Below are 57,671 nucleotides of genomic sequence, written 5' to 3' on the forward strand. Positions count from 1 at the left end.
GGCAAGCCAGGCTCCTACGCCCTCCGGGCAGAAGCGGGTTGTGGCGGAGTCAGGGCTTTGCGGACAGAAGCGGGTTGTGGCGGAGTCAGGGCTTTTCGCATGGAAGCGGAGTGCGGCGGATTCATGGCTTTGCGGGCAGGGGCATCGTTGTGCCGCTGCCCGAGGCACAATGACTTGCTTCAACTGATTGCAGCGTGCCCGGGGACTTCTCGTGTAACCGCCTGCCTATCCTCACGCAAAATCATGTCCGCGGCCTTTTCACCAATCATGATGCACGGGGCATTGGTGTTGCCGCTGATCAAGGTTGGCATGATCGAGGCATCGACCACGCGCAGACCCTGGATGCCATGCACCCTGAGGTCAGGCCCGACCACGCTCATGGCATCGACTCCCATCTTGCACGTCCCCACTGGGTGAAACACCGTGGCGGCATATTCGCGCACGTAGGTCATCAGTTGCTCGTCGGTCTGCACCTCGGCGCCGGGAAGCATTTCCTTGCCGCGAATGCCGTCGAATGGCTGGTCGGCAAGAATCCTGCGCGCCAGTTTCAAGCCTTCCACCAGCACCTTGGCGTCTTGTGGGTCGGAGAGGAAATTGAAGTCGATGACCGGTTTGCCGTCGTGAGCCAGGCGGATCTCACCAATGCTTTTGGGTCGCAGCACGCAGGTGTGCACTGCATAGCCGTGACCCCATTCGAACAGGCGCCCGCGATGGCTGCGATAACCCGGCACGAAGTGAAACTGCACGTCGGGCAGGGCGTCTGCCAGGGGGGTACGCGCAAAGCCACCTGCCTCGACATAGTTGGTGGTCAGCCAGCCCTTTTTGCCGAACAGGTAGCGCAATGGCGAGAGCACGATGCTGGACAACGATCCCAGCGAAAAACCAAGGGTCAGGGGGCTTTTCGAGCGAATGGTGATCAGCCCGTCGAGGTGGTCCTGCAGATTCTTGCCGACGCCCGGCAGGTTGTGTTCGACCTGGATGCCCGCGTGTTTGAGTTCCTGCTCAGGGCCGATACCCGACGCCAATAGCAGGCTCGGACTGCCCAGCGAGCCCGCCGACAGAATCACCTCGCGCTGCGCATTCAAGGCCATCGTTTGGCCGTCCGCCACCACCCTGACGCCCTTGGCCACCCGTTGCTCCAGGATCAGTGACTGCACCTGGCAATCGGTGATCACGGTGAGGTTGGGGCGATCCAGTACAGGGGCGACGAAGGCTCGATAACTCGACAGCCGCCTGGCGTCCTTCTGCGTCAGGTTGTAGATGCCGCAGCCTTCGAGGCGCTCGCCGTTGAAGTCGTCGTTGGTGCGGATGCCGACGCGCTCAGCCGCTTTGACGAACAACTTCGAAACCGGGTTGGGATCGCGCGCCGCTTCGACGTTCAGCTCACCGTTTGTGCCGTGCAGACGCCGGTCCTGGCCGAGCCGGTTGTTCTCCGACTTCTTGAAGTACGGCAGCACGCTGTTCCAGTCCCAGCCGGGGCATCCGGCCTGCGCCCAGCGGTCGTAATCGCTGGCGTGGCCGCGAATGTAGATCATGCTGTTCATCGAACTGGAGCCGCCCAGCGCCTTGCCGCGCGGGGTGTGCAGCGAGCGGCCGTTGAGGTTGTGCTGCGGCGCGGAGAAAAAATTCCAGCTGTATTTCTTGCTTTTGTACAGGGTGATGGTCCCGGCGGGCGTCTGGATGCGCAGGCTCTTGTCGTGGCTGCCGGCCTCGATCAGGCAGACGCGGACGGCAGGATCGGCGCTCAGACGATTGGCCAGCACGCAACCCGATGAGCCTGCGCCGACGATGATGTAATCGTAATCGGTGTTCATGCGTTTCTCCCCAGCGCACCCAGCGGCTGTTTGTAGCCGCGAATGCGATTGCGGCGACGGCTGGCCAGGTAATAGACCGGCGAGATCACCACCAGCCCGACGATCCACGATACGTCCGCGCCGCCCATGGCCTTGGCAATGACGCCGGTGTAGAGCTCGGTGGCCATGAACGGGATCTGTACCAGAATGCCCAGCAGGTAGCAGCCCACCGCCGTCCAGTTGAAGGTGCCGTAGATCCCGCCATCGCGACGGAAGAACGAGGCCACGTCGTAGCTGCCGTGGGCGACCAGGTAATAGTCCACCAGGTTGATCGCGGTCCAGGGCACCAGCACGTACAACAGCAGCAGGATGAAGTTGGTGTAATTGGCCATGAAGTCATCTTGCCCCAGCAACGCCAGGGCCAGGGAAATCGAGAACAGCACCAACGCGGTGATCGCGCGGGAGAGGGCGCCCGCCGACCATTTCGGCACCAGCGTCTGGCCGACCGTGATCGCCGAGAGGGTGCCGCAGTACAGGTTCATCGCGTTGGTGGCGGCGATGCCGATCGAGAACACCGCGACCACCAGCGTGGCGATGCTGCCGGTCATTTCGATCAACCCGGCGATGATGTCGCCCTCGACACTCAGGCCGACTACCGCGCCCAGTGCCATCGGCAGGATCGACCCCAGGCAGCAACCCCAGTAGCTGGACCAGAAGGCCGCCTTGCCGCCCGTGTCCGCCGGCATGTAGCGCGAGTAATCGGAGACATAAGGGGCGTACGCCAATTGCCACAGCGCTGCGATCGACAGCGTGCCGAGAAAGCCTGCCAGGTTGGTTTCGTTGCGCTGCAGGAAGTCCGCGGGCAAGCCATGCACGGCGATGATCCAGATGAAGCACAGCAGCAGAATCGCGCCGGACAGGTACGACATCACGCGGGTGTAGGCGTGGATCAGGCGATAGCCGAATACCGTTGCCACCACGCTGATCAGGCCCACCAGCACGATCCCCTGATTGGTGCTGAACAGCGGATATCGGCTGTGCAGCGACTGCCCGCCGAGCACCAGGTTGGAGGCGAAGAAGCCCAGGTACATGATCACCACCAGCGCGACCACCAGCAGTGAACCGTAGGAGCCGAACTGGCCACGGGTCTGGACCATCTGCGGCACACCCAGTTGCGGACCCTGCGCCGAATGCAGGGCCATGAAGATCCCGCCGATCAGGTTGCCGAGAATCAATGCAGTCATCGCCGCCATGAACGGCAGCTTGAACACGGTCACCGCCAAGGCGCCGGTAACCACGGTCAGCAACATGATGTTGGAGCCGAACCAGATGGTAAAAAGATCGCGCGCGCGGCCATGGCGCTGGTCGAGGGCGATCGGCTGGATGGTGCTCAGCTCAAGGGTTGCCGCTCGGGAGTCATTGTTATTCATGGTGGGTCACTCACGTAGCGCCCCGGCAAGAATACCGAGGCATGAATTTCTTACGATGCGTCGCGATCGCCTGTGGCTGCCTGACCGTGCGTGTTCCGTTTGCTGGCGGTGGCGTTTTCAAGAGCGCCACCGTCGGCAATCCGGGCCGCTACGATTTGGTGTTTCCAGGTGAACGGTTCACAGGCACGCTCAAGTTCTGTGCCAACGTCTTAGCGCAACTGGAACCAGGTCGTTTTCAGCTGGGTGTATTTGTCGAAGGAATGCAGCGACAGATCGCGACCGAACCCGGACTGCTTGCCACCGCCGAACGGCACGCAGACATCCAGCGCATCCACCGTATTGACCGACACGGTTCCCGCGTTCAGGCGACTGGCCACGCGATGGGCGCGGTTGAGGTCATCGCTCCACACCGAGGCAGCCAGCCCATAGATATGATCGTTGGCCATCTGCACTGCCTGATCCTCGTCGTCGAACGGGGTGATTGCCAGCACCGGGCCGAACACTTCCTCGCGGGATAAGCGCATGTCCGGCGTGACCTGGGTGAACAGGGTCGGCTGGATGAAGTTATCCGAGCCATTGATCACCCGCCGCTCGCCGCCTGCCACCAATCGCGCGCCGCTGCGGCTGGCGTCTGCGATGTGATCCATGACCCGCGCTGCTTGGTTTGCATCGACGATGGCGCCCATTTTGCTGGCCGGGTTCAGCGGGTCGCCAGGCTGCCACTCCCGGGTTTTTTCGATCAGCCGCTCGACGAATTCGTCGTGGATCGAGCGTTGCACCAGCAGCCGTGAGTTGGCCGAGCACACTTCGCCCTGGTTGAAGAAAATCCCGAACGCGGCTTTCTCTGCCGCCAGGTCCAGATCCTGGCAGTCGGCAAACACCAGGTTCGGGCTTTTACCACCGCATTCCAGCCACACCTGCTTGAGGTTCGACTGCGCCGCGTAGTGCATGAAAAACTTGCCCACCTGAGTCGAACCGGTGAACGCCAGCGCATCGACATCCGGGTGCAGTCCCAGCGCCCGGCCGGCGTGCTCGCCCAGCCCCGTGACCACGTTGAACACGCCCTCCGGCACGCCTGCTTCCAGCGCCAGTTCGGCCAGGCGCAGTGCCGAGAACGGCGATTGCTCAGCGGGTTTGAGAATCACGCTGTTGCCCGCCGCGAGGGCAGGGGCGAGTTTCCAGGCGGCCATGTCCAGCGGGAAGTTCCACGGCACCACCGCAGCGATCACCCCCAGTGGCACCCGGGTGATCGTCGCCAGCGCACCGGGGCCGGTAGGCGCGACCTGATCGTACAGTTTGTCGAGGCTTTCGGCGTACCAGGCGAACACCTGAGCGGCACCCGGCACATCAATGCTGTAGGCGTCCATTACCGGTTTGCCCATGCTCAGGGAGTCGAGCAGGGCCAGTTCTTCGCGGTGGGCCAGGAGCAATGCCGACAGACGCAGCAGAACCGCTTTGCGCTCACGCGGCTGCATGCGTGCCCAGGGGCCAGTGGCAAAGCTTTTGCGAGCAGCGCGCACGGCAACTTCGACATCAGCGTCCGAGCAGGCGGCTACATTGGCCAGCAAAGCGTTGGTGGCCGGGTTGATCACCGCGAAGGTCTCACCGCTTTGCGCCCGGTGGGGGTTACCCGCAATCAAGGCGGTGTCGATCAAGCGTTGCTTTTCGGCCAGACGTTGCCAGCTATTCAGATCCGTCACTGCACACTCCTTCGGTGGCCTCTGTGGGCCATGTTCACGATCGATGGTGCCGATAGTGGGGGATGCGCCGAGGGCAGGAAATTATTAAAAATGTGGTTGCTACCGATAAAAAACCTCGCCTGGACTGCACCTTTATGGTGCTCATGTGCACCGCTTTGAGCTCAGTTTTTTTAGCTTCAGTGAGGAGGTATTTGCTTGTTTCGCCATGCCTGTGAACACCGCAGAATGGCGCACAAGGCCCCGAGTAACGGTTCATCCCTTTCGAGGTAGCAATGGCAGCCTACAACCTGCGACAACTGAAGTATTTCGTTACCACGGTAGAGTGCGGCAGCGTGGCTGAGGCGTCGCGCAAGCTGTATATCGCCCAGCCGTCGGTCTCCACCGCCATCAAGCATCTGGAAGAAAGCTTCGCCGTGCAGCTGTTCATCCGCCACCATGCCCAAGGCGTCTCACTGACCCCAAGCGGCGCACGCTTCTACCGCAAGGCTCAGGAACTGCTGCGCGTGGCCCATGAATTCGAGCAGAACGCACTGGCTGACAACGATGTGGTGGCCGGGCAGATTGACATCGGCTGCTTCGAGACTGTCGCGCCGCTGTATCTACCCCGTCTGATCGCAGGCTTTCGCGATCGATGGCCAGGGGTGGAAATCCGTATTCGAGACGGCGAGCAACAGGAGCTGGTGCAGGCCCTGACGTCGGGCAGCATTGACCTGGCGATTCTGTATGAGCATGACCTGGACAGCACCATCGACACGGCGCCGTTGATGGCGCCGCAACAGCCCTATGCGTTGTTGCCGGAGGGCCACCGCTTTGCCAATCAGGCCAGGGTCTCGCTTAACGACCTGGTACTCGAACCCATGGTGCTGCTGGACGTGCAGCCCAGCCGCACCTACTTCGTCAGCATCTTCGAAGAGCGCGGGCTGACCCCGCATATCCAGTTCAGCTCGCCGTCGATCGAGATGGTCCGCGGCATGGTGGGGCGTGGTTTCGGTTTCTCGATTCTGGTGACCCGGCCCAAATCCGAATACACCTACGACGGGCAGAAAGTGGTCTGCGTGCCGCTGGCCGAGCAGGTCACCGGCTCCGGTCTGTCTGCGGCATGGCTGCGCCGTTCGCAACTGACCAAGCCTGCGCAGTTATTCGTCGATCATTGTCGGGAAGAGCTGGCGCCCAAACAGGCTGTTTGATGGCGCCTGAGACACTGGCCCGTAGCCGTCCGGGCCGGGCATCACGGCACGCGGCGGATGATCGTCCCAGTGCGCTGCTCGGTCGCGCCGCGCCGAACGCTTTGTGTCCGCCCGCGCTGACGCCGAACGTGAGGAACGATCAGGCAGCCCGGGTGTGGTTTCTGCCCGGACGCCCAGGGGCTGTGCCCGCCATCAACCGCAACGGCTCAGCGCAGGGTGTCTGTGATCCGCCGCAGCATTGCATCACAGGCATCCAGTTGCTCGACGCTGACGAACTCATCCGGCTTGTGCCCTTGATCCATGCTGCCGGGGCCGCAGACTACGGTGGGAATGCCGATCGCATCGAACAACCCGCCCTCGGTCCCGAATGCCACGGTGGTGAACTCTTGCGAGCCGCAAAACTGCGCGATCAGTTGCGCCGCCTGGCTCTTGACATCGGTGGCCAGGCCCGGGTAGGCCGACAGCTCGGAGAAGCGAATGTCGCTGCCCGCATCGACCGCCTGCATGCGCGGCAACACCTGTTCCCTGGCGTACTGCTGCAATTGCCGGGCAACGTCGAGCGGGTCATGGGCGGGTAGCGCGCGCACTTCAAAATCGAACCGACAGTCGGCAGGGACGATATTCAACGCCTTGCCACCGTTGATCACGCCGGTCTGCACCGTGGTGAACGGCGGGTCGAAGCGCCCGTCCAGCAGGTGGGGGGCACGCAGGGTCGAACCGATGCGTCCCAGTTCGCCGATCAACTCGGCCGCATACTCGATGGCGTTTACGCCCAGCGGCGCATAGGCCGAATGGCAGGCTGCACCCTGTACGTTACAGCGCATCGCCAGTTTGCCCTTGTGCCCGAGCACCGGCTTGAGTTCGGTGGGTTCGCCGATGATGCACAGCAGCGGCTTGATCGGCCTGCGCCCAAGTTCGGCCAGCAGCGAGCGCACGCCCAGACAGCCGACCTCTTCGTCATAGGAAAGCGCGATGTGCACCGGCATGCGCAACGGCGCTGCCAGCAGTTCGGGCACGGCTGCCAGCACGCAAGCGATATAGCCTTTCATGTCCGCGGTGCCGCGGCCGAACAGCTTGCCGTCCTGTTCGCTGAGCTCGAACGGCGGCACGGTCCACGGCTGGCCGTCTACCGGGACCACATCGGTGTGGCCGGACAGTACGATACCCGCAACATCCACCGGGCCAATGGTGGCGAACAGATTGGCCTTGCTGCGTTGCTCGTTGTAGATCAGCTCGCACGGCACGTCCCACTGGGCCAGATAGTCCCGGACGAACTCGATCAGTTGCAGATTCGATTCACGGCTGGTGGTGTCGAACCGCACCAGCGCGGCCAACAAGTCCCGACTGCTGCTCATGCATTCAACCTCACGTCAGTGCTCGGTGTGCTATTCATTACCGGGCACACCATAGCTGGGAGCCTTGGTCGGGTCGAGGGCGCGGGTGATGTAGTCCTGCATCTGCGGGCGATAATCGGCCCACAGCCGCGCCAGTTGGCCGATGGGGTCCTGGTCAGCCCAATCCACGCGCAGGTCGACGATCGGCCAGGTCAGCTCGCCCACCACCACCAGCGCCGCCGAGTGCACGGGACCGGCCTCGCCACCGGCTACCACCGCTGCTTGCATGGCTGCAATCAACCGGTCCGCCAGTTGCCCGCCGCTGGTTTCGAAAGTCTTCACCAGCGTCTCGATCACGACGCGATCGGCCAGCATATTGCCGGCACCGACGCATTGCTCGCCCGCCAGTGCATTGTGTGTGCCCAGGGTTTCGCTGCCGCTGAAATGCGCGGTCTGACCCAGATGATCAATGGCGGTCAGTTGGCGAAACTGGCTGTAGCCGTTGCTGGTTAGTGCCTTGTCCAGCGCCTGGGCCGGCGACAGGCCGTGTTCCATCTGCTCGAGCACCTGGGGGCCGAGGGCGGGAAGGGTGATGTTTTGGGTGGCGACCGCGCCCACGCCCGGACGCAGCCAAGGGCAGCGCGCGCCGACGGCAATGCTCGATGAGCTGATGGCGATGCCCAGTTGTCCTGTTTCGGCGCAACGGCCGACGATTGAAAACGTCATGTGTGGTTGTCCTGTTTCGTCCTGACCCGCCATCCGCCGCCCGGGCCGCAGAAGGGACGCAGCCGGGAGAGGATGGGACATGAGTGCATTCTGTAGACGCGCTGCAGTTGGCGAAAGGAGGTTTTTTGTGGAGCCTGATTACGGAAAAACTTCTCAAAGGCGCATGTGTTCATAGGCGCCCGTACTCTCGCGCCGTGCGATCCACTGCGATGCGAGTCTTGTCGACCAGTTCGTCCAGTTCGGCGCGCGTGGCGATCAACGCCGGAGCCATGATCATCCGGCCCAGCGTCGAGCGGAAAATGACGCCTTCCTCGAAACCGATGGTGCGGCAACGCCAGGCGATGTCGTTCTCATTGGCAAAGCGTCTGCGCGTGGCCTTGTCCTCGGCGAACTGCAACGCGCCCACCATGCCCACGCCTTGAATCTCACCCACCAGGGGGTGATTGCCGAACACCTGTTGCAGGCAGTTCTGCAGATACGGCCCGGTATCGGTTTTCACCTGCGCAACCACCCCTTCGTCGCGCAAGGCCTTGAGGTTGGCGATAGCGACGGCGGCGGCCACCGGGTGCCCGGAGTAGGTCAGGCCGTGGGCGAACACGCCGCCTTTCTCCACCAGCGCTTCAGCCATACGCCGCGAGAGGACCAGCCCGCCCATGGGGATATAGCCGGACGTCAGGCCCTTGGCGATGGACAGGGTGTCTGGCTCGAAGCCGAACGTTTGATGAGCGAACCACTCGCCAGTGCGACCAAAGCCCCCGATCACCTCGTCGGCGCACAGCAGCACGTCGTATTTGCGGCAGATGCGCTGGATTTCCGGCCAGTAGGTCTGCGGGGCAATGATCATCCCGCCTGCGCCCTGGAAGGGTTCGGCGACGAACGCTGCGACCTTGTCGGCACCCAGTTCCAGAATCTTGTCTTCCAGTTGGCGGGCGGCTCGCAAACCGAAGTCTTCAGGGCTCAGATCACCTTCGTGAGCGAACCAGTAAGGCTCGTCGATGTGCGCGACGTCGGGAATCGTGCCACCCATTTCGTGCATGAACTTCATCCCGCCCAATGCCGTGGCGGCCAGGGTCGAGCCGTGATAACCGTTCCAGCGACCGATCATCACTTTTTTGTCGGGCTTGCCCATCACTTGCCAGAACCTGCGCACGGTGCGAATCAGCACTTCGTTGGCCTCGGACCCCGAGTTGGTGTAGATCGCATGGCTGTAGTGGGCCGGCAGCAGGCTGAATAGCAGTTCGGACAGTTCGATCACGGCCGGGTGGGTGGTGTGAAAGAACATGTTGTAGTAGGGCAGTTGCTCCAGTTGCGCGCTGGCGGCGGCGGCCAGATCCTTGCGCCCGTAACCCAGGTTGGTGCACCACAGACCCGACATGCCGTCCAGATAGCGCTTGCCTTCGTTGTCCCACAGCGCCAGGCGTTCACCCCTGACCATCACCCGCGGACCTTCCTCATTCAGCGCCTTTTGATCGACGAACGCGTGGATGTGGTGCGCGGCATCGGACGCCTGATAGTCACGGGTTCTGCGGTTTGAATGGAGTTCGAGGGACATTGTGCTTCTCCAGAGTGTCGGCGTCCGAGGCTGTTGCGCCGTAATTATGGCAGCCTGCGAGGGTTTGCCAGGGCTTCGGGTTGGCACAATTCTTGGCAGATAAAAATATTTTTGTAAATAAAATATTTGTCGATATAAAGCCTTTTCCGTAACCTGCGCACCATCGAAAACCCATACCAAGGGCCATATGACAGGGCTTAGAGAGCGGCAGAAAGAGCAGCGTCGCCAGGACATCGCCGACGCCGCGTTGACCTTGTTCAAGACCCATGGCTTCGGCGCTACCACCCTTGAGCAGATTGCCCAGGAGGCAGGCGTCTCGGCGCCGACCGTGGTCAATTATTTTGGAGGCAAGCAGCAAATCCTCCTGGCATTGCTTAAGGCACCGGACGAGCAGGCTATGCGCGAGGCGAGGGCGAATCTGGATGAAAATTCAGACCCGCTCGACGCCCTCTGTGAACTTGAAGGCCTGATGACCCGCTACCAGTTGCGCGCGATGCCCGCTTCGCTGTGGCGTGAGTTGGCGCCTTTTTTATTTACCGGTGGACTGTCCCAGGCATTCGAGCCGTGGAACACCGCCGTGGTGGAAGAGGCCAAAGCGCTGTTGGTGCATTTTCAAGCGTTGGGTAAGGTTCGCGCGTCAGTGGACATCGACGTGGCCGCCACGCTGTTCAATCAATACGCCAACCTGGCGTTCATACGCCTGGCAACCGAAGCGGTGCCGGATCGGGAGGCCCATGCGGCGCACATGCGCAGTGTGTTGGGCTTGCTGTGCCGCGGAATGCTGAGCGAATAGGCGCGTGCCGCGCTGTTGAGTGATCATCGAAAGGGACACCCTGTCATGAGTCTGCAAGTCTTCGCCATCATCATGCTCGGTGCGGTGCTGCATGCTTCCTGGAACGCCGTGGTCAAGGGCGGTGGGGACAAGCTGCTGACTACGTGCATGATCACTGCCGTAGCGGCAGCCATTTCCCTGGTGTTCATTCCTTTCCTTCAGATCCCTGCCAGGGAAAGCTGGCCATTCATTGGCGTCTCCGTGCTGTTGCAGGTGCTGTATTTCGTGCTTGTGGCGACCACCTATCGAGTCGCTGACATGAGTCAGACCTATCCGCTGATGCGTGGTATGGCGCCGTTACTGGTTGCGACAGTGAGCCTGCTGCTGTTCCCGGAAACCCTGTCGGCGTTCGCCTGGACCGGCATTGCCATCATTTGCCTGGGCATCCTGTGCATGGCGGGCAGGCCGCCGCCGGGGCAGAGAAAGGGCGTGGTGCTGGCGCTGATCAACGCTTGTGTGATTGCCGGTTACACCTTGATCGATGGGCTGGGTGTGCGTCGTTCCGGGGCCCCTGTGGCCTATACCCTGTGGATATTTCTACTGACCGGCATCCCGCTTGCGGCCTGGGCCTTGGCCAACCATCGCGCGGCGTTTTGCACCTATGTCGGGCGTCACTGGCGGGAGGGCATCGTGGGTGGTGTTGGCACGGCGGCATCCTACGGCCTGGCGCTGTGGGCCATGACCCAAGCGCCGGTCGCCGTGGTCTCCGCGCTGAGGGAAACGTCGATCCTGTTCGGTGTGGCGATCTCGGCCCTGGTGCTCAAGGAGCATCTGCCGCGAATTCGCATCGTCGCGGCGTGCGTCATCGCCTTGGGCGCGATGGTGTTGCGCCTGGGATGAGGCGGTCGATGCGCGCCGCGTAACAGAGGCGCCGCGCCACTGCGGTCTAGCCGTGATCTGCGGGCCAGCGCATCCAACCCCCTAACATTTTCCTGCTCTGCGACGACAAAAATCATAATTTCGCTATCCCCTGATCCTGCACAGAATGCGTCCACACCCGCCTTCGTGAAGGACACAGGTATGACAGCTGCAAACGTAGAAATCGACACGCTCGTGGTCGGCGCAGGCCAGGCTGGCGTGGCCATGAGCGAACACTTGAGCAAACTTGGAATTGCGCATCTGGTCCTTGAGCGCAGCCGGATTGCCGAGGCGTGGCGCAGCGGGCGCTGGGATTCGCTGGTCGCCAACGGCCCGGCCTGGCACGATCGTTTTCCGGGGCTTGAGTTTGACGATCTAAGTCCCGACGGTTTCGCCCCGAAAGAGCGGGTCGCCGATTATTTCGAGGCCTATGCACGCAAGTTCAATGCGCCTGTTCGTACGGGCGTCGAAGTGCGCAAGGTCGAGCGCTATGCCGGACGGCCAGGTTTCAGGGTCGAAACGTCCGAAGGCGTGATTCACGCCCATCGTGTGGTGGTCGCAACAGGGCCGTTCCAGCGCCCGGTGATCCCGGCGATCGCGCCGAGCGATGAACGCCTGACGCAGATCCATTCGGCGCAATACCGCAACCCGCAGCAGCTTCCCGCAGGGGCAGTGCTGGTGGTCGGTGCCGGGTCTTCCGGGACGCAAATCGCCGATGAACTTCAGCGCGCCGGGCGTCAAGTCTACCTTTCCGTCGGCCAGCATGATCGTCCGCCGCGCAGCTATCGCAATCGCGATTTCTGCTGGTGGCTGGGGGTGTTGGGCGAGTGGGACCAGGCGGCGATGAAGCCGGGTCGCGAGCACGTGACGATTGCTGTCAGCGGTGCCCACGGCGGGCGTACCGTGGATTTTCGCGAGTTGGCCCAGCGCGGCCTTAAACTGGTCGGCGTAACCCGCTCGTTCGCCAGCGGCGTGGCGAGCTTTCAACAGGACCTGGCCGAGAACCTGGCCCGTGGCGATGACAACTACCTGGCCGTGCTCGACGCTGCCGACGCCTACATCGAGCGCAATGGCCTCGATCTGCCGCTCGAGCCGCAAGCGCGCCGGGTGTATCCCGATCCCGACTGTGTGAGCGATCCCATTCTTGAGTTGAATCTGGCCGAGGCCGGCATCACCACGATCGTCTGGGCCACCGGTTTTGCCACCGACTACAGCTGGATGAAGGTCGATGCCTTCGACGCCAACGGCAAGCCCCGGCACCAACGCGGGGTATCGACGGAGTCGGGAATCTACTTCCTCGGCCTGCCCTGGCAGTCACGCCGCGGATCGTCGTTTATCTGGGGTGTCTGGCACGATGCCAAATACGTGGCCGACCATATAGCGATCCAGCGCACTTACCATGCGTACCGCGATCCCTCGCAGCGTCAGGCGGAGTTGCCGGTATCAACGGCTGCATCGACGCTGCACGCCCCTGTCATTGCCTGAACCCTTTTCCTCGCGCCGCTGCTCGCTGGCGCGATCCTGTCTGTGTTTTCAAGGAGCCCCCATGGCGCAGCCGACCCATACTCGCATTCGTATGTTCAACACCAAGCAAACCTACCCGAATCAGTCGCTGGACAACGATTTGTGCCAGGCCGTTCGCGCAGGCAATACCGTTTACGTTCGAGGCCAGATTGGCACCGACTTCGACGGCAACCTGGTCGGCCTGGGCGACCCGCGGGCCCAGGCCGAACAGGCGATGAAAAACGTTAAGCAACTGCTGGAGGAGGCAGGTTCGGACCTGTCGCACATCGTCAAGACCACCACTTACATCATCGATCCGCGTTATCGCGAACCGGTGTACCAGGAGGTTGGCAAATGGCTTAAAGGCGTATTCCCGATCTCCACCGGGCTGGTGATCTCGGGCCTGGGGCAGCCGCAGTGGTTGATGGAAATCGACGTGATAGCCGTGGTGCCGGATGATTGGCTGCCAACGAAGGTCGCTTGATTCAGGCATCGTCTGATTTTCCCCTGCCTTTGATTCTGATCGGGCGGCGGCCGCAGCCAGCCTATCCAAGATGCGCCATGGGCCGGGTCATGCCGACGCGGCCGTGGCCATGAAACGAAGGGCCTCGCCAGCAATAGTTCTTTACGGAGGAATGTAGGACTTTTCCCCATTCCCCATTCCCCATTCGCTATTCCACAGTCCGGGTGACGGGTGGATTTGCCCCGATGCTGGAGCCGCGAGGGCTGCGCCTGTTAAGATTCGCCGCTTGTTCGACCTACCCGGAATTTTCCATGACCACCGTTCGCACCCGCATCGCGCCATCTCCTACCGGCGACCCTCACGTCGGCACGGCTTACATCGCACTGTTCAACTACTGCTTTGCCAAGCAGCATGGCGGCGAATTCATCCTGCGCATCGAAGACACCGATCAGTTGCGCTCGACCCGCGAGTCCGAACAACAGATCTTCGATGCACTGCGCTGGCTCGGCATCGAGTGGAGCGAAGGGCCGGATGTCGGTGGCCCGCATGGCCCGTATCGGCAAAGCGAGCGCGGCGACATCTATAAGAAGTACACCCAGCAACTGGTCGATGCCGGACATGCCTTCCCGTGTTTTTGCACTGCCGAGGAACTGGATCAGATGCGTGCCGAGCAAATGGCCCGCGGCGAAACCCCACGTTACGACGGTCGCGCGTTGCTGCTTTCCAAGGAGGACGTCGAACGCCGCCTGGCTGCGGGCGAGCCTCACGTAATCCGCATGAAGGTACCGAGCGAAGGCGTCTGCGTGGTGCCGGACATCCTGCGTGGCGAAGTCGAAATCCCGTGGGACCGCATGGACATGCAGGTGCTGATGAAGACCGACGGCCTGCCGACTTACTTTCTGGCCAACGTCGTCGACGATCATCTGATGGGTATCACCCATGTGCTGCGCGGCGAAGAATGGCTGCCGTCGGCCCCAAAGCTGATCCTGCTCTACGAATACTTCGGCTGGGAAAAGCCGGCTCTGTGCTACATGCCGCTGCTGCGTAACCCTGACAAGAGCAAGCTGTCCAAACGCAAGAACCCGACCTCGGTGACGTTCTACGAGCGCATGGGGTTCATGCCCGAAGCGATGCTCAACTACCTGGGTCGCATGGGCTGGTCAATGCCCGACGAACGCGAGAAGTTCTCGCTGCAGGAAATGGTCGACCATTTCGACCTCAATCGCGTCTCGCTGGGCGGTCCGATTTTCGACATCGAAAAACTGTCCTGGCTCAACGGCCAGTGGCTGCGTGAGCTGCCAGTCGAAGAATTCGCCGCGCGTGTGCAGAAGTGGGCGTTGAACGCCGATTACATGATGAAGATCGCACCTCACGTTCAAGGCCGCGTCGAAACCTTCAGCCAGGTCGCACCGCTGGGCGGTTTCTTCTTTGCCGGTGGCGTGAATCCGGACGTAAAACTGTTCGAGCACAAAAAGCTCTCGCCGGAGCAGGTCCGTCAGGTCATGCAGTTGATCCTCTGGAAGCTGGAATCCCTGCGTCAGTGGGAAAAGGACACCATCACCGGCTGCATCCAGGCGGTGGTCGAGCATCTGCAACTCAAGCTGCGCGACGCCATGCCGTTGATGTTCGCCGCCATTACCGGCCAAGCCAATTCGGTCTCCGTGACCGACGCCATGGAGATCCTTGGCCCTGATCTGACCCGTTATCGTCTGCGCCAGGCGTTGGATCTGCTGGGCGGTGTATCTAAGAAAGAAAACAAAGAGTGGGAAAAGCTGCTCGGTGCCATCGGCTGAGCGACGGCCGGTCGTGGTGCGTCCACCCGATAAGTCGTGCGACGACCGGCGAACTTGCTGCTTTCCCGGGTGAACAGCCGGGGAGGGTGGTAAGTGATTGTTATCCCGGAAAATTCTTTTGATATATGTTCAAAAAAAGTTTGACAGCTATCTGGGTCGCACTTAATATGCGCCCCGTCCACACGGCAACACAGAAGCGCGGCGGCAACGCAGCGGTGATGTGACAGTGTTATGTGGGGCTATAGCTCAGCTGGGAGAGCGCCTGCATGGCATGCAGGAGGTCAGCGGTTCGATCCCGCTTAGCTCCACCAATTTAGAAGCTTCAAGGTTGATGTTTTTGCCTTGAAGCTTGTACCGGTAAATCGGAACCAGCACCGATCAGGTACGCAAGGGTTACGTCCCCTTCGTCTAGTGGCCTAGGACACCGCCCTTTCACGGCGGTAACAGGGGTTCGAGTCCCCTAGGGGACGCCAGCTTCACCGAGGGATACCGCAAGGTTGATCTCCGCCGCGAGGCGATAAATCTGGGGCTATAGCTCAGCTGGGAGAGCGCCTGCATGGCATGCAGGAGGTCAGCGGTTCGATCCCGCTTAGCTCCACCAAATTTGCCAGAATGCGTCGAGTAGCCAGTGACGGATTCGATTGAAGGTTTTGCGTCCCCTTCGTCTAGTGGCCTAGGACACCGCCCTTTCACGGCGGTAACAGGGGTTCGAGTCCCCTAGGGGACGCCACGATTTCTCGCTCTGCGAGACCAAGGGTCATTCGATTATTGAATGGCCCTTTTGTTTTTTTTGGGTTTTGTTTTCGCCCATCACCTGCCCGCGCCATTCGGCGCGCGATCTGCTCGACATTCCAATCAGGTATTCAGGTCAGCCCGAACCATTGCGCCATGCTTTTGGTTAAACTGCCCGGCGAATGCATTCATCAGGGCAGGAACGAGGATGGTCTGGGATCTGGCAACGCCGTTCGTCATCGACCTGCGGGTTGGCGAGGATGACATCGATGGCTTGGGACACGCCAACAATGCCGTTTATGTGAGCTGGCTGGAGCGCTGTGCATGGCGTCATTCGCAAGCCCTGGGGCTGGACCTGACCGAGTACCGACGCCTGGACCGGGCGATGGCGGTGGTTCGGCACGAAATCGATTACCTGGCCAGCGCTTATGAGGATGACGAGCTGCAATTGGCGACCTGGATCGTCGATTGGGATCAGCGTCTGAAAATGACTCGGCGTTTTCAGCTCAAGCGCCCCGGCGACGGCATGACCCTGCTGCGGGCACAAACCACGTTCGTCTGCATCGAACTGTCGAGCGGTAAGCCCAAACGCATGCCCAATGCGTTCATCGAAGGTTACGGGCCTGCATTGCGAATGGCCGTTTCCTGACGCGTCCGTTTCCAATCCGCGCGCCGCTGCGTAAACTGCCGGACTTTTTTCGAGTGTGATCCATGCAAATTGCTCTGGCGCCGATGGAAGGCCTGGTCGACGACATACTGCGCGATGTGCTGACCCAGGTTGGCGGTATCGACTGGTGCGTGACCGAATTCATCCGGGTGACCGAGCGTCTGTTGCCCGAGCACTATTTCCACAAATTCGCTTCTGAACTGCTCAGCGGCGCGAAGACCCGCGCGGGCGTGCCATTGCGCGTGCAGTTATTGGGTTCGGACCCGGTGTGTCTGGCAGAAAACGCCGCGTTTGCCGCCGAGTTAGGGGCACCGGTGATCGATTTGAACTTCGGTTGTCCGGCCAAGACCGTGAACAAGTCCCGGGGTGGGGCGGTGCTACTCAAGGAGCCGGAATTGCTGCATTCGATCCTCAGCCACGTGCGGCGTGCCGTGCCTGCGCATATTCCGGTCACCGCCAAGATGCGCCTGGGGTACGACAGTACCGAGCCTGCCCTGGATTGCGCGCGGGCGCTGGAAGCGGGCGGTGCCGAGCACATCGTGGTTCACGCACGGACCAAAGTGGACGGTTACAAACCGCCTGCGCACTGGGAATGGATTGGCAGGATTCAGGACGTGGTGAAGATTCCGATCATTGCCAATGGCGAGATCTGGACGGTGGACGACTGGCGCCGTTGCCGGGAAATCTGCGGCGCGCGGGACATCATGATTGGTCGCGGCCTGGTGGCGCGCCCGGACCTGGGCAGGCAGATAGCGGCGGCTGAGGCAGGGCGGGAGGTCGTTGAGATGAGCTGGCTGGAGCTGCAGCCGCTGCTGCGGCACTTCTGGCTGCAAGCGCTGGAGAAAATGACGCGCGTACAGGCGCCAGGCAGGCTCAAGCAGTGGGTCGTGCTGCTGACCAAGAGCTATCCCGAAGCCACCGTGCTGTTCGATTCGTTGCGTCGCGAGACCGATTGCGCACGGATCAGCCAGATGCTCGGTGTCAGCCGGTCGGAAGCAGCCTGAGAAAAAATTTGCATAGCGGCTCTTGAAACAGAAGTGACTGTCCCTATTTTGGCATTACGCGATGCCGAAGTCGGGTCGCGGCGACAAACACTTGCTGATTTATCAGGAGATTCACATGACTACTGCATTTTCTTTGGCTCCGTTGTTCCGTTCTTCCGTAGGCTTCGACCGCTTCAACGATCTGTTTGAATCGGCGGCCCGTAACGAGTCGGCCAGCAGCTACCCTCCCTACAACGTCGAGAAACACGCAGATGACCAATACCGCATCGTCATCGCGGCTGCGGGTTTCCAGGAAGAAGACCTGGAGTTGCAGGTCGAGAAGGGTGTGTTGACCGTCACCGGCAGCAAGCGTGAAAACACCGCTGAAGGCGTGACCTTCCTGCATCAAGGCATTGCCCAGCGTGCGTTCAAGCTGTCGTTCCGCCTGGCCGATCACATCGAGGTGCAAAACGCTGCGTTGGCCAACGGCCTGTTGAACATCGATCTGCTGCGTCTGGTGCCGGAAGAGGCCAAGCCAAAGCGTATCCAGATCAACGGGCAGAAAACCCTTGCACACTGATCTGTAGGTACTGACGAGAGGCGCCCCTTGCGGGCGCCTTTTTTGTGCGCGCCGGTTACGCCTCGGAGCCCGCTAACAGTCCGTGTAGTGCCGCTAGCGCTGCAGCCGCCCGCGCAGCAGGGCTTCAAAGCGTTCCAACGGCAGCGGTTCACTGAACAGAAACCCCTGATAAAAGTGGCAATCGAGCTGCGCCAGAAAGTCGAGTTGCTCCTGTGTTTCAACGCCCTCGGCAATGATCGCCAGGTTCAGGCTCGCCGCCATGGCGATGATGGCGCGCACGATTTCCGCGTCGTTGGGGTCGCTGGTGGCATCGCGAATGAAGGATTGATCAATTTTTAGCGCATCCACCGGCAGGCGTTTGAGGTAGGTCAGCGACGAATAGCCGGTGCCGAAATCATCCATCGCAAAACTGATGCCCAGTTGCTTGAGTTCAAGCATCTTGGCGATGGTGTCTTCCAGGTTTTGAATGACGATGCCCTCGGTGATCTCCAGTTTGAGCATGCGATGGGGCATTGCGCAGGTCAGCAGGCAATGCTCGACCCGCTGGACGAAATCGCCCTGGCGGAACTGCCGCGGGCTGATGTTCACACACAGGCTGAAATCTTCGCCATCGATCAGCCCCCCACGCAGCAGCCTGCCGCCGGTTATGCAGGCTTGCTCGAGGATCCAGTTACCCACCTCCAGGATCATCCCGCTTTCTTCCATGACCTGAATAAACTGCTGGGGCGGCAGATTGCCCAGTGTCGGGTGTTGCCAGCGCAGCAGGGCTTCGGCGCCGATGATGCGGTTGCCACGGGTGTCGACCTGGGGCTGATAACTAAGGCTGAATTCGCCGCGGGTCAGGGCCTGGCGCAGGTCGTTTTCCAGTCGTAAGCGGTCGCTGGCGGCCTTCTGCATGGTGCTGTGAAACATTTGCGTCGCGTTGCGACCTGAATCCTTTGCCCGATACAGCGCAATGTCGGCGCGTTTGAGCAAGTCAGCGGGTGTCGAGCCGTGGTCGGGTATCAGCGCCACACCGATGCTGGGAGTCACCTGCAGCCGTTGCCCGTCGAGAAACATCGGCTCGGCCAGCAACTCGCGCAGGGTATCTGCCTGAGTGCGCACCTGCTTGATGACGTCGTCCTGAGTGCCTTCCAGTCCGCTGATCAGCACCACGAATTCGTCCCCGCCCAAGCGCGCCACGGTGTCTTCGAGGCGCACGCTGGCCTCCAGCCGTGCGGTAATGATTTTCAGCACGCTGTCGCCGACCGGATGACCGAGCGAATCGTTGATGTGCTTGAAGTGGTCAAGGTCCAGGAACAACAACGCGCCGCGCAAGTGATGGCGCTTGAGCAGAGAGATCTGCTGGTTGAGGCGATCCATCAGCAGCGCGCGATTGGGCAGGTTGGTCAGCGAGTCGTGATAGGCCAGGTGCTGGATCTGCGCCTGGGCGCTCTTGAGCAGGCCAATATCCCGCGCCGTGATCAGCAAACACTGAGTATCGTCGAGCACCAGCGGATCAATCGACACGTCCACGGTAATGATCTCGCCGTCCTTGTTGCGTCCCAGCACCTCGCGGTTACGCACGTTGCCGTGCTCCTCCACATCGTGGATCAGGCGAACGCGTTGGCTGATGTCAACCATGATGGCGAATTCGAACACCGTGTGCCCCAACACTTCGCTGGCGCTATAGCCGCTCAGGCGAGAGAACCCGTCGTTGACCTCCAGATACCGTCCTGTGGTCTTTTCAGTAATGATGATGGCGTCAGGGCTTGAGTGAAACGCTTTGGCGAATTTCTCTTCACTGGCCTTAAGGGCCCGTTCGGCGCGTTTGTGTTCGGTATTGTCGATAAACGTACTGAGCAGATAACGGCCGTCGCTGAGCTCGATCATTTGCGTATAGAGCGTGCCCTCGCGTCTGCGTCCTTCACGCGTCTGCCATTGGCTCTCGAGGCTGGCGGGTTCGAGCGCGGCGAACGTTCTGTCCAGCGCCATCTGCCGATGTCGAGGGTTGGCCCACAGCCCGATGTCCAGCGTGGTACGGCCCACGCACTCGCCCATCGACCAGCCGAACATGCGCTCGAAATGCCGATTGACGTTGCAGATCAGCCCATCTTCGAAGCGCGTCAGCAGCACCACGCTGGGGCTGAGGTTGAACAGGATGGCAAAGTGTTTCTCCGACTCCTTCACCGTCAAGGCCAGGGCGGTCGTTTGAAGCGCTACGCTGTCAGCGAATGTGGACATTTGATCACAAGCCTTGGGGACGGAAGCCGGTATGACGATCGGAGGGCATCATCACTCAGGCGCCATCTGCCTGCGCATCCAGCAGCGCCATGAAGGCCTTTGCGGCGTTCGACAGTGTGCGCTCGGTGTGGACAATGTAGCCTAGCTGGCGCCGTAGCTGTATGCCTGGTAGCGCGATAGGCCTGACCTGCTCATCGAGCATGGTCCGGGGCAGCACGCTCCAGGCCAACCCGATGGACACCATCATCTTGATCGTCTCCATATAATTGGTGCTCATGGCAATGTTCGGCTTCAGCCCCTGGGCTTCGCACAGGCCGCTGACGATGTGGTGAGTGAAGGTATTGCCGCCGGGAAACACCGCCGGATATTCCGCGACGTCGGCCAGGCTGACATTTGGCGTGTTCGCCAGCGGGTGTTCCGGGGCCGCGACGAAATCCAGCGGGTCGTCCCAGACCGCTACGGCCTGGACCAGCGAGTGTGGCTGAGGCGCGAGCGTGATGACCGCCAACTCGGCGCGTCCATGGAGAATTTCTTCGTATGCCACTTCCGAATCGAGAAATTCGATGTCCAGTGCGACGTCGGGGTAGGTGCGGGTGAATGTCCTTAACAGCGACGGCAGGCGATGCAAGCCAATGTGATGGCTGGTCGCAAGGCTCAGCCGGCCGCTGACTTCCCCGGTCAGATTGGTCAGCGCCCGACGCGTATCGTCCAGCACGTTGAGGATCTGGTAGGCGCGGGGCAACAGGGCGCGCCCGGCCTCGGTGAGGCTGACCTCGCGACCCAGGCGATCGAACAGGCGTACATTGAGCTGCTGCTCCAGACCCGCGATGCGTTTGCTGACGGCAGGCTGGGTAAGGTGCAGATGTTCGCCTGCGGCTGAAAAGCTGCCGGTCTCGGCAATGGCTATGAAGGCATTGAGGTTCGCCAGGTCCATCTCGAATTCCTGTTGGTTATCCAAAGCATGAAAAATATGAATTTGAGTTATTTAAACATATTCCATAGCATCTCCCCCACAAGCGAAAGGGTTATTGCCTGATGGCTACTATCAAGCTACCCCCAAGCATAGAAACACGTTGATGCAGATGGTCCCCAGGCTAGAGGGCTGCAGAGCTTCAAGGTCACATTTGGTGAAACCTTGGGTTTGAGCGCTTGGGCTCGGGCTCGTAGCATCCGCCCACAAGCCAAGGGTCTTTGAAGCGTCGCCGTGACGTGGATGACCCGGGTATAGAAACACGCTGATGAGGAAACCGTCTGATGACCGGCAAAACGCTCTACGACAAGCTTTGGGATTCGCATTTGGTCAAACAGCGCGACGATGGTTCGGCGCTGCTTTATATCGACCGTCATATCATTCATGAAGTGACTTCGCCACAGGCTTTCGAGGGGCTGCGTCTGGCAGGCCGCAAGCCATGGCGCATCGACGCTAACGTCGCCACCGCCGATCACAACGTGCCGACCACTCCGGATCGCAAGGACGGCGTAGATGCCATCGTCGATCAGGTGTCGCGCCTGCAGGTGAAGACGCTGGACGATAACTGCGATGAGTACGGCATTACCGAGTTCAAGATGAACGATGTGCGTCAGGGCATCGTCCACGTGATCGGGCCTGAGCAGGGCGCTACCTTGCCAGGCATGACCGTGGTCTGCGGCGACTCGCATACCTCGACCCACGGCGCGTTCGGCGCCCTGGCTCACGGCATCGGCACTTCCGAGGTGGAGCATGTGCTCGCCACTCAGTGTCTGGTCGCCAAGAAAATGAAAAACATGCGGGTCGTGGTCGAAGGCCAGCTGCCATTCGGCGTTACCGCCAAGGACATCGTGCTGGCAATCATCGGCAAGATCGGCACCGCCGGCGGTAACGGCCATGCGATCGAATTCGCCGGCAGCGCCATCCGCGACCTGTCGGTCGAAGGCCGCATGACCATTTGCAACATGTCCATCGAAGCCGGCGCTCGCGTGGGTCTGGTGGCGACCGATGAAAAGACCATCGCCTACGTGAAGGGGCGGCCATTCGCGCCGACGGCCGAGCAGTGGGATGCAGCGGTCGAAGCCTGGAAGGACCTGGTTTCCGACGATGACGCGGTGTTCGACACCGTGGTCGAACTCGATGCAGCGCAGATCAAGCCGCAAGTGAGCTGGGGCACCTCGCCGGAAATGGTCGTGGCCGTGGATCAGAACGTGCCGGATCCGGCGCAGGAAGCCGATCTGGTCAAGCGTGGTTCCATCGAGCGTGCTTTGAAGTACATGGGCTTGAAGGCTAATCAGGCAATCACCGACATTCAGCTGGACCGCGTATTCATTGGTTCCTGCACCAATTCGCGGATCGAAGACCTGCGTGCCGCGGCTGAGATCGCCAAGGGCCGCAGGGTCGCTTCGACCATCAAGCAGGCGATCGTTGTACCTGGTTCGGGTCTGGTCAAGGAGCAGGCAGAGAAAGAAGGTCTGGACAAAGTCTTCCTGGAAGCCGGTTTCGAATGGCGCGAGCCAGGTTGCTCCATGTGCCTGGCAATGAACCCGGATCGCCTGGAAAGCGGCGAGCATTGCGCTTCCACGTCCAACCGCAACTTCGAGGGCCGTCAAGGCGCCGGTGGTCGCACCCACCTGGTTAGCCCGGCGATGGCAGCAGCGGCGGCTGTCAATGGCCGCTTTGTCGACGTACGTACCCTGACCCAGCAATAAGGAGCCTGACATGAAGCCTTTTACCCAACACTCAGGCCTGGTGGCCCCGCTGGATCGCGCCAACGTCGACACCGATCAGATCATCCCCAAGCAGTTTCTGAAGTCGATCCGCCGCACCGGTTTCGGTCCGAACCTGTTCGACGAGTGGCGTTACCTGGACGTGGGCCAGCCGTATCAGGACAACTCAAAACGTCCCCTGAACCCTGATTTCGTTCTGAACCATGCACGCTATCAAGGCGCCAGCGTGCTGCTGGCCCGGGAAAATTTCGGCTGCGGTTCGAGTCGTGAGCATGCGCCTTGGGCGCTGGAAGAATACGGTTTTCGCAGCATCATTGCGCCGAGCTACGCCGACATCTTCTTCAATAACAGCTTCAAGAACGGTTTGCTGCCGATCATCCTGAGCGAAAGCGAAGTCGATGAGCTGTTCAAGGCAGTGGAAGACAAGCCCGGTTATCAACTCAAAGTGGATCTCCAGGCACAGACTGTGACCGCCGAGAATGGCAAGGTCTATTCCTTCGAGATCGACGCTTTCCGTAAACACTGCCTGCTCAACGGCCTGGACGACATCGGCCTGACGCTGGTCGATGGCGAGGCGATCGCAACGTTCGAGAGTAAGCACCGCGCTGCGCAGCCGTGGTTGTTCCGTTGAAGAGCAGCTTCGAGCTTTAAGCTATAAGCGGCAAGTGATGGCCGGCGCGACTGCTTTCTTGCAGCTTGCAGCACCAGACTCGCCGCTCCCGAGTCGGCCCTGTTATCTGGGCCGATCTTTATTTTGAAACGAGGGCCCTTATGAGCAAGCAGATTCTGATTCTCCCGGGTGATGGCATTGGTCCGGAAATCATGACCGAAGCGGTCAAGGTGCTGGAACTGGCCAACGAGAAGTATCAGTTGGGTTTCCAATTGAGCCACGATGTCATCGGTGGTGCGGCCATCGACCGGCATGGCGTACCGCTGGCCGACGAAACCCTGGACCGCGCACGCGCCGCCGACGCGGTGCTGCTGGGGGCAGTGGGCGGCCAGAAATGGGATGCCATCGAGCGTGACATCCGTCCTGAGCGCGGTCTGCTGAAAATCCGTTCGCAACTGGGCCTGTTCGCCAACTTGCGGCCTGCGATCCTCTACCCGCAACTGGCCGATGCGTCCAGCCTCAAACCCGAGATCGTCGCGGGCCTGGATATCCTGATCGTTCGCGAGCTGACCGGCGGTATTTACTTTGGCGCACCGCGCGGCACCCGCGAGCTGGAAAACGGCGAGCGCCAGTCTTACGATACGCTGCCGTACAGCGAGAGCGAGATCCAACGCATTGCCCGCGTCGGTTTCGAGATGGCTCAGGTACGTGGCAAGAAGCTGTGCTCGGTGGACAAGGCCAACGTGCTGGCGTCCAGCCAGTTGTGGCGCGAAGTGGTCGAGCAGGTGGCCAAGGATTACCCGGAAGTCGAACTGAGCCACATGTACGTGGACAACGCCGCCATGCAACTGGTCCGCGCACCTAAGCAGTTCGACGTAGTGGTCACCGATAACATGTTCGGCGACATACTTTCCGACGAAGCGTCGATGCTCACCGGCTCCATCGGCATGCTGCCATCGGCGTCGCTGGACTCGAACAACAAGGGCATGTACGAGCCTTGTCATGGGTCGGCTCCGGACATAGCCGGTAAAGGCATCGCCAACCCGCTGGCAACCATTTTGTCGGTGTCGATGATGCTGCGCTATAGCTTTAATCAACACACGGCGGCGGATGCTATCGAGAAGGCCGTGAGCCTGGTACTGGATCAAGGCTTGCGTACGGGTGATATCTGGTCCGAAGGCAATGCTCGAGTCGGCACGCAAGAAATGGGTGACGCCGTAGTCGCCGCGCTGCGCAATCTGTAATATCTCGGGCCCACTGCCGCAAGATCGAGTCGTTACCTCTGTGTGGCAAGGGGCCCCACTTTTAATTAAGGTGTAGTTGCGATGAAACGTGTAGGTCTGGTCGGTTGGCGCGGTATGGTTGGTTCCGTGCTCATGCAGCGCATGCTGCAAGAGCAGGATTTCGATCTCATTGAGCCGGTTTTTTTCACCACCTCCAACGTCGGCGGACAAGGTCCATCGGTGGGCAAGGACATTGCGCCGTTGAAGGATGCCTACAGCATCGACGAGCTCAAGACCCTGGACGTGGTATTGACCTGCCAGGGCGGCGACTACACCAACGAGGTGTTCCCCAAGCTGCGTGAAGCGGGTTGGCAGGGTTATTGGATCGACGCGGCCTCATCACTGCGCATGCAGGACGATGCGGTGATCGTGCTCGATCCGGTCAACCGCAAGGTCATTGACCAGCAACTGGACGCCGGCACCAAAAACTTCATCGGCGGCAACTGCACCGTCAGCCTGATGCTGATGGGCCTGGGCGGGCTGTTCGAAGCCGGTCTGGTGGAGTGGATGAACGTCATGACCTATCAGGCGGCCTCCGGAGCCGGCGCGCAGAACATGCGTGAGCTGATCAAGCAGATGGGCGCTATCAATGCGTCGGTCGCCGACGATCTGGCCAACCCGGCCAGCGCTATTCTGGACATCGATCGCAAGGTGGCCGAGGCCATGCGCGGCGAGAGCTTCCCGATCGAGAATTTCGGTGTACCGCTGGCTGGCAGCCTGATTCCATGGATCGATAAGGAATTGCCGAACGGCCAGAGTCGCGAAGAGTGGAAAGGGCAGGCAGAGACCAACAAGATTCTGGGACGGTTCAATCGCCCGATTCCCGTGGACGGTATCTGCGTGCGCATTGGCGCGATGCGTTGCCACAGCCAGGCGCTGACCATCAAGCTGAACAAGGATGTGCCGATCGCCGATATCGAAGGCATGATCAGTCAGCACAATCCGTGGGTGAAGCTGGTGCCGAACACGCGCGAGGCGAGTATTCAGGAGCTGAGCCCGACATCGGTGACCGGCACGTTGAATGTTCCGGTAGGACGCCTGCGTAAGTTGAACATGGGTTCGCAGTACCTGGGAGCGTTCACCGTCGGCGACCAGCTTCTGTGGGGCGCTGCCGAACCGCTGCGTCGCATGTTGCGGATTTTGCTGGAGCGCTGATTGGGCGCTGTCGCCAGAAATAGAAAAACCGCCTTCAGGGCGGTTTTTTTATAGAACATTGGGCGGCCGCAGCGGTTTTATGCATCCATTATTTTGGCTGGCACTGTTCTTCCTGCCTGACGATAGAAGCGTTTCGACTTCGTCGAGGGATTTGGACAAGTACTCCAAGTCACCAAGGGCATGGCTCTGCGGATGTACAACGCTGACCGCACACCTTCAAACCCGCTCTGGCGGAGGGTCATCCTTGCGGCGACGCAGCAAGGTGCCGCGTCTCCAGTGCTCACCAAATTGCATTGCCGGCGTTTCGATATAACGGTGGGTCAGCATCGACACCACCAGCACAGCCACAACGACGAGCAGCATCAACAGGTTGTCGTTCAATGCGCTGCCCGTGCTCAGATAGCGCACCAGCGTTGTGCGCGTTTCGTCAGGCTTGTCTACCAGGAACGCGTAACCGCTGAATTTCGCAGCCACTGTCAACGCGGTCCCCAGGACATAGATCACTGCCGCGTGCGTCAGGTAAATCGACAGCCATAACCGCCCCAATATCGGGAACGCTCGCAAACGCAGTAACTGCGAAACCAGCCCCGCTTCCTGCGAGAACACCAGGATCGCAACGCAGAACAGCAGCCCCAGCTCAACGGTCAACGGCTGTTCGCCCTCGGTCATCAGCCAGTAAATGCCGCCCAGCACGGCCACCTCCAACAGCGTGGCGATGACGGGCCCCGACACCGAACCCCGCATACGTGCGTAAACCCGATACGTCATTGCGCCTGCGAAGAAGCAGGAAATCCCCCACAGTGCATTGCGCGGGAGCAGCGTGAAATCCTGGTAAAGCGCTACAAACGCGAGCACGCACAGCAGTGAGAACAGCTTGCGCGCAAGGCGGGGAGCGGCGAACAGTATCAGTGCGAACAGCCCCCAGATATAGAACTGCACGCTGATCAGCCAGGATGGGTAGTTGAACGACAGCGCGTTGAACCCCGGCCACCAAGCCTGGATCAGCAGCAGGTTGGGCAGAATCTCTTGCGGCGCACGGTCGCCACTGAATGCTGGGTAGCTCAGCGACACGCCGTTGCGTTCCAGCACAAGCTTCAGGCATTCGAAGCCAATGAAGAACAGCAGCACAGCCAGATGCATAGGCATTACACGGCAGGCACGGTTAACCATGAATTCGCGCAACTGTCGCGGCGTGTGCACATGATCGCTGTAGTGCCGGTAGATCAGAAAGCCGCTCAAGGCGAAGAACAACCCGGCGAACTGGCTGGCATTACGGAAGAACGTCAGCTCGGTGATGCTGCGCTCGATGTGCGAGTGATGAACGATCATGGCCAGCGCGCAGAGGCCACGGAAACTGTCGAGCACGAGGAATCGCTTCATCTTACGGGTCCTTTTGCAGATGAGTGTTGAAGGGAGATGCGCAATGTCGGTGTGGGCGAAACGCACTTATCCGAACCCAACGCGGGCAGGACGAAAAGCGCAGTCGTTACCACCTTCGACACAGGTGGCCGATGCAGGATAGGAGGTATGAGGAAGGTCGTTCAGGAACCGCGCGGTGGCGGAAAACACCAGGCCCGGGCGCATGACAAATGCCCGGAGACGATCTGTCGCGAGTATGCCCCAGACGTTCGAGGCGGTGCCACAGGCAAATGCCGCCTCAGAAGCACATTCATCGTAAACGCTCAAAACATCCCAATATATGAACATGCAAATTACATATTGAGATAATCGTCGCTTCAGGTTTATAGTTCGCCTCGCATTCACTCCTTAATAACAATCAGGTGAAGCCATGCAGGCGCAATTGATCGCGCTCGACTGGGGAACGACCTCCCTTCGCGCGTATCGGCTCGGCGAACAAGGCCGGGTATTGGAGCAACGCTCGCTGAGTGCGGGCATCATGCAGTTGCCAACGACCTCCCGGTCGATTGCCGGGCGGTTATGCAGCGACGGTTTCGAATTGGCGTTCGATGAGGCCTGCGGCGACTGGCTGGACGCCGAGCCGCAACTGCCGGTGATTGCCTGTGGCATGGTCGGCAGCGCGCAGGGGTGGCGCGAGGCGGTGTATCAGCAAACCCCTGCCAGTGTGAGCGCCCTTAGCGAAGCGCTGGTCACCGTGCGCAGCGTGCGCGAGGTCGATATCCACATCGTGCCCGGTGTGCTGCAGCGTTCCGAATTACCCAACGTCATGCGCGGCGAAGAGACTCAGGTTCTCGGCGTCCTCGCTTCGTTGCCCTCCAGCGAGGCTGGCGACTCCTTGTTGATTGGTCTGCCCGGTAGCCATTCGAAGTGGGTGAGGGTGCAGGACGGACGCATCGTGCATTTCGATACCTTCATGACCGGCGAGGTATACGCCGCGCTGTCGAACCACACCATTCTTGGTCGCACCCTGCAATGCAGTGAGCCGTTCGATGCGATCGCATTCGATCGCGGGGTTGCCGTCGCACGATCGCCCCAGGGCGCTGCCGGGCCACTGTCGACGATCTTTAGCACCCGAACGCTTGGCCTGACGGGCGTGTTGTCGGGCGCGGCGCAGTCCGACTACCTGTCCGGGCTGCTGATCGGCCATGAGATCGCGGCCCTGAGCCAGTTGCTGAATCAAGCCGCGGCTACGCTGCCCGATGTGGTGCTGATCGGCAGCGGCCCTTTGCTCGAACGCTATCAGCGTGCGCTGCAAGCCAATGGCTTCGCGCAGGTCACCATTGCCGAGCAGGCCACGGAGCGTGGCCTTTGGCAGGTCGCGGTGCAGGCCGGTCTGGTTTCGTCTTCCTCTACGGCCGGTGCACGGCCCCTTCCTGTCGAGAACTGAAATGCTCAAACAAGCCCTTGCGCAAAACGGCCTGGTCGCAATTCTGCGCGGCCTGCGCCCTGAAGAAGCCCCCGCTATCGGCGATGTGCTGTACACCGCTGGATTTCGGGTTATTGAAGTGCCGCTCAACTCCCCGCAACCGTACGACAGCATCCGTTTGCTGCGCCAGAGCCTGCCTGCTGATTGCCTGATCGGCGCTGGCACCGTGCTGACGCCCGAGCACGTGCGCCACGTCAAAGACGCCGGTGGCCAGGTCATCGTCATGCCCCACAGCGACCCTGATGTGCTGCGCGCTGCCAAGGCTGAAGGCTTGCTGCTCTCGCCCGGTGTAGCGACGCCCACTGAAGCGTTTGCCGCATTGGCCAACGGCGCCGACGTGCTGAAGATGTTCCCCGCCGAGCAGATGGGCCCAGCGGTGGTGAAGGCTTGGCTGGCGGTGTTGCCTACCGACACCGTGTTGCTGCCCGTGGGCGGCATCACCCCGGACAACATGAAGGTTTTTCTCGATGCCGGCGTGCGTGGTTTCGGCTTGGGCTCGGGCCTGTTCAAACCCGGCATGAGCGCCGACGACGTGGCCGGGCGCGCTAAAGCCTACGTCGCCGCCTGGAACCAGTATCGTCCTGCCGGCCAATAAACGGCGGCGGATTTATACAGACTCCATGACCTGCCGTTGCTGACAACGGTTACTGAACCAGCACTTCGAACAAGCGTCTTCGAATAAGAGAGATACGAGATGAAAATCACCAAACTCACGACCTTCATCGTTCCGCCACGCTGGTGCTTCCTCAAGGTCGAAACCGACCAGGGAGTCACCGGTTGGGGCGAGCCTGTGGTCGAGGGCCGTGCGCACACGGTCGCCGCTGCTGTCGAGGAGCTGTCCGACTATTTGATCGGAAAAGACCCGCGCAACATCGAAGACATCTGGACCGTGCTCTATCGCGGCGGTTTTTACCGTGGAGGCGCTGTCCACATGAGCGCACTGGCCGGCATCGATCAGGCACTGTGGGACATCAAGGGCAAGGCGCTGGGCGTGTCGGTCAGCGACCTGCTGGGCGGGCAGGTGCGTGACAGGATTCGTGTGTACTCGTGGATCGGCGGCGACCGTCCGGCCGACACTGCACGTGCTGCGCAGGAGGCGGTCTCGCGTGGTTTTACCGCGGTCAAGATGAACGGCACCGAGGAGCTGCAGTTCCTCGACACCTTTGAAAAAGTCGATCTGGCCCTGGCCAACGTTGCAGCGGTGCGTGATGCGGTCGGCCCCAACGTTGGTATCGGCGTCGACTTCCATGGTCGGGTACACAAACCCATGGCCAAGGTGCTGATGAAGGAACTGGACCCGTACAAGCTGATGTTCATCGAAGAGCCGGTGCTCAGCGAGAACTATGAAGCGCTCAAGGAGCTGGCGCCGCTGACCAGCACGCCGATCGCGCTGGGCGAGCGGCTGTTCTCGCGCTGGGATTTCAAGCGCGTATTGAGCGAAGGCTATGTCGACATTATCCAGCCGGACGCGTCCCATGCCGGCGGTATCACCGAGACGCGCAAGATTGCCAACATGGCCGAAGCCTATGACGTCGCCCTGGCCCTGCATTGCCCGCTAGGGCCCATTGCGCTGGCAGCCTGCCTGCAACTGGACGCAGCCTGCTACAACGCGTTCATCCAGGAGCAAAGCCTGGGGATTCACTATAACGAGAGCAACGACCTGCTCGACTACATCAAGAACCCCGAAGTCTTCGACTACGACAAAGGCATGGTGAAGATTCCCAATGGACCGGGCCTGGGCATCGAGATCAACGAGGAATACGTCAAGGAACGCGCGGCCATCGGTCATCGCTGGCGCAACCCGATCTGGCGTCACGCCGATGGCAGTTTTGCCGAGTGGTGATTTGGCCTCTGAGGGTGACGCCGATTAATCGCTCCCACGCTCTGCGTTGATCGTTGATCGTTGATCGTTGATCGTTCCCACGCTCGGCGTGGGAACGCATCCTCAGACGCTCTGCGTCGTCCGTACTGCACGCGTAGCGTCCGGGGGCATCTGCACGCAGAGCGTGGGAACGATCCATCGTCAGAACGCCACGCGTCTAGCAACACCCACACTTCCAGACCTCAGACAACCATAAAAAGAGGCACTCCCATGCGCACACAGACCTTGCCGGAGGCGCGAGCGATCACTGCCACGCCGACCCGCAAACGCTTTTTCATCATGGTGCTGCTGTTCATCACCGTGGTCATCAACTATCTGGACCGCAGTAATCTTTCCATCGCTGCACCTGCACTGACCAGCGAGCTGGGCATCGATCCGATCCATGTCGGCTTGGTGTTCTCCGCGTTCGGCTGGACCTACGCCGCCATGCAATTACCCGGCGGCTGGCTGGTCGACCGTGTGCCGCCACGCATCCTCTATACCGTGGCGCTGGCCTTGTGGTCAGTAGCAACCATTTTTCTCGGTTTCGTCGGCAGCTTTATCGGCCTGTTCGTCCTGCGCATGGTCGTCGGCGCCCTGGAAGCACCGGCTTATCCAATCAACAGCCGAGTGGTCACCGCCTGGTTCCCGGAAAAGGAACGCGCTAGCGCCGTTGGTTTCTACACTTCTGGGCAGTTCGTCGGCCTGGCGTTCCTCACGCCCGTGCTGGCTTGGCTTCAGACCTCTTTCGGCTGGCACATGGTGTTCGTTGCGACGGGTGGCGTGGGCGTCATTTGGGCGGCGATCTGGTACATGGTTTACCGCGAGCCACGTGATTTCAAAGGTGTGAATCAGGGCGAAATCGATCTGATCAAAGAGGGCGGAGGCCTGGTTGACATCCAGCGCGATACGGCGAAAGAGAAGGGCGGCTTCAGTTGGCAGGACCTGGGTATCGTGCTGAGCAAACGCAAGCTGTGGGGGATTTATCTAGGCCAGTTCTGCCTGAACTCGACGCTGTGGTTTTTCCTTACCTGGTTCCCGACGTACCTGGTTAAGTACCGCGGCATGGATTTCATCAAGTCCGGCCTGCTTGCCTCGTTGCCGTTTCTGGCGGCGTTCGTCGGTGTCCTGTGCTCGGGGTTTTTCTCCGACTGGCTCATCCGTCGCGGCCACACCGTGGGCTTCGCGCGAAAGCTGCCGATTATCGCCGGGCTGTTGATTTCGACCTCGATCATTGGCGCCAACTACGTGGAGTCAACGCCACTGGTGATCGCCTTCCTGGCGCTGGCATTCTTCGGCAACGGCCTGGCGTCGATCACCTGGTCGCTGGTGTCGACCCTGGCGCCGGCCCGACTGCTGGGCCTGACCGGCGGAACCTTCAACCTGATCGGTAACCTGGCGGCCATCGCCACGCCCATCGTGATCGGCTTCCTGGCCTCCGGCGAGTCCTTCGCCCCGGCGATCACCTATATCGCAGTGCTGGCCCTGCTTGGGGCGCTGTCCTACATCCTCTTGGTGGGTAAAGTCGAACGGATCGAGCTGTAATCCATGGCACTGAAAACAGCTGGCGACGATAATGCCGCCAGCTTTCTGATTCGATAAGGCGTGATATGCAAGATTCTCCCGACCTGAAAGATCCCGCAGGCGTGCCTGGCAAAGACACCGCACCCACTGGCACTCAAACCCTGCTTCGCGGCTTGGGGGTGGTGCAAGCGGTCGCTAGCGGTGCCCGCGATCTCAAGGAAATCGCCCGCCTGATCGGCACGACCCGCAGCACCACCCACCGGCTTGCCAGTTGTCTGGTCGAAGAGCGCTACCTGCGGGTGCTGCCGCAAGTGGGTTATCTGTTAGGCCCCAAATTGATCGAACTCGGTTTCCAGGCGCGCGAAGAGGTGCCGCTGGCGATGCTGGCCCGACCGTTTCTGGACGAACTTTCAGCGCTGACCGGCGACACCGTGCATCTGGCGGTGCGCGATGGCGACGACGTGCTCTACCTGCACAAGAACCCTGGCCGCAACGGTCCGGAAATGCGCTCGCGGGTGGGACATCGCATGCCCTTGGCGCGTACCGGCATCGGCAAGGCGCTGCTGTTGCAAAGCCCGGAAAGCGAGTGGCGAAGGCTGTATGACATCAGCGTTCCGGAGGTGACCAGCAATCCTCTCTGGCCCGCCCATCAAGAACAGACCTGGGAGCAAGTGCGCGAGCGCATGCACGAGTACGTCAAAGGTGGGTATGCGTTCGATCTGGAAGACAACGAACCGTCGATCCGTTGCGTGGCTGCGCCGATTCGTGACGCCAGCAAACACATCGTCGCCGGGATCAGCATCGCCAGCACCCTGCCGTACATGCCGTTGGAAAAGATGGCCCGTTTGGTGCCGGTTATCAAGCGGACCGCAGCGCGATTGTCAGCGGAGCTGGGCGGCTGACTTGATCGAGGGCCAGCAGCGGAACGGATTTGCCCGCGGTAGCGATAGTGCGCCACCGCTGGCGGGCCGGACCGCTGCGGGAGTGATCTGCCGGCATGTTCACCCGGAGCTCACGTTGCCAGCGAACAGCAGTCGCCCCGTCGGTACGGGGCGAATCGCCTTCAGGCCTTGAGCGTTGCCATGTCGATCACGAAACGGTATTTCACGTCCCCTGCGATCATGCGGCTGTAGGCTTCGTTGATGTTTTTGATGTCGAGCATCTCGATGTCGCAGCTGATGTCATGCTCGGCGCAGAAGTCCAGCACTTCCTGGGTTTGCGCAATGCCGCCGATCAATGAACCGGCCAGGACGCGACGCTTCATCACCAGATTGGCCGCGTGCAGCGCCGGGTCCACCGGTTCGATCAAACCCACCAGGATATGCACGCCGTCAAAACGCAGGGTTTCCAGGTACGGGTTCAGGTCATGCTGCACCGGAATGGTGTCCAGCAAGAAGTCGAAGCGATTGGCCGCGGCTTTCATCTGCTCAGCATCGGTGGACACGATCACGTGGTCAGCGCCCTGACGACGCGCTTCTTCAGCCTTGCTTGCCGAGCGGGTGAACAGCGTCACTTGCGCGCCCATCGCCTTGGCGAACTTGATGCCCATATGGCCCAGACCGCCCATGCCCAGCACGCCGACCTTGTCACCGGCTTTGACGCCGTAGTGTTTGAGCGGCGAGTAGGTGGTGATGCCCGCGCAGAGAATCGGTGCGGCGGCGGCCAGGTCGAGTTTCCCGGGAATGCGCACCACAAAGTGTTCGCTGACTACGATGCTGCTGGAGTAGCCGCCCATGGTATTGGTGCCGTCGATGCGGTCCGGGGTGGCGTACGTCAGGGTCGGACCTTCCAGGCAGTATTGCTCAAGGTCCGCGGCACAAGCTTCGCAATGACGGCAAGAATCGACCATGCAACCCACGCCGACCAGGTCGCCGACCTTGTGCTTGGTGACATTGGCGCCGACTTCGGTGACCTTGCCGACGATTTCGTGGCCCGGCATTAACGGATAAACAGCGATACCCCATTCGTTACGAGCCTGGTGAATATCCGAATGGCAGACCCCGCAGTAGAGGATGTCGATGGCCACGTCGTCGGGACGCGGGCTGCGGCGGTTGAACGTCATGGGGGCGAGGGGTGCAGTGGCCGACTGAGCGGCGTAACCGATAGCTGTGTACATGTGAAACCTCGCAAAAAACGATGACGGTTAAGGCGATGTATTGTGCGCAGCGGGCGTCCGCGCGACCATGACCATTCCTACGCGTGTCATGCCTAATCCTCCGGAAATGACCCTTCCGGCGCTGCTTTGTGCCGCAGATCTGCGATGATGGCAGTGTCTAATCCTCTGTCCGGTTGTTGCCCATGTCTCTGACCCTTCACTGCGACGCCAACGCCACGCTGGTGGCCCTGATTGAGCCGCTCGCCTCGCGCCCCGGCTTCGTCGACACCCTCGTGCAGGGTGTGCAGGCGATGTCCTGGACCTATTACGTCGCCAGCAGCCCGCAGATCTACGAGCCAAGCCTGGTGATCATCGCCCAAGGCAGCAAACTGGCGCGATTGGGCACGCGGACGCTGGAATACGGCGCTGGCCACTATTTAGTGCAAGCGCTCTCGGTGCCCTTTATGTGCGAAACCTTCGCCACGCAAGAGGAGCCCATGTACGGCGTGGCGGTGATGATCGACCGCACGGTGCTCAGTGAGCTGGTGCAGGCCATGGGGCAGGCGCCGGATGTCACGGTGCGCGCACAGACGCCGGAATCCATGACCTCGGCCGAGCTGGATGCACCGATGCGCGAGAGTGTCGAGCGCCTGCTGCACTGTCTGCACGATCCGCTGGATGCCCAGGTGATGGGCCAGGCGCGGGTGAGGGAAGTGTTGTACGCGGCATTGCGCGGACCGCAGGCCGGTGTGCTGCGCGCGCTGGTCGAGCAACAGGGGCATTTCGCGCGTATCGGCGCGGCTTTGCAGCATCTGCGCGATCACTACAGTGAGGCGTTGAGCGTCGATGAGCTGGCCCGTTGCGCCAACATGAGTGCATCGACGTTCCACGAGCATTTCAAGCGCAGCACCCTGCTTTCGCCCGTGCAATACCTCAAGCGCCTGCGCCTGCTCAAAGCTCAGCAGATGCTGATTGGCGAAGGCATGGGCGTAGCGCAGGTGGCGCACAGAGTGGGCTATCAGAGCACTTCGCAGTTCAGCCGCGAATACAAACGCTACTTCGAACGCAATCCGGGGGAAGAGGGCGAGCGGCTGAAGATTTCGGCTTGATAAGGATCCCGACAATGAAAACACTTGCCCTATGGGAGCGGATTCATTCGCGAAGGGCGGGTACCTGCGATAAAGGTGTGTCGAGTCGACGATGGCATCGCGAATGGATTCGCTCCCACAGTGATGAACATGGGTCGTTATGTCGGGTCAGCATCTGCCAGCAAAAAGGCGCCTGATCGGCGCCTTTCTCTTGCAGCATGCAGTTTAAAACTCGGCGCTACGTTTACATGTTCGGGTAAGTCGGCCCGCCTGCACCCTCAGGCGTTACCCAGGTAATGTTCTGCGACGGGTCCTTGATGTCGCAGGTCTTGCAGTGCACGCAGTTCTGCGCATTGATCTGGAAGCGCTTGGCACCGTCTTCCTGAGACACCACCTCGTACACGCCCGCCGGGCAATAACGCTGCGCAGGCTCGTCATATTTGGGCAGGTTGACGTTGATCGGGATGCCTGGGTCCTTTAACTTCAGGTGGCACGGCTGCTCTTCTTCGTGGTTGGTGCCGGAAATGAATACCGAACTCAATTTGTCGAAGCTCAGCTTGCCGTCCGGTCTTGGGTAGTCGATACGCTTGGAGTCGGCTGCCAGCTTCATGCATGCGTAGTCGGGCTTGTTGTCGTGCAGCGTGAACGGGATCTTGCCGCCGAACAGGTTCTGATCGATGAAGTTGAAGGCGCCACCGAGGATCGGGCCGAACTTGTGAATGGCCGCGCCGAAGTTGCGACTGGCGAACAGCTCTTCGTGCAGCCAGCTGCCCTTGAATGCGTCGACGTAGCTGTGAAGTGCATCACCGCCTGCGTTCCCCGCGAGCAGTGCGTCAGCCACCGACTCGGCCGCAAGCATGCCGGACTTCATGGCCGTATGGCTGCCCTTGATCTTGGCAAAGTTCAGCGTGCCCAGATCGCAACCGATCAGCGCGCCGCCCGGGAAGATCATCTTCGGCAACGAATTCAGGCCGCCCTTGCAGATGGCCCGCGCACCATAGCTGACACGCTTGCCGCCTTCCAGATACTGCTTGAGGATCGGGTGGTGCTTGATGCGCTGGAACTCGTCGAATGGTGACAGGAACGGGTTGGCGTAGGACAGGTCGACGATCAGGCCGACCACCACTTGGTTATTTTCCAGGTGATAAAGGAAGGAGCCACCGGTGTTCTCGGTGCCCATCACGTCCAGCGGCCAGCCGGCGGTGTGCACCACCAGGCCCTGCTGATGCTTGGCCGGGTCGATTTCCCAGATTTCCTTGAGACCAATACCGTAATGCTGGGCATCGGCGTCACTGTCCAGATTAAAACGCTTGATCAGCTGCTTGCCGATGTGGCCACGGCAGCCTTCAGCGAACAGGGTGTACTTGCCGCGCAGTTCCATGCCTGGGGTGTACATGCCTTCCTTGGGATTGCCTTCTCGATCGACGCCCATATCGCCGGTCAGAATCCCACGAACCACGCCGTTCTCGTCGATCAGTGCCTCCTGAGCCGCGAACCCGGGATAGATTTCAACACCCAGGTTCTCGGCCTGTTGCGCCAGCCAGCGGCACAGGTTGCCCAGGGAAATAATATAGTTGCCCTCGTTGTGCATGGTTTTGGGAACCAGCGCATGGGGCACTTTGGTGCTGGCTTCGGCGCCGGTCAGCACATAGATGTCATCGCTCTTGACCGGTGTGTTCAGCGGAGCACCCAGTTCTTTCCAATCAGCGAACAGCTCGGTGAGCGCACGCGGCTCGAATACCGCGCCAGAGAGAATGTGAGCGCCAACTTCAGAGCCTTTTTCTACCACGCAGACGCTGATCTCCTGGCCAGCTTCGGCGGCCTTCTGTTTCAGACGGCATGCGGCGGACAGTCCGGCGGGGCCGGCTCCGACGATGACGACGTCGAATTCCATAAATTCGCGTTCCACTGGCTATCTCCTGATCAAGGCTCAACGGTATTTTTTTATAAGTTGCTAAAAACCGACACACGCAAGGGTTCTGCTATGGGTGCCATGGCAAAGGTGCGCATTATATCTACACCACCTTGCAGGTCCAATACAAACGTTTGTTTGAATCAGCTGGAACCCTGATAAAACATAGGCAGACGGCTTGCGACTGGCGGTTTTGTCGTATTGACCGCCATTGGCGTTCCGGTCAAGATACGGGCGGTTTTGCGCTCGCCGTAGGCTGACCGTTGGTAACAGAACGCCTCTGAAAACGACGCGCGCGCTGTGCAGCAGACCCGCTCCTCGCTCGGGATGGGTGAGCGCGAAGCAGTTTACACGCACGGTCTGCGCATGACTTGGGTTGCGTGGGCAGAGCGGCTGTTTTTTGCTGAACTCACCGTTAAGCAACGACGAATACGCTGTTTTCAAAGGTGTTCTTTACACTGACGTGTACCCATCGCCGGGCCGAGCCTGGCGACTTCTTTTCACCGGAGAGTAACGAGGAATCCATGAAGGTTCTTGTAGCTGTCAAACGAGTGGTCGACTACAACGTCAAGGTTCGCGTCAAAGCGGACAACTCCGGCGTCGATCTCGCTAACGTAAAAATGTCCATGAACCCCTTCTGCGAAATCGCCGTGGAAGAAGCCGTTCGCTTGAAAGAGAAAGGCGTTGCGACCGAGATCGTCGTCGTTTCCATCGGCCCGACCACCGCCCAGGAGCAACTGCGTACTGCGCTGGCGCTGGGTGCCGATCGCGCTATCCTCGTTGAATCCGCTGAGGAACTGACCTCCCTGGCCGTGGCCAAGCTGCTCAAGGCGGTTGTCGATAAGGAACAACCTCAGTTGGTCATCCTTGGCAAGCAGGCAATCGACAGCGACAACAACCAGACCGGCCAAATGCTGGCTGCGTTGAGTGGCTATGCGCAGGGGACGTTCGCTTCCAAAGTTGAAGTCTGCGGTGACAGCGTCACCGTCACGCGTGAAATCGACGCGGGCGCGCAGACTGTCTCGTTGAAGCTGCCGGCTATCGTGACCACTGACCTGCGTCTGAACGAGCCGCGTTATGCCTCGTTGCCGAACATTATGAAAGCGAAGAAAAAGCCCCTCGACGTACTGACTGCTGATGCGCTGGGCGTCTCCACGTCCTCCACCAACAAGACCCTCAAAGTCGAAGCGCCCGCCGCACGCAGCGCAGGCATCAAGGTCAAGTCGGTTGCAGAACTGGTCGAGAAACTGAAAAACGAAGCGAAGGTGATCTAAATGACTACCCTGGTACTCGCTGAGCACGAAAACGGCGCGATCGCTCCCGCCACACTGAACACCGTTGCCGCTGCCGCCAAGATCGGTGGCGACATTCACGTGCTGATCGCAGGTCAAAACGTGGGCACCATTGCTGAGGCCGCTGCGAAAATCGCTGGCGTGGCCAAGGTCCTCGTCGCCGACAATGCGGCCTATGCCCACCAGTTGCCGGAAAACGTCGCACCGCTGGTTGCCGAGCTTGCCTCCGGTTACAGCCACGTGCTCGCCGCTGCTACTTCCAATGGCAAGAACATCCTGCCTCGCGTGGCCGCGCAGTTGGATGTCGATCAGATTTCCGAGATCGTCTCGGTCGAAAGTGCTGACACCTTCAAGCGTCCGATTTATGCCGGTAACGCCATCGCGACCGTGCAATCGTCGGCAGTCATCAAGGTCATCACCGTTCGCGCAACAGGTTTCGACGCGGTTACCGCCGAAGGTGGCTCTGCTGCCGTCGAAGCTGTAGGCGCTGCTCACGATGCAGGCAAGTCGTCTTTTGTCAGCGAAGAGCTGGCCAAGTCCGACCGCCCCGAACTGACCGCTGCCAAGATCGTCGTTTCCGGCGGGCGCGGCATGCAGAATGGCGATAACTTCAAGCACCTGTATGCGCTGGCCGACAAGCTGGGCGCTGCGGTAGGCGCCTCCCGCGCAGCCGTCGACGCAGGTTTCGTACCCAACGACATGCAGGTCGGCCAGACCGGCAAGATCGTGGCCCCGCAGTTGTACATCGCCGTTGGTATCTCTGGCGCGATCCAGCACCTGGCGGGCATGAAGGACTCCAAGGTGATCGTTGCGATTAACAAGGATGAAGAAGCGCCGATCTTCCAGGTCGCTGATTACGGTCTGGTTGCCGATCTGTTCGAAGCCATTCCAGAGTTGGAGAAGCTGGTCTAATCCAGCCACCTGACTTATAAAGAGAGCCCGCTGGTTTCAGGGCTGTTTGAATGCGTCGACCATCGAATGATTTCGATGCCTGGCGTTTCCAACAGCACTGAATGAGCGGGTTTTTTATTGGCTCGAAAAAAGGATGTCGCCATGTGGTCGCCCAGTCATACGCTGGCCTCGCTGGTTGCCGGTTCACTGCTGTTGCAATCGATGAGCGCCGTCGCGGCCGGCAGCTGCGAGCGGCTGGTCGTGACCGGCAGCCCGGATGCGCCGCCTTATCTGTGGCGCGATCCGCAGGACCCCAGGCACTTGATGGGCGCCAATGCCGATCTACTCAAAGAGGCGGCGACACAAATCGGGGTCAAGGTCGAACTGCTGTATGCAGGAAAACGCAGCCAGGCCCTTGAAGAAGTGCGCAGCGGGCGCATGGATCTGCTTGCCGATATGCCGTTGAACAGCGCTGAACTGCAGTCGCTGGATTTCATCCACCCGCCGATCACCCAAAATGAAATCATGGTCTGGACGCGAGTCGGGCAAGTCCAGCCCTTCAACTCCCTGGAAGACTTGCGCGGCCACGGGGGCGCCATTTCCGAGAAAACCCGAATCACCTCGGGCTTCGACGCCGCTATCAAGGCACACCTGACGGTGGAAAATCAGGCGAACCTGACCCAAGCCTTCCAAAAGCTGATGCTGGGGCAGGTTGAGTTCGTATTGGCCGGTCGTTACGCGGGTTTGGCCATGATCCAGACCCTGGGCATGTCGAAGGATGTGCTTGCTCAGCCATTGGCGCTGGACCGGCCCGGCTTGTACCTCGCTCTATCATTCAACTCGGCGTGCGACGATGCGTGGTTGCGCGGACAGCTGGCAAAAAAAATGACAGAATTGGCGGCTTCGGATCGCTCCAGTGAGGCCATCACGCGCAATCTGGAGTTGTGGAAAGCGCAGCTGCAGCAGCCGGTCAGCGCAGCCAATCAGTAGGAATGTTTTTTTGAGCGTTTTTTTGAAAGCACGACCCTTGTTCGCCGCCCTGGTGGTCACGTCCCTGTTCGGCTGCGCTAATGACCCCGCCCCGGCCGAGCAGCTGAAACTCACTGAGCAAGCCGTCGCCCAGGCCACTGCCGTGGGCGCTACCGATGACGAGCCGAACATGGCAGCCGCCCAGGCGAAGCTGACTCAGGCGCGGGCGGACATGACTGAAAAATCCTATAAGCAGGCGCGCATGCAGGCCGAGCAAGCCGAGCTAGATGCACGGCTGGCCGAAGCTGGGGTGTTAACCGAGAAGAGCCAGGAGCAATTGACTCAGGTGAACGCCCGGCTGGATCGTCTGCGCAAGCAACTGGGGGCTGAGCAATGAGCCGCATTGTGCAGGTATTGAGCGCTTGTCTGATGCTCGGCAGCGCCGGTTTGTACGGTTGTGCGGGCCACCAGAACAGTGATCAGGCATTGCAAACTGCCAATGCCGATTTCCAGAAGGTAAAGGGCGACACCAACGTCTTGCGCAGTGCGCCGCGAGACGTTATTCGTGCCGGGGAATTACTGGCGCGGGCCGAGCGTTTGTCCAGCTATGTCGGCAGTTCCGATGATGTCAGTCACTATTCCTACCTGAGCAGCCGCTACAGCGCCATAGCAAGCCAGCACAGTCAGTTGCTGCTCAATCAGGAAAAACTCGCGCGTCTGGAACTCGAGCGCCAGCGGTTGCAACTGGCGCTGCGCGAGGCCAAGCTTGCCGGTGCGCAGCAGCAAGGCAAGTGGGCCGAAGACCAGGTCATCAGCCTGTCGACCCAGCAAAGCGAGCGCGGTCTGGTGATGACCCTGGGCGACATGCTGTTTGATACCGGCCGCGCAGAGCTGAAAAGCTCGGCCAATCGTACGGTTTTGAAGGTTGTGCAGTTTCTGCAGTTCAACCCCAAACGTGTCGTGCGCATCGAGGGCTATACCGACAGCACTGGCGACAGTCAGGAAAATCTGCAGCTGTCCCGTGATCGTGCCCAGTCAGTGGCTGATGTGCTGTCCGACCTCGGAATCGAGGACGAGCGGATTCAGGTCGAAGGGTACGGCGATCAATTTCCTGTCGATGGAAATGCTTCGGAGCGCGGGCGCGCGCAAAATCGTCGTGTGGAAATTGTCTTTTCAGATGAGAAAGGCAAGCTCAGCACTGCCCGCTGATGATTTCTCAGCAGCCCGATTCTCCTCGGAATGGAAATCGGGCTTTTTCATGGAAAAAATCCTTCTAGCTGGCGATACGTCCCAATAATTTTTTCGCAGTGGGAAGAAAGTCTGGCTGAGTCGTCAACTGTCCCCGTACACTTCGGACTGTTTTAGTGGTGGGTCGGATCTGATCGCCACTCACTCAGAAAATGGCTTCGAACGCTTTTATTCGAGGGGCGCCAGTGTGACCAGTCTTCTGCTTTATCAGCGTATTGCCCAACAACTGGCGGAGGATATTCGCCGGGGCGTTTATCAGCCCGGGGAACGCGTCCCATCCGTGCGGAAAATGAGTTCCCAGCTCAATGTGAGCCATGCAACGGTGCTTCAGGCTTACGCCAATCTTGAGGATCAGGGGCTGATACGCGCCCGCCCTCAGTCCGGTTACTACGTTCACCAAACCCCTGCGCTGACCGCGCCCACTCCCGATATCGCGCGGGTCGAGCGGCCTGGCCTGGTCACCCGCGCCAGCATTATTCAGCAGGTGTTGGTCGAGGCGCGGCGTGAGGGCGTGTTCGCGTTCGGTGCCGCGGTTCCTCATATCGACTACCTGCCACTGCGTGCCTTGCATCAGCAGTTGGCCAAGGTCACGCGGTTCCAGAGTCCTCGCGCTTTCAATTACATGTTCAGCCCGGGTTTCGAGCCGCTTCGTCGTCAAGTGGCGATCCGCATGCGTGATGCAGGCGCTGTGGTCGATCCATCGGAGGTAGTGATCACCCATGGTTGTGTGGACGCGCTGCAAATGTCGTTGCGCGTGCTTACCCGTCCCGGCGACCTGATCGCGGCTGAGTCGCCGACCTATTATGGGTTGCTGCAACTGGCAGATCTGCTGGGCCTGAAAGTCATCGAAATTCCCAGCGACCCGAATACCGGGATCAGCCTGGAAGCTTTGCAACTGGCGGCGAACCAATGGTCGATCAAGGCGCTGGTGATGACCTCGCGTCTGAGCAACCCTCTGGGCAGTACCATGCCCGAAGAGCGGCAGAAGCACCTGCTGCGACTGGCGTCGGATTTCGATATCCAGATTATCGAAGACGATATCTACGGCGAACTGATGTACGAGCAGAACAAGACCAAGGCGTTAAAGGCGTTCGATCGTCTGGGTCGGGTGATCTACTGTTCGAGTTTCTCCAAGACCTTGTCCCCGGGTGTGCGGATCGGTTGGATGATTGCTGGCAAATACCAGGCGGAGATCCAGCGATTGCAGACCTTCAGTACGCACTCGGCGTGCAGCGTAACGCAGATGGCGGTGGCCTCTTATCTGGAGAACGGTGGCTACGATCGTCATCTGCGCTACATTCGGCAGGAACACCGCAAGAACCTTAGCGCCTTCCAGTTGGCGGTGCAGCAGATGTTCCCCGAGGGCACGCAGATCAGCCGGCCCACTGGCGGATTCATCCTGTGGATCAGCCTGCCAGGCCGCGTCAACACACAGGAACTGCATGTGCGTGCTTTGGAGCAAGGTATCAGCATTGCGCCAGGCCTGATCTTCAGTAACACAGAGCAGTTCAACCATTGCATCCGCCTTAATTGCGGCTTGCCATGGAATCGCGAGGCGGAGAGGGCGCTGATGACCTTGGGCATGCTTGCCAAGCAGTTGTGTCAGGACACTGGTCAAGCGTGGTGAACTCCGGTGCGGTAAAGCTCTCCATCATTTGAAGGGGGCGGCTGACAGGGCATTTACTTGTCAGCGGCCATGCAAAGGGCCAGCATATGGTTCATGCCTAATTTTCTGCCGTTCAACTATGAATTCACTACGCTGTATCGGTCTGCTATTGATGATGTCGCTGCTCGGCGCCTGTGACGGCGATAAAGCACCTGCACCGCCGCCTAAAGTCGCCGATCACGCACCCGCCCAGCAGCCTGACTCCAAGGGTCAACAGCTTGTGGCGCCTGCAGCACTGGCGGAGTTAGAAAAAACCAAGGCGCCTTCCGAAAGGGACGCTAAAGGGGCATTGCCGGTTCACGAATTGAAACCCAATGGGGCGGTGGTGCCGGTCGTTGTTGCGAGCAAGCCTGACCCGGCCACTTCCAGAGCGGCGAAAAGTGAACAATTGACTGCTGGCACTAATGCTAAATCGGCCAAGGTTAAAGCGGATAACGCCGAAGTAGCGCACCGCGCGCCGGTGTCCAGCAAAAGCAAATCCGCATCGCAGGTTGTAAAAGACACTCGCTTGCCCGAGGCGTCTCTGGATCTGAGCCTACCGCCTGATATGGTCAAGCAACTGGCCCCGCCTCCCGGAGTGATTACCGCTGCCGCCAAGCCGAAATCCCCGGGTACAGCCGCCAAACCCCTGCTGCCTAAGATGTTCCCCGACAGTAATAGCGATCCCGATTTTCAGCTTCAGGGACGTTTGTTAAGTAACGAAATGCAGCTTCAGCTGCGCAATGAGGCACGTAAGGACGTCGAAGGCGCGGCCCTGGACTTCACCTTCAAGCAGTAATTTGACGAATTCGTTCGCACTTGCTGCATTTTCAAACGTGCGTTTAAGCGGGTAAGATCCGTTCATCTCCCATCGCCTCTCTGAGGAAGTTTCCATGGAATGCCGTCCGGGCTGCGGCGCCTGCTGCGTCGCGCCCTCGATTTCTTCGCCGATTCCCGGCATGCCGTTAGGCAAGCCTGCCGGAGAACGTTGTGTACAGCTCTCTGTCGACATGCTGTGCATGATTTTCGGCGCGCCAGAGCGACCGGCCGTATGCAGCCGGTTTTCTGCCGATCCCGAAGTCTGTGGCAGCAATTTCGCGGACGCCGTCCGACTGATTGGTTGGTGGGAGCAGGCCACTTCGGTCGCTTGATGCGCAGGAGGGGCTGACTGGCATCGCAAGACATCTGATCTGCATCTGAACTACAGACAATAAGGAATAAGATATGGGTTCGCTATACCGGATTGCATTTGGAATTGGCCTCACTGCGCTCGCCGCGGGTGCTGTGCATGCCGATGACTGGAAAGTTGCCAAGGATGAAGACGGCATCAAGGTCTCCCTCAGTGATGTCGCGGGTTCGCAGTACAAAGCGTATCGGGGCGTGACTACCATTAAGGCCAGCGTCGCCAAACTGCGCGGTCTGCAGGAGGATGTCGCTGGGGCCTGCGCCTGGGTCCATGAATGCAAGTCGCAGAAGATCCTCAAGCACGAAGGCGACAAGACCTGGACCTACACTCAGTTCAATACCCCGTGGCCGGTGACGCCTCGGGATTCAGTCCTGCAAATTACCACCGTCGAAGGAGCGGATGGCAGCTTGACACGCAACCTTCTCGGCGAGCCCAGCTACATCCCCGAAGAGAAAGGCTTCGTGCGGGTAGCGCAGGTCGAGGGTTACTGGAAGCTTGTGCCAAGAGGCTCGAATGAGACAGAGGTGACCTATCAGGTGCATACCGAGCCGGGCGGCAGCGTGCCATCTTGGGTCGCCAATAAGTTTGTCGTCGACGCGCCTTTCAATACGTTGAAAGCGCTCCGTGAGCGGGCGATGAAGTGAGTAGCTGACCAGTACAGTTTTGCGGGAATAAAAAAAGGCTGCCACTGGCAGCCTTTTTTGTTGCTAGCTGACGTCGGTGCTTACTCGCGTTGGGCAAGCGGCACGATATCGCGCGACACCTCGCCGGTGTACAGCTGGCGCGGGCGGCCAATCTTGTACGGGCTGGAGAGCATCTCTTTCCAGTGCGAGATCCAGCCGACAGTGCGCGCCAGAGCAAAGATCACCGTAAACATGCTGGTAGGGATGCCAATTGCCTTGAGGATGATCCCCGAGTAGAAGTCCACGTTCGGGTAAAGCGAGCGCTCGATGAAATACGGGTCGGTCAGTGCGATCTCTTCCAGGCGCATTGCCAGTTCCAGCTGCGGGTCATTGTTGATGCCCAGCTCGCGCAAGACTTCGTCGCAGGTCTGCTTCATCACAGTGGCGCGCGGATCGCGGTTCTTGTAGACGCGGTGACCAAAGCCCATCAACTTGAACGGATCGTTCTTGTCCTTGGCCTTGGCGATGAACTTGTCGATGTTCGAGACATCGCCGATCTCATCGAGCATCGTCAGTACGGCTTCGTTGGCGCCGCCATGAGCAGGCCCCCACAGTGCGGCGATGCCGGCGGCGATGCAGGCAAACGGATTGGCGCCGGAAGATCCGGCCATGCGCACGGTGGACGTCGATGCGTTCTGTTCGTGATCGGCATGAAGGATGAAGATACGGTCCATCGCCTTGGCCAGCGTCGGGCTGATCGGCTTGATCTCGCACGGCGTGTTGAACATCATGTGCAGGAAGTTTTCCGCGTAGCTCAGATCGTTGCGCGGATACATCATGGGCTGGCCCATGGAGTATTTGTAAACCATGGCGGCCAGGGTCGGCATCTTGGCGACCAGGCGTATCGCGGAGATTTCGCGGTGCTGCGGATTATTGATGTCCAGCGAGTCGTGGTAGAACGCCGAAAGGGCCCCGACGACGCCGCACATCACGGCCATGGGGTGGGCGTCGCGACGGAAGCCGTTGAAGAATGTCTTGAGCTGTTCGTGCACCATGGTGTGATTCTTCACGGTGACCACGAACTGGGCCTTCTGCTCGGCGGTTGGCAGTTCGCCGTTGAGAAGCAGGTAGCAGGTTTCCAGGTAGTCCGATTGCTCGGCCAACTGCTCGATCGGGTAGCCGCGGTGCAGGAGAATGCCGTTGTCACCGTCGATGTAGGTGATCTTGGATTCACATGAGGCGGTCGACATGAAGCCTGGGTCGAATGTGAAGCGTCCGGTGGCGGTCAGGCCGCGTACGTCGATTACATCGGGACCAACTGTGCCGGTCAGAATGGGCAGCTCGACGGGGGCTGCGCCCTCGATGATCAACTGCGCTTTTTTGTCAGCCATGTGGCCTCCTATTTATGCTTCAAATCATCAGACAGGCCCCCCACGCAGGGCCCGCATCACTATAGTGAGATAAATTCTAAAGTCAATTTGCCGAAAGTGCTGTTTGAGAAGGCTTTAACCCGAGCTTTTCCTCGAAATTCCCCGCCATTTACGCCTTTTATTTCGCTAAAGCAATCAGCCATTAGGGGTGGGTGTGTGCGTTGTCATTAGTGGGCTAACTGTCTATACTCGGCACCCGACTGCCAGGGGCTCGCATGCCCGATTTTCTGGGGGTCGTCACTTCCTGGGTGGTGGGTACCTGACCAGTGCACTTCCCAACAACTTGCCCTGATTGTTAGGGGCTCTTCAGTGTGAAAAAAAGCCGTGAAAAGCCAACGACCTGTAAACCTAGACCTAAGGACCATCAAACTCCCCATCACTGCGATAACGTCGATCCTTCATCGCATCTCCGGCATCATTCTCTTCGTAGGCCTTGCCATCATGCTTTACGCATTGAGCAAGTCGCTGGGTTCCGAAGAAGGTTTCGCCGAGGTGAAGGCATCCTTGACCAGTCCTCTGGCCAAGTTCATCGCGTGGGGGCTTCTGTCTGCCTTGCTGTATCACCTGGTAGCGGGTGTTCGTCACCTGATCATGGATACGGGTGTCGGTGAGACGCTGGAAGGCGGAAAGCTGGGCTCGAAAATCGTCATCGCCATTTCCCTGGTGTTGATCGTTCTGGCGGGAGTTTGGATATGGTAACCAGCGTTACGAACCTGTCTCGTTCGGGCCTCTACGACTGGATGGCGCAACGCGTCTCCGCAGTAGTGCTCGCGGCTTATTTCATTTTCCTGATCGGATACCTGATCGCGCACCCTGGCATCGACTATGTCACGTGGCACGCTCTGTTCTCTCATAACGGAATGCGCATTTTCAGTCTGTTGGCCCTGGTTGCCCTGGCCGCTCACGCCTGGGTCGGCATGTGGACCATTGCGACCGACTATCTGACCCCGATGGGGTTCGGCAAGTCCGCACTGGCTGTGCGTTTCCTTTTCCAGGCGGCTTGCGGCATTGCGATGTTCGCGTACTTCGTCTGGGGTGTGCAGATTCTTTGGGGTATCTGATTCATGGCTAACATTAATACACTCTCATTCGACGCCATCATCATCGGTGGCGGCGGGGCAGGCATGCGCGCAGCGTTGCAGCTGGCTCAAGGCGGCCACAAGACCGCTGTGGTCACCAAGGTCTTTCCAACCCGCTCCCACACTGTTTCCGCACAGGGCGGGATCACCTGCGCCATTGCCTCTGCCGACCCGAACGATGACTGGCGCTGGCACATGTACGACACCGTCAAGGGCTCCGACTACATCGGTGACCAGGACGCTATCGAGTACATGTGTCAAGAAGGCCCGGCTGCGGTCTTCGAACTGGATCATATGGGTCTGCCTTTCTCGCGCACCGAGACCGGCCGTATCTATCAGCGTCCTTTTGGTGGTCAGTCCAAGGACTTCGGCAAGGGCGGTCAGGCTGCACGTACCTGCGCCGCATCCGACCGTACCGGTCATGCGCTCCTGCACACCCTGTATCAGGGCAACCTGAAAGCAGGCACCACCTTCCTGAACGAGTATTACGCCGTCGATCTGGTTAAAAACCAGGATGGCGCGTTCGTGGGTGTGATCGCGATCTGCATCGAAACCGGCGAAACCATGTACATCCGCGCCAAGGCGACTGTACTGGCCACTGGTGGCGCAGGTCGTATCTACGCTTCGACCACCAATGCCTTGATCAACACCGGCGACGGTATCGGCATGGCACTGCGTGCCGGCGTCCCGGTTCAGGACATCGAAATGTGGCAGTTTCACCCGACCGGTATTGCCGGCGCAGGTGTACTGGTCACAGAAGGGTGCCGCGGTGAAGGTGGTTACCTGATCAACAAGCACGGCGAGCGTTTCATGGAGCGTTACGCGCCTAACGCCAAGGACCTTGCAGGTCGTGACGTTGTGGCTCGTTCCATGGTCAAGGAAATCATCGCGGGTAACGGTTGCGGTCCGAACGGCGATCACGTGATGTTGAAGCTCGATCACCTTGGCGAAGAAGTACTGCACAGCCGCCTGCCAGGCATCTGTGAACTGTCCAAGACCTTCGCACACGTTGACCCGGTTGTAGCACCGGTACCTGTAGTGCCGACCTGCCACTACATGATGGGCGGCGTAGCCACCAACATTCACGGTCAGGCCATGACCCAGGATGCCGACGGCATTGATCAGGTCATTCCTGGGCTGTTTGCGGTGGGTGAAGTGGCATGTGTGTCGGTCCACGGTGCCAACCGTCTGGGCGGCAACTCGCTGCTTGACCTGGTGGTATTCGGTCGTGCTGCCGGTCTGCATCTGGAAAAGGCGCTGACTGACGGTATCGAATACGCCGAAGCGAGCAACACCGACATCGATGTCGCTCTGAGCCGCCTGAACAGCCTCAATGAGCGCACAGATGGCGAAGACGTCGCCACCTTGCGTCGTGAGCTGCAAAACTGCATGCAGAACTATTTCGGTGTGTTCCGTACGGGTGAATACATGCAGAAAGGCATCGCGCAATTGGCCGACCTGCGCGTTCGTATCGCCAACGTCAAGATCAACGACAAGTCCCAGGGCTTCAACACCGCGCGTATCGAAGCACTGGAGTTGCAGAACCTGCTGGAAGTCGCCGAAGCCACCGCTGTGGCTGCGGAAGTGCGTAAGGAGTCCCGCGGCGCCCACGCCCGTGAAGACTTCGAAGATCGTGACGATGAAAACTGGCTGTGCCACACCCTGTACTTCCCTGGCGAGAAGCGGGTTGCCAAACGAGCAGTCAACTTTGCGCCGAAGACCGTGCCGGCGTTTGAACCGAAAATTCGGACTTACTAAGGGTGGTTGCCATGTTGAAAGTCGAAGTTTATCGCTACAACCCCGATACCGACACAGCGCCCAAGACTCAGGTGTTCGATGTCGATACCGGTGGCAAGGACCTGATGGTTCTGGACGTGCTGGCACTGATCAAGGAGCAGGACGAAGGCTTCTCCTATCGTCGTTCTTGCCGTGAAGGCGTGTGCGGTTCCGATGGCATGAACATCAACGGCAAGAATGGCCTGGCGTGCATCACGCCGCTGTCTGCCGTGGTCAAGAACAACAAGCTGGTTGTGCGTCCGCTGCCAGGCTTGCCGGTCATCCGTGACCTGGTCGTCGATATGAGCATCTTCTACAAGCAATACGAGAAGGTGAAGCCGTTCCTGCAGAACGATACGCCGGCTCCGGCCATCGAACGTCTGCAGTCGCCTGAAGAGCGCGAGAAGCTGGATGGCTTGTACGAGTGCATTCTGTGCGCTTGCTGCTCGACTTCCTGCCCTTCGTTCTGGTGGAACCCTGACAAGTTCCTCGGTCCAGCTGCACTGCTGCAAGCCTACCGTTTCCTGGCCGACAGTCGTGACACCAAGACCCAGGAGCGCCTGGCATCGCTGGACGATCCGTTCAGCGTGTTCCGATGCCGTGGAATCATGAACTGCGTAAACGTTTGCCCGAAAGGTCTGAATCCGACCAAGGCCATCGGTCACGTCCGCAGCATGCTTCTCTCCAGCGGTATCTGAAGCGGGCAGCACCCGTGGTATCGATGCATAACCGTATTTGAAACTGTTGTACCCGTAAACGCTGCGGCGCAGGCTTCAACCGGCGCCGTAGTTTTAACCTGAGCAGCGGTCATTTGGCTGCGGCTCTTATTTTGAAGAAATGAGACCAGCAGGGGCATCCGGGCTGGTACCCGGACTATCTGCGCGATCCTTGGCGACGTGGTGCAATCAGCGGCTTGATACAGTCGCTGCATGGACTTTCATGATGCCTGGTGTCGACGCTGATGGTGTCCCCTAACCGAGGGTGACCAAGCATGCAAGAAAGCGTGATGCAGCGCATGTGGAACAGCGCCCACCTTTCCGGTGGTAACGCTGCCTATGTGGAAGAGCTCTACGAGCTCTACCTGCACGACCCTAACGCTGTGCCAGAAGAGTGGCGCACCTATTTTCAGACGCTGCCGGCTGACGGCAGCACTGCCACCGATGTATCGCACTCTACGGTTCGCGATCATTTCGTGTTGCTGGGCAAAAACCAGCGCCGCGCTCAACCGGTCTCCGCCGGTAGCGTGAGCAGCGAACACGAGAAGAAGCAAGTCGAAGTGCTGCGACTGATCCAGGCGTTCCGTATGCGCGGCCATCAGGGTGCGCAACTTGATCCTTTGGGGTTGTGGAAGCGTACTGCGCCAGCTGACCTTTCGATCAACCATTACGGCCTGACCGACGCTGACCTCGATACCACTTTCCGTGCCGGCGACCTGTTCATCGGCAAGGAGGAGGCGAGCCTACGCGAAATCGTCGATGCCTTGCAGAAGACATATTGCCGCACCATCGGCGCCGAGTTCACGCACATCGTCGATTCCAATCAGCGCAACTGGTTCATGCAGCGTCTCGAGAGCGTGCGCGGTCGTCCTGCTTATCCAGCCGAAATCCAGAGCCATTTGCTTGAGCGCGTCACTGCGGCCGAAGGGCTGGAGAAGTACCTGGGGACCAAATACCCGGGAACCAAGCGTTTTGGGCTGGAAGGTGGCGAAAGCCTGATCCCTATGCTGGACGAGTTGATCCAGCGTTCCGGTTCCTACGGTACCAAGGAAGTCGTCATTGGCATGGCCCACCGCGGCCGTCTGAACGTGCTGGTCAACACCTTCGGCAAGAACCCGCGCGAGCTGTTCGATGAGTTCGAGGGCAAGAAGAAGGTCGAACTCGGTTCCGGTGACGTGAAATACCACCAGGGCTTTTCCTCCAACGTGATGACCACCGGTGGCGAAGTTCACCTGGCGATGGCTTTTAACCCGTCTCACCTGGAGATCGTGTCTCCTGTGGTGGAAGGCTCCGTGCGCGCCCGTCAGGATCGTCGTAACGACGCCACTGGCGAGAAAGTGCTGCCGATTTCCATTCACGGCGATGCTGCTTTCGCAGGTCAGGGCGTGGTTCTGGAAACCTTCCAGATGTCGCAGACCCGCGGCTTCAAGACTGGCGGTACGATCCACATCGTGATCAACAACCAGGTGGGTTTCACCATCAGCAATCCGCTGGACGCGCGTTCTACCGAATATGCGACCGACGTCGCCAAGATGATTCAGGCGCCGATTCTCCATGTAAATGGCGATGACCCTGAAGCCGTCATGTTCGTGACCCAGATGGCTATCGACTACCGCATGCAGTTCAAGCGTGACGTGGTGATCGATCTGGTCTGCTACCGTCGTCGCGGTCACAACGAGGCTGACGAACCCAGCGGTACTCAGCCACTGATGTATCAGCAGATCGCCAAGCAGCGCACGACCCGTGAGCTGTATGCCGATTCCCTGGCTGCTTCCGGTGTGCTCGATGCAGCCGGTGCTCAAGCGAAGGTCGATGAGTACCGCAACGCGCTGGACAACGGCATGCACGTCGTGAAGAGCCTGGTCAAAGAGCCTAACAAGGAGCTCTTTGTTGACTGGCGTCCCTACCTGGGACACGCCTGGACAGCGCGTCATGACACCCGTTTCGACCTCAAGACCCTGCAGGAGCTTTCCGCCAAGCTGATGGAACTGCCGGAAGGTTTTGTGGTTCAGCGTCAGGTGCAGAAGATCTACGAAGACCGCCAGAAGATGCAAGCCGGCGGCCTGCCGATCAACTGGGGTTACGCTGAAACCATGGCTTACGCCACGCTGGCCTTCGAAGGTCATCCGGTGCGTATCACCGGGCAGGACGTCGGTCGCGGTACGTTCTCGCACCGTCATGCCGTGCTGCACAACCAGAAAGATGCAAGCACCTACGTACCCCTTCAGAACCTGTATGCCGGTCAGCCTCGCTTTGACCTGTACGATTCGTTCCTGTCGGAAGAAGCGGTGCTGGCGTTCGAATACGGTTACTCGACCACCTCGCCAAATGCGCTGGTGATTTGGGAAGCCCAGTTCGGTGACTTCGCCAACGGTGCGCAGGTCGTGATCGACCAGTTCATCACCAGCGGCGAGCACAAGTGGGGCCGTTTGTGCGGTCTGACCATGCTGCTGCCGCATGGCTACGAAGGCCAGGGCCCCGAGCACTCCTCGGCGCGTCTTGAGCGTTACCTGCAGCTGTGCGCCGAGCACAACATTCAGGTGTGCGTGCCGACCACGCCGGCCCAGATCTACCACTTGTTACGCCGTCAGGTGATCCGTCCGTTGCGCAAACCTTTGGTTGTGCTGACGCCCAAATCGCTGCTGCGCCACAAGCTGGCGATCTCGACCCTGGAAGATCTGGCCGAAGGCTCGTTCCAAACCGTCATTCCGGAAATCGACACCCTCGATGCGGCCAAGGTGACGCGTCTGGTGCTATGCAGTGGCAAGGTCTACTACGACCTGCTGGAAAAACGCCGTGCCGAAGGCCGCGAAGATATTGCCATCGTGCGTATCGAGCAGCTCTATCCGTTCCCGGAAGATGACCTGATGGACGCCATTGCGTCGTACACCAACCTGACCAATGTGGTCTGGTGTCAGGAAGAGCCGATGAACCAGGGCGCCTGGTACAGCAGCCAGCATCACTTGCGCCGTAGTATCGGCAATCACAACCGCCATCTCGTCCTCGAGTACGCCGGTCGCGATGCTTCTGCTGCTCCGGCTTGTGGCTACGCTTCGATGCACGCCGAACAGCAGGAAAAACTGCTGCAAGACGCGTTCACTGTTTAACGCCTTCGCGCACTAGAAACCGAATTAAGGAATTACAGACAATGGCTATTGAGATCAAAGCCCCCTCTTTCCCGGAATCCGTTGCCGACGGCACCATTTCCAAATGGCACAAACAGCCGGGCGAGGCGGTCAAGCGTGACGAGCTGCTAGTTGACATCGAGACCGACAAGGTCGTTCTCGAAGTGCTGGCCGAAGCGGATGGCGTGCTGGCATCCATCGTCAAGGGCGAGGGCGACACCGTACTGTCCAACGAACTGATTGCAACCCTGGACGCAGGCGCCACTGCTTCGGCCGCGCCTGCTGCAGTATCGGCACCCGCCCCTGTAGCAACGGCCGCCGCGCCAGCTGCTGCGTCGGCCGTCGGCGACGAAGACGCTATCGGCGCGCCGGCTGCCCGCAAGCTGGCCGAAGAAAACGGTATTGCCTTGTCCAGCATCAAGGGCACTGGCAAGGACGGTCGCGTGACCAAGGAAGACGTCGTTGCTGCTGTTGAAGCGAAGAAATCCGCTCCGTCCGCCGCACCTGCCAAGCCTGCTGCCCCGGCCGCTGCCGCTCCTGTGTTCGCCGCTGGCGATCGCACCGAAAAGCGTGTGCCGATGACCCGCCTGCGTGCCAAGGTTGCCGAGCGTCTGGTTGAAGCCCAGTCGACCATGGCCATGCTGACCACCTTCAACGAAGTCGACATGACTGAAGTCATGGCACTGCGTTCGAAGTACAAGGACCTGTTCGAGAAGAGCCATAATGGCGTTCGCCTTGGTTTCATGTCGTTCTTCGTCAAGGCCGCTACCGAAGCGCTGAAGCGTTTCCCTGCCGTCAATGCATCGATCGACGGTTCCGACATCGTCTACCACGGCTATGCCGACGTGGGTGTTGCGGTTTCCAGCGATCGTGGTCTGGTGGTGCCGGTCCTGCGAAACGCAGAGCAGATGAGCCTGGCTGAAATCGAAGGCGGCATTGCCACCTTTGGCAAAAAAGCCCGTGACGGCAAACTGTCCATCGACGAGATGACCGGTGGTACCTTCACGATCACCAACGGTGGTACTTTCGGCTCGATGATGTCGACCCCGATCGTCAACCCGCCACAAGCGGCCATCCTTGGCATGCACAATATCGTTCAGCGCCCGATGGCGATCAACGGGCAGGTTGTCATCCGTCCAATGATGTACCTGGCTCTGTCCTACGATCACCGCTTGATCGACGGTAAAGAAGCTGTGACCTTCCTGGTGACCATCAAGAACCTGCTGGAAGATCCCGCTCGTCTGTTGCTGGATATCTGATGAGGCAGCCCCGGGTTGTCCTGCGCAAGCTTCAGAAATAGAAGCAGGTCGGCGTGCAATCCGAGGCCCGTAGTTTGCATCCAATGAATAAGTCGCAAGCCCGATCTGCAGGTCATCGCAGATCAGCTTGCAGCTTGCAGCTTGAAGCTCGCAGCTAAAGAGGAACTCTTTTTTATGTCCCAGAAATTCGACGTGGTAGTGATTGGCGCAGGCCCTGGCGGTTATGTTGCCGCCATCAAGGCTGCGCAACTTGGTCTCAAGACTGCCTGCATCGAGAAGTACCAGGATAAAGAGGGCAAGCTGGCTCTCGGCGGTACGTGCCTGAACGTAGGTTGCATTCCGTCCAAGGCACTGCTGGACAGCTCCTGGAAGTTCTACGAAGCCAAAAACCAGTTCAATGTTCACGGTATTTCGATCTCCGATGTGAAGATGGACGTAGCTGCCATGGTTGGCCGCAAATCGCAGATCGTCAAAGGCCTGACCGGTGGCGTTGCCAGCCTGTTCAAGGCCAATGGTGTAACTTCCCTGCAAGGCCATGGCAAACTGCTGGCCGGCAAGAAAGTCGAGCTGACCAAGCCTGACGGCACCACCGAAGTCATCGAGGCCGACAACATCATCCTGGCTTCCGGCTCGCGTCCGATCGACATCCCGCCGGCTCCGGTCGATCAGAACGTCATCGTCGACTCCACCGGCGCCCTGGAATTCCAGTCCGTGCCTGAGCGTCTGGGCGTGATCGGAGCCGGTGTGATCGGCCTGGAACTGGGTTCGGTATGGTCGCGCCTGGGTTCCAAGGTGACCGTTCTGGAAGCACTGGAGAAGTTCCTGCCAGCCGCTGACGAAGCCGTTTCCAAAGAAGCGCAGAAGACCTTCACCAAGCAGGGTCTGGACATCAAGCTGGGCGCTCGCGTCACCGGCTCGAAAGTCAACGGCAACGAAGTGGTCGTCAATTACACCGACAAAGACGGTGAGCAGAACATCACGTTCGACCGCCTGATCGTTGCGGTAGGCCGTCGTCCAGTGACCACTGACCTGCTGGCCTCCGACAGTGGTGTCGATATCGACGAGCGCGGCTTCATTTTCGTCAACGATCAGTGCGAGACCAGTGTGCCTGGTGTCTACGCGATCGGCGACGTGGTCCGTGGTCTGATGCTGGCGCACAAGGCGTCGGAAGAGGGCATCATGGTGGTCGAGCGCATCAAGGGTCACAAGACCCAGATGAACTACGACCTGATCCCTTCGGTTATCTACACTCACCCGGAAATCGCGTGGGTCGGCAAGACCGAGCAGACCTTGAAGGCCGAAGGCGTCGAAATCAACGTCGGCAGCTTCCCGTTCGCGGCCAGTGGCCGTGCAATGGCAGCCAACGACACCGGTGGTTTCGTCAAGGTTATCGCTGATGCCAAGACCGACCGTGTGCTGGGTGTACACGTCATTGGTCCAGGCGCGGCGGAACTCGTTCAGCAGGGCGCAATCGGCATGGAGTTCGGCACCAGTGCCGAAGACATCGGCATGATGGTCTTCTCTCACCCGACACTGTCCGAAGCCCTGCACGAAGCAGCGTTGGCTGTGAATGGCGGCGCCATCCACATCCAGAACAAGAAAAAACGCTAAGAAAAAAACCACGACGGACCGCCCGTCGCGGGTCTTGCTCCCAAGACCTGCCGCGGAAGGTCCGTTGGACTCGAACTCCTGGCGGATTTCGCACCGGCACTTGAAGTGCTGGCGCGGCACTTTTCGGGAGAAGCGGTCACAGGTGGTGCGGCACGCCTAGACGAGCAGCACCGAATGCGCAGTACCTAACGAAGACGGTAATAAGCATGAATCTTCACGAGTATCAGGGTAAGCAGCTGTTCGCTGAGTACGGCCTGCCAGTATCCAAAGGCTATGCAGTAGACACCCCGGAAGCAGCAGCAGAAGCGTGCGACAAGATCGGCGGAACCGAGTGGGTCGTCAAAGCCCAGGTTCATGCCGGTGGTCGCGGTAAAGCGGGCGGCGTAAAGCTGGTTCGCAGTAAAGAAGACGCAGCTGCGTTCGCTCAACAGTGGTTGGGTAAGCGTCTGGTCACTTACCAGACTGATGCCAATGGTCAGCCAGTCACCAAGATCCTGGTTGAATCCTGCACTGACATCGCCAAAGAGCTGTACCTGGGCGCTGTAGTCGATCGTTCGAGCCGTCGTATCGTGTTCATGGCTTCCACCGAAGGTGGCGTGGACATCGAGAAAATCGCTCACGACACGCCTGAGAAGATTCTCAAAGCCACTATCGATCCACTGGTTGGCGCACAGCCATTCCAGGGTCGCGACCTGGCCTTCCAGCTGGGTCTGGAAGGCAAGCAGGTTGCTCAGTTCGCCAAGATCTTCGTTGGCCTGGCCAATCTGTTCCAGGACCACGACCTGGCGCTGCTGGAAGTGAACCCGCTGGTGATCAAGGCTGACGGCGATCTGCACTGCCTGGACGCGAAGATCAACATCGATGCCAACGCCATGTACCGTCAGCCCAAGCTGAAGGCTTTCCACGACCCATCGCAAGACGATGCACGTGAGGCCCACGCTGCCAAGTTCGAACTGAACTACGTGGCACTGGAAGGCAACATCGGCTGCATGGTCAACGGTGCTGGCCTGGCCATGGGCACCATGGACATCGTCAACCTGCACGGCGGCAAGCCAGCCAACTTCCTCGACGTAGGTGGTGGTGCTACCAAAGAGCGCGTGACCGAAGCCTTCAAGATCATCCTGTCCGACACCAACGTCGCTGCAGTACTGGTCAACATCTTCGGCGGCATCGTTCGTTGCGACATGATTGCCGAAGGCATCATCGGCGCGGTGAAAGAAGTCGGCGTGAAAATCCCGGTCGTTGTCCGCCTTGAAGGCAACAACGCTGACCTGGGCGCTAAAGTACTGGCAGAAAGCGGCTTGAATATCATCGCTGCTACCAGCTTGACCGACGCTGCTCAACAAGTCGTCAAAGCTGCGGAGGGCAAATAATGAGCGTCCTGATCAATAAAGA

General features: G+C 59.8%; 48 protein-coding genes, 4 tRNA genes and 1 pseudogene (1 of these 53 cut by a window edge). 41 read left to right on the top strand and 12 right to left on the bottom strand.

Translation table 11 applies throughout. The features are described from left to right. Positions 1–179: 179 nt before the first annotated feature. The 3 genes from B3I26_RS08260 to B3I26_RS08270 all read right to left on the bottom strand — a co-directional run bounded on the left by B3I26_RS08260 (position 180) and on the right by B3I26_RS08270 (position 4,923). Positions 180–1,814 (bottom strand): GMC family oxidoreductase, encoded by a 1,635-nt coding sequence (locus tag B3I26_RS08260; RefSeq protein ID WP_296256883.1) that lies wholly within the window; start codon positions 1,812–1,814, stop codon positions 180–182. Beyond that, entirely contained in the window at positions 1,811–3,223 is a 1,413-nt protein-coding gene (locus B3I26_RS08265) for a purine-cytosine permease family protein (protein WP_296256884.1), read from the bottom strand. The genes B3I26_RS08260 and B3I26_RS08265 overlap by 4 nt, the downstream gene beginning before the upstream one ends. A 209-nt stretch (positions 3,224–3,432) precedes the next feature. After that, positions 3,433–4,923 (bottom strand): aldehyde dehydrogenase, encoded by a 1,491-nt coding sequence (locus tag B3I26_RS08270; RefSeq protein WP_296256885.1) that lies wholly within the window; start codon positions 4,921–4,923, stop codon positions 3,433–3,435. 272 nt (positions 4,924–5,195) lie between these two features. Here B3I26_RS08270 and B3I26_RS08275 point away from each other — a divergent pair, with 272 nt between their 5' ends. Beyond that, the gene (locus tag B3I26_RS08275; protein WP_296256887.1) at positions 5,196–6,110 is read left to right on the top strand and encodes a LysR family transcriptional regulator; all 915 of its coding nucleotides are present in this window, start codon (positions 5,196–5,198) and stop codon (positions 6,108–6,110) included. Between the two features lie 206 nt (positions 6,111–6,316). Here the strand turns inward: B3I26_RS08275 and argE are convergent, their stop codons facing one another. The 3 genes from argE to B3I26_RS08290 all read right to left on the bottom strand — a co-directional run bounded on the left by argE (position 6,317) and on the right by B3I26_RS08290 (position 9,722). Then, entirely contained in the window at positions 6,317–7,465 is a 1,149-nt protein-coding gene (gene argE, locus B3I26_RS08280; protein ID WP_296256889.1) for an acetylornithine deacetylase, read from the bottom strand. Between the two features lie 30 nt (positions 7,466–7,495). Beyond that, positions 7,496–8,170: a DUF1028 domain-containing protein gene (locus B3I26_RS08285; protein WP_296256891.1), complete on the bottom strand. Its 675-nt coding sequence runs from the start codon at positions 8,168–8,170 to the stop codon at positions 7,496–7,498. Positions 8,171–8,339: 169 nt separating this feature from the next. After that, positions 8,340–9,722, bottom strand: coding sequence for an aspartate aminotransferase family protein (locus tag B3I26_RS08290; RefSeq protein WP_296256892.1), 1,383 nt, complete (start codon positions 9,720–9,722; stop codon positions 8,340–8,342). A 187-nt stretch (positions 9,723–9,909) separates the two neighbouring features. Here B3I26_RS08290 and B3I26_RS08295 point away from each other — a divergent pair, with 187 nt between their 5' ends. From B3I26_RS08295 to B3I26_RS08350, 12 genes are all read left to right on the top strand, one after another. Continuing rightward, positions 9,910–10,515 carry a TetR/AcrR family transcriptional regulator gene (locus B3I26_RS08295; RefSeq protein ID WP_296256894.1) on the top strand — a complete coding sequence of 202 codons (606 nt, stop codon included), beginning with the start codon at positions 9,910–9,912 and terminating at the stop codon, positions 10,513–10,515. A gap of 45 nt (positions 10,516–10,560) precedes the next feature. After that, entirely contained in the window at positions 10,561–11,394 is an 834-nt protein-coding gene (locus tag B3I26_RS08300) for an EamA family transporter (protein ID WP_296256896.1), read from the top strand. A gap of 180 nt (positions 11,395–11,574) precedes the next feature. Further along, the gene (locus tag B3I26_RS08305; protein WP_296256898.1) at positions 11,575–12,897 is read left to right on the top strand and encodes a flavin-containing monooxygenase; all 1,323 of its coding nucleotides are present in this window, start codon (positions 11,575–11,577) and stop codon (positions 12,895–12,897) included. A 61-nt stretch (positions 12,898–12,958) separates the two neighbouring features. Beyond that, positions 12,959–13,399, top strand: a complete 441-nt coding sequence (locus B3I26_RS08310; RefSeq protein ID WP_296256900.1) for a RidA family protein — start codon at positions 12,959–12,961, stop codon at positions 13,397–13,399. Between the two features lie 290 nt (positions 13,400–13,689). Then, entirely contained in the window at positions 13,690–15,171 is a 1,482-nt protein-coding gene (gene gltX / locus B3I26_RS08315) for a glutamate--tRNA ligase (RefSeq protein ID WP_296256902.1), read from the top strand. A 235-nt stretch (positions 15,172–15,406) separates the two neighbouring features. After that, positions 15,407–15,482: transfer RNA gene (locus tag B3I26_RS08320), tRNA-Ala, on the top strand. An 86-nt stretch (positions 15,483–15,568) separates the two neighbouring features. Then, positions 15,569–15,644 (top strand) — tRNA-Glu (locus B3I26_RS08325). A 52-nt stretch (positions 15,645–15,696) separates the two neighbouring features. Then, a tRNA-Ala gene (locus B3I26_RS08330) sits at positions 15,697–15,772 on the top strand. Positions 15,773–15,825: 53 nt separating this feature from the next. Then, positions 15,826–15,901: transfer RNA gene (locus B3I26_RS08335), tRNA-Glu, on the top strand. A 210-nt stretch (positions 15,902–16,111) separates the two neighbouring features. Continuing rightward, positions 16,112–16,552, top strand: a complete 441-nt coding sequence (locus B3I26_RS08340; protein WP_296256904.1) for an acyl-CoA thioesterase — start codon at positions 16,112–16,114, stop codon at positions 16,550–16,552. A gap of 62 nt (positions 16,553–16,614) precedes the next feature. Further along, complete coding sequence (locus tag B3I26_RS08345) at positions 16,615–17,574, top strand: tRNA dihydrouridine synthase (protein WP_296256906.1); 960 nt, start codon at positions 16,615–16,617, stop codon at positions 17,572–17,574. Between the two features lie 115 nt (positions 17,575–17,689). Next, the gene (locus B3I26_RS08350) at positions 17,690–18,133 is read left to right on the top strand and encodes an Hsp20 family protein (RefSeq protein WP_296256908.1); all 444 of its coding nucleotides are present in this window, start codon (positions 17,690–17,692) and stop codon (positions 18,131–18,133) included. Between the two features lie 93 nt (positions 18,134–18,226). Here the strand turns inward: B3I26_RS08350 and B3I26_RS08355 are convergent. Together B3I26_RS08355 and B3I26_RS08360 are read right to left on the bottom strand one after the other, a co-directional pair. Beyond that, a pseudogene (locus B3I26_RS08355) lies at positions 18,227–20,308 on the bottom strand (putative bifunctional diguanylate cyclase/phosphodiesterase); the annotation flags it as partial. Positions 20,309–20,411: 103 nt separating this feature from the next. Continuing rightward, positions 20,412–21,290: a LysR family transcriptional regulator gene (locus B3I26_RS08360; protein WP_296256911.1), complete on the bottom strand. Its 879-nt coding sequence runs from the start codon at positions 21,288–21,290 to the stop codon at positions 20,412–20,414. 320 nt (positions 21,291–21,610) lie between these two features. Here B3I26_RS08360 and leuC point away from each other — a divergent pair, with 320 nt between their 5' ends. From leuC to asd, 4 genes are all read left to right on the top strand, one after another. Further along, positions 21,611–23,035, top strand: a complete 1,425-nt coding sequence (gene leuC / locus B3I26_RS08365) for a 3-isopropylmalate dehydratase large subunit (protein ID WP_296256913.1) — start codon at positions 21,611–21,613, stop codon at positions 23,033–23,035. Positions 23,036–23,045: 10 nt separating this feature from the next. Then, positions 23,046–23,684: a 3-isopropylmalate dehydratase small subunit gene (gene leuD, locus B3I26_RS08370; RefSeq protein WP_296256916.1), complete on the top strand. Its 639-nt coding sequence runs from the start codon at positions 23,046–23,048 to the stop codon at positions 23,682–23,684. Between the two features lie 140 nt (positions 23,685–23,824). Then, a complete protein-coding gene (leuB, locus tag B3I26_RS08375; protein WP_296256917.1) occupies positions 23,825–24,907 on the top strand; it encodes a 3-isopropylmalate dehydrogenase in 1,083 nt (360 codons plus the stop codon). Positions 24,908–24,988: 81 nt separating this feature from the next. Next, positions 24,989–26,101: an aspartate-semialdehyde dehydrogenase gene (asd, locus tag B3I26_RS08380; RefSeq protein WP_296256918.1), complete on the top strand. Its 1,113-nt coding sequence runs from the start codon at positions 24,989–24,991 to the stop codon at positions 26,099–26,101. Positions 26,102–26,317: 216 nt separating this feature from the next. Here the strand turns inward: asd and B3I26_RS08385 are convergent, their stop codons facing one another. Then, on the bottom strand, positions 26,318–27,481 hold the full coding sequence (locus B3I26_RS08385) for an acyltransferase family protein (protein WP_296256919.1): 1,164 nt from the start codon (positions 27,479–27,481) through the stop codon (positions 26,318–26,320). Between the two features lie 409 nt (positions 27,482–27,890). Between B3I26_RS08385 and B3I26_RS08390 the strand changes: the two genes are divergently transcribed. The 5 genes from B3I26_RS08390 to B3I26_RS08410 all read left to right on the top strand — a co-directional run bounded on the left by B3I26_RS08390 (position 27,891) and on the right by B3I26_RS08410 (position 33,233). Beyond that, the gene (locus B3I26_RS08390) at positions 27,891–28,907 is read left to right on the top strand and encodes a 2-dehydro-3-deoxygalactonokinase (protein WP_296256921.1); all 1,017 of its coding nucleotides are present in this window, start codon (positions 27,891–27,893) and stop codon (positions 28,905–28,907) included. Position 28,908: 1 nt separating this feature from the next. Then, positions 28,909–29,541 (top strand): 2-dehydro-3-deoxy-6-phosphogalactonate aldolase, encoded by a 633-nt coding sequence (locus B3I26_RS08395; protein ID WP_296256924.1) that lies wholly within the window; start codon positions 28,909–28,911, stop codon positions 29,539–29,541. Between the two features lie 99 nt (positions 29,542–29,640). Next, positions 29,641–30,789, top strand: a complete 1,149-nt coding sequence (dgoD, locus tag B3I26_RS08400; RefSeq protein ID WP_296256926.1) for a galactonate dehydratase — start codon at positions 29,641–29,643, stop codon at positions 30,787–30,789. Positions 30,790–31,038: 249 nt separating this feature from the next. Beyond that, positions 31,039–32,352, top strand: coding sequence for an MFS transporter (locus tag B3I26_RS08405; RefSeq protein ID WP_296256928.1), 1,314 nt, complete (start codon positions 31,039–31,041; stop codon positions 32,350–32,352). A 65-nt stretch (positions 32,353–32,417) separates the two neighbouring features. Next, entirely contained in the window at positions 32,418–33,233 is an 816-nt protein-coding gene (locus B3I26_RS08410) for an IclR family transcriptional regulator (protein ID WP_296256930.1), read from the top strand. A gap of 161 nt (positions 33,234–33,394) precedes the next feature. Here B3I26_RS08410 and B3I26_RS08415 read toward each other — a convergent pair whose 3' ends face one another. Continuing rightward, the gene (locus B3I26_RS08415; protein ID WP_296256931.1) at positions 33,395–34,447 is read right to left on the bottom strand and encodes an NAD(P)-dependent alcohol dehydrogenase; all 1,053 of its coding nucleotides are present in this window, start codon (positions 34,445–34,447) and stop codon (positions 33,395–33,397) included. Positions 34,448–34,629: 182 nt separating this feature from the next. Here B3I26_RS08415 and B3I26_RS08420 point away from each other — a divergent pair, with 182 nt between their 5' ends. Then, positions 34,630–35,535, top strand: coding sequence for an AraC family transcriptional regulator (locus tag B3I26_RS08420; protein ID WP_296256933.1), 906 nt, complete (start codon positions 34,630–34,632; stop codon positions 35,533–35,535). Positions 35,536–35,758: 223 nt separating this feature from the next. On the opposite strand, the gene B3I26_RS08425 is transcribed toward B3I26_RS08420, so the two are convergent. Next, positions 35,759–37,423, bottom strand: coding sequence for an electron transfer flavoprotein-ubiquinone oxidoreductase (locus B3I26_RS08425; RefSeq protein ID WP_296256935.1), 1,665 nt, complete (start codon positions 37,421–37,423; stop codon positions 35,759–35,761). Positions 37,424–37,950: 527 nt separating this feature from the next. On the opposite strand from B3I26_RS08425, the gene B3I26_RS08430 reads away from it, so the two are divergent. From B3I26_RS08430 to B3I26_RS08470, 9 genes are all read left to right on the top strand, one after another. Further along, positions 37,951–38,700 carry an electron transfer flavoprotein subunit beta/FixA family protein gene (locus B3I26_RS08430; RefSeq protein ID WP_296256937.1) on the top strand — a complete coding sequence of 250 codons (750 nt, stop codon included), beginning with the start codon at positions 37,951–37,953 and terminating at the stop codon, positions 38,698–38,700. Further along, positions 38,701–39,630: an electron transfer flavoprotein subunit alpha/FixB family protein gene (locus tag B3I26_RS08435; RefSeq protein ID WP_296256939.1), complete on the top strand. Its 930-nt coding sequence runs from the start codon at positions 38,701–38,703 to the stop codon at positions 39,628–39,630. It begins immediately after the preceding gene. Positions 39,631–39,771: 141 nt separating this feature from the next. After that, positions 39,772–40,599: a substrate-binding periplasmic protein gene (locus B3I26_RS08440; RefSeq protein WP_296256942.1), complete on the top strand. Its 828-nt coding sequence runs from the start codon at positions 39,772–39,774 to the stop codon at positions 40,597–40,599. 22 nt (positions 40,600–40,621) lie between these two features. Continuing rightward, positions 40,622–40,975: a DUF4398 domain-containing protein gene (locus B3I26_RS08445; protein WP_296257464.1), complete on the top strand. Its 354-nt coding sequence runs from the start codon at positions 40,622–40,624 to the stop codon at positions 40,973–40,975. Then, complete coding sequence (locus B3I26_RS08450; RefSeq protein ID WP_296256945.1) at positions 40,972–41,787, top strand: OmpA family protein; 816 nt, start codon at positions 40,972–40,974, stop codon at positions 41,785–41,787. Before B3I26_RS08445 ends, B3I26_RS08450 begins: the two co-directional genes overlap by 4 nt. 226 nt (positions 41,788–42,013) lie before the next feature. Further along, a complete protein-coding gene (locus tag B3I26_RS08455; RefSeq protein WP_296256948.1) occupies positions 42,014–43,453 on the top strand; it encodes a PLP-dependent aminotransferase family protein in 1,440 nt (479 codons plus the stop codon). Between the two features lie 151 nt (positions 43,454–43,604). Continuing rightward, positions 43,605–44,270 carry a translation initiation factor 2 gene (locus B3I26_RS08460; RefSeq protein ID WP_296257466.1) on the top strand — a complete coding sequence of 222 codons (666 nt, stop codon included), beginning with the start codon at positions 43,605–43,607 and terminating at the stop codon, positions 44,268–44,270. A 94-nt stretch (positions 44,271–44,364) separates the two neighbouring features. Beyond that, positions 44,365–44,622 carry a YkgJ family cysteine cluster protein gene (locus tag B3I26_RS08465; protein ID WP_296256950.1) on the top strand — a complete coding sequence of 86 codons (258 nt, stop codon included), beginning with the start codon at positions 44,365–44,367 and terminating at the stop codon, positions 44,620–44,622. 73 nt (positions 44,623–44,695) lie between these two features. After that, the gene (locus tag B3I26_RS08470) at positions 44,696–45,301 is read left to right on the top strand and encodes an START domain-containing protein (protein WP_296256952.1); all 606 of its coding nucleotides are present in this window, start codon (positions 44,696–44,698) and stop codon (positions 45,299–45,301) included. 80 nt (positions 45,302–45,381) lie between these two features. Here B3I26_RS08470 and gltA read toward each other — a convergent pair whose 3' ends face one another. Further along, positions 45,382–46,671 (bottom strand): citrate synthase, encoded by a 1,290-nt coding sequence (gene gltA / locus B3I26_RS08475; protein WP_296256954.1) that lies wholly within the window; start codon positions 46,669–46,671, stop codon positions 45,382–45,384. Positions 46,672–47,034: 363 nt separating this feature from the next. Here gltA and sdhC point away from each other — a divergent pair, with 363 nt between their 5' ends. The 9 genes from sdhC to sucD form a co-directional block, all read left to right on the top strand. Further along, entirely contained in the window at positions 47,035–47,409 is a 375-nt protein-coding gene (sdhC, locus tag B3I26_RS08480) for a succinate dehydrogenase, cytochrome b556 subunit (RefSeq protein WP_296256956.1), read from the top strand. Continuing rightward, positions 47,403–47,771 (top strand): succinate dehydrogenase, hydrophobic membrane anchor protein, encoded by a 369-nt coding sequence (sdhD, locus tag B3I26_RS08485; RefSeq protein WP_296256958.1) that lies wholly within the window; start codon positions 47,403–47,405, stop codon positions 47,769–47,771. The genes sdhC and sdhD overlap by 7 nt, the downstream gene beginning before the upstream one ends. Before the next feature lie 3 nt (positions 47,772–47,774). Further along, positions 47,775–49,547, top strand: a complete 1,773-nt coding sequence (sdhA, locus tag B3I26_RS08490; protein ID WP_296256959.1) for a succinate dehydrogenase flavoprotein subunit — start codon at positions 47,775–47,777, stop codon at positions 49,545–49,547. 11 nt (positions 49,548–49,558) lie between these two features. Beyond that, on the top strand, positions 49,559–50,263 hold the full coding sequence (locus B3I26_RS08495; protein WP_296256961.1) for a succinate dehydrogenase iron-sulfur subunit: 705 nt from the start codon (positions 49,559–49,561) through the stop codon (positions 50,261–50,263). Positions 50,264–50,556: 293 nt separating this feature from the next. Beyond that, a complete protein-coding gene (locus B3I26_RS08500; RefSeq protein ID WP_296256963.1) occupies positions 50,557–53,388 on the top strand; it encodes a 2-oxoglutarate dehydrogenase E1 component in 2,832 nt (943 codons plus the stop codon). A gap of 41 nt (positions 53,389–53,429) precedes the next feature. After that, positions 53,430–54,665: a 2-oxoglutarate dehydrogenase complex dihydrolipoyllysine-residue succinyltransferase gene (gene odhB / locus B3I26_RS08505; protein WP_296256968.1), complete on the top strand. Its 1,236-nt coding sequence runs from the start codon at positions 53,430–53,432 to the stop codon at positions 54,663–54,665. Positions 54,666–54,839: 174 nt separating this feature from the next. After that, complete coding sequence (gene lpdA, locus B3I26_RS08510) at positions 54,840–56,276, top strand: dihydrolipoyl dehydrogenase (RefSeq protein WP_296256971.1); 1,437 nt, start codon at positions 54,840–54,842, stop codon at positions 56,274–56,276. A 206-nt stretch (positions 56,277–56,482) separates the two neighbouring features. Then, complete coding sequence (gene sucC, locus B3I26_RS08515; RefSeq protein ID WP_296256972.1) at positions 56,483–57,649, top strand: ADP-forming succinate--CoA ligase subunit beta; 1,167 nt, start codon at positions 56,483–56,485, stop codon at positions 57,647–57,649. Then, on the top strand, positions 57,649–57,671 hold the 5' end (the start) of the coding sequence (gene sucD / locus B3I26_RS08520) for a succinate--CoA ligase subunit alpha (RefSeq protein WP_133748682.1). 865 nt of this gene lie beyond the right edge of the window; only the first 23 of its 888 coding nucleotides appear in the window; the start codon lies at positions 57,649–57,651; its stop codon lies beyond the right edge, outside the window. The genes sucC and sucD overlap by 1 nt, the downstream gene beginning before the upstream one ends.

The sequence above is a fragment of the Pseudomonas sp. UBA5706 genome (assembly GCF_002419965.1).
Classification (GTDB): Bacteria; Pseudomonadota; Gammaproteobacteria; order Pseudomonadales; family Pseudomonadaceae; genus Aquipseudomonas.

Coding starts and splice junctions, on each gene's coding strand:
- B3I26_RS08260 (WP_296256883.1), bottom strand. CDS start 1,814: ATGAACACCGATTACGATTACATCATCGTCGGCGCAGGCTCATCGGGT.
- B3I26_RS08265 (WP_296256884.1), bottom strand. CDS start 3,223: ATGAATAACAATGACTCCCGAGCGGCAACCCTTGAGCTGAGCACCATC.
- B3I26_RS08275 (WP_296256887.1), top strand. CDS start 5,196: ATGGCAGCCTACAACCTGCGACAACTGAAGTATTTCGTTACCACGGTA.
- argE (WP_296256889.1), bottom strand. CDS start 7,465: ATGAGCAGCAGTCGGGACTTGTTGGCCGCGCTGGTGCGGTTCGACACC.
- B3I26_RS08285 (WP_296256891.1), bottom strand. CDS start 8,170: ATGACGTTTTCAATCGTCGGCCGTTGCGCCGAAACAGGACAACTGGGC.
- B3I26_RS08290 (WP_296256892.1), bottom strand. CDS start 9,722: ATGTCCCTCGAACTCCATTCAAACCGCAGAACCCGTGACTATCAGGCG.
- B3I26_RS08295 (WP_296256894.1), top strand. CDS start 9,910: ATGACAGGGCTTAGAGAGCGGCAGAAAGAGCAGCGTCGCCAGGACATC.
- B3I26_RS08300 (WP_296256896.1), top strand. CDS start 10,561: ATGAGTCTGCAAGTCTTCGCCATCATCATGCTCGGTGCGGTGCTGCAT.
- B3I26_RS08305 (WP_296256898.1), top strand. CDS start 11,575: ATGACAGCTGCAAACGTAGAAATCGACACGCTCGTGGTCGGCGCAGGC.
- B3I26_RS08310 (WP_296256900.1), top strand. CDS start 12,959: ATGGCGCAGCCGACCCATACTCGCATTCGTATGTTCAACACCAAGCAA.
- gltX (WP_296256902.1), top strand. CDS start 13,690: ATGACCACCGTTCGCACCCGCATCGCGCCATCTCCTACCGGCGACCCT.
- B3I26_RS08340 (WP_296256904.1), top strand. CDS start 16,112: ATGGTCTGGGATCTGGCAACGCCGTTCGTCATCGACCTGCGGGTTGGC.
- B3I26_RS08345 (WP_296256906.1), top strand. CDS start 16,615: ATGCAAATTGCTCTGGCGCCGATGGAAGGCCTGGTCGACGACATACTG.
- B3I26_RS08350 (WP_296256908.1), top strand. CDS start 17,690: ATGACTACTGCATTTTCTTTGGCTCCGTTGTTCCGTTCTTCCGTAGGC.
- B3I26_RS08360 (WP_296256911.1), bottom strand. CDS start 21,290: ATGGACCTGGCGAACCTCAATGCCTTCATAGCCATTGCCGAGACCGGC.
- leuC (WP_296256913.1), top strand. CDS start 21,611: ATGACCGGCAAAACGCTCTACGACAAGCTTTGGGATTCGCATTTGGTC.
- leuD (WP_296256916.1), top strand. CDS start 23,046: ATGAAGCCTTTTACCCAACACTCAGGCCTGGTGGCCCCGCTGGATCGC.
- leuB (WP_296256917.1), top strand. CDS start 23,825: ATGAGCAAGCAGATTCTGATTCTCCCGGGTGATGGCATTGGTCCGGAA.
- asd (WP_296256918.1), top strand. CDS start 24,989: ATGAAACGTGTAGGTCTGGTCGGTTGGCGCGGTATGGTTGGTTCCGTG.
- B3I26_RS08385 (WP_296256919.1), bottom strand. CDS start 27,481: ATGAAGCGATTCCTCGTGCTCGACAGTTTCCGTGGCCTCTGCGCGCTG.
- B3I26_RS08390 (WP_296256921.1), top strand. CDS start 27,891: ATGCAGGCGCAATTGATCGCGCTCGACTGGGGAACGACCTCCCTTCGC.
- B3I26_RS08395 (WP_296256924.1), top strand. CDS start 28,909: ATGCTCAAACAAGCCCTTGCGCAAAACGGCCTGGTCGCAATTCTGCGC.
- dgoD (WP_296256926.1), top strand. CDS start 29,641: ATGAAAATCACCAAACTCACGACCTTCATCGTTCCGCCACGCTGGTGC.
- B3I26_RS08405 (WP_296256928.1), top strand. CDS start 31,039: ATGCGCACACAGACCTTGCCGGAGGCGCGAGCGATCACTGCCACGCCG.
- B3I26_RS08410 (WP_296256930.1), top strand. CDS start 32,418: ATGCAAGATTCTCCCGACCTGAAAGATCCCGCAGGCGTGCCTGGCAAA.
- B3I26_RS08415 (WP_296256931.1), bottom strand. CDS start 34,447: ATGTACACAGCTATCGGTTACGCCGCTCAGTCGGCCACTGCACCCCTC.
- B3I26_RS08420 (WP_296256933.1), top strand. CDS start 34,630: ATGTCTCTGACCCTTCACTGCGACGCCAACGCCACGCTGGTGGCCCTG.
- B3I26_RS08430 (WP_296256937.1), top strand. CDS start 37,951: ATGAAGGTTCTTGTAGCTGTCAAACGAGTGGTCGACTACAACGTCAAG.
- B3I26_RS08435 (WP_296256939.1), top strand. CDS start 38,701: ATGACTACCCTGGTACTCGCTGAGCACGAAAACGGCGCGATCGCTCCC.
- B3I26_RS08440 (WP_296256942.1), top strand. CDS start 39,772: ATGTGGTCGCCCAGTCATACGCTGGCCTCGCTGGTTGCCGGTTCACTG.
- B3I26_RS08450 (WP_296256945.1), top strand. CDS start 40,972: ATGAGCCGCATTGTGCAGGTATTGAGCGCTTGTCTGATGCTCGGCAGC.
- B3I26_RS08460 (WP_296257466.1), top strand. CDS start 43,605: ATGATGTCGCTGCTCGGCGCCTGTGACGGCGATAAAGCACCTGCACCG.
- B3I26_RS08465 (WP_296256950.1), top strand. CDS start 44,365: ATGGAATGCCGTCCGGGCTGCGGCGCCTGCTGCGTCGCGCCCTCGATT.
- B3I26_RS08470 (WP_296256952.1), top strand. CDS start 44,696: ATGGGTTCGCTATACCGGATTGCATTTGGAATTGGCCTCACTGCGCTC.
- gltA (WP_296256954.1), bottom strand. CDS start 46,671: ATGGCTGACAAAAAAGCGCAGTTGATCATCGAGGGCGCAGCCCCCGTC.
- sdhD (WP_296256958.1), top strand. CDS start 47,403: ATGGTAACCAGCGTTACGAACCTGTCTCGTTCGGGCCTCTACGACTGG.
- sdhA (WP_296256959.1), top strand. CDS start 47,775: ATGGCTAACATTAATACACTCTCATTCGACGCCATCATCATCGGTGGC.
- B3I26_RS08495 (WP_296256961.1), top strand. CDS start 49,559: ATGTTGAAAGTCGAAGTTTATCGCTACAACCCCGATACCGACACAGCG.
- B3I26_RS08500 (WP_296256963.1), top strand. CDS start 50,557: ATGCAAGAAAGCGTGATGCAGCGCATGTGGAACAGCGCCCACCTTTCC.
- odhB (WP_296256968.1), top strand. CDS start 53,430: ATGGCTATTGAGATCAAAGCCCCCTCTTTCCCGGAATCCGTTGCCGAC.
- lpdA (WP_296256971.1), top strand. CDS start 54,840: ATGTCCCAGAAATTCGACGTGGTAGTGATTGGCGCAGGCCCTGGCGGT.
- sucC (WP_296256972.1), top strand. CDS start 56,483: ATGAATCTTCACGAGTATCAGGGTAAGCAGCTGTTCGCTGAGTACGGC.